The sequence below is a fragment of the Amycolatopsis sp. NPDC059235 genome, assembly GCF_042754125.1.
GTDB lineage: Bacteria > Actinomycetota > Actinomycetes > Mycobacteriales > Pseudonocardiaceae > Amycolatopsis > Amycolatopsis albidoflava.
In genome coordinates this window covers 1-49,511 of sequence record NZ_JBHZAG010000076.1, presented here as the reverse complement: position 1 = coordinate 49,511, position 49,511 = coordinate 1, and the positions used below count along the sequence as shown (strand labels likewise).

The 49,511-nt window shown below is 68.7% G+C and carries 48 protein-coding genes; 20 read left to right on the top strand and 28 right to left on the bottom strand.

Annotated elements, in window-relative coordinates:
* Positions 1 to 286: 286 nt before the first annotated feature.
* Positions 287 to 922, bottom strand: a complete 636-nt coding sequence (locus ACFXI3_RS35775) for an NAD(P)H-dependent oxidoreductase (protein ID WP_344269213.1) — start codon at positions 920 to 922, stop codon at positions 287 to 289.
* 84 nt (positions 923 to 1,006) lie between these two features.
* On the opposite strand from ACFXI3_RS35775, the gene ACFXI3_RS35770 reads away from it, so the two are divergent.
* Together ACFXI3_RS35770 and ACFXI3_RS35765 are read left to right on the top strand one after the other, a co-directional pair.
* Positions 1,007 to 1,483: a MarR family winged helix-turn-helix transcriptional regulator gene (locus ACFXI3_RS35770; RefSeq protein ID WP_344269210.1), complete on the top strand. Its 477-nt coding sequence runs from the start codon at positions 1,007 to 1,009 to the stop codon at positions 1,481 to 1,483.
* A 20-nt stretch (positions 1,484 to 1,503) separates the two neighbouring features.
* Entirely contained in the window at positions 1,504 to 3,093 is a 1,590-nt protein-coding gene (locus ACFXI3_RS35765) for a DNA polymerase ligase N-terminal domain-containing protein (RefSeq protein WP_344269207.1), read from the top strand.
* Here the strand turns inward: ACFXI3_RS35765 and ACFXI3_RS35760 are convergent.
* Together ACFXI3_RS35760 and ACFXI3_RS35755 are read right to left on the bottom strand one after the other, a co-directional pair.
* The gene (locus tag ACFXI3_RS35760) at positions 2,984 to 4,384 is read right to left on the bottom strand and encodes an MFS transporter (RefSeq protein ID WP_378405646.1); all 1,401 of its coding nucleotides are present in this window, start codon (positions 4,382 to 4,384) and stop codon (positions 2,984 to 2,986) included. The genes ACFXI3_RS35765 and ACFXI3_RS35760 overlap by 110 nt on opposite strands.
* Before the next feature lie 92 nt (positions 4,385 to 4,476).
* On the bottom strand, positions 4,477 to 5,037 hold the full coding sequence (locus tag ACFXI3_RS35755; RefSeq protein WP_378405644.1) for a helix-turn-helix domain-containing protein: 561 nt from the start codon (positions 5,035 to 5,037) through the stop codon (positions 4,477 to 4,479).
* A 42-nt stretch (positions 5,038 to 5,079) separates the two neighbouring features.
* Between ACFXI3_RS35755 and ACFXI3_RS35750 the strand changes: the two genes are divergently transcribed.
* Entirely contained in the window at positions 5,080 to 5,601 is a 522-nt protein-coding gene (locus tag ACFXI3_RS35750) for an N-acetyltransferase family protein (protein ID WP_344269198.1), read from the top strand.
* On the opposite strand, the gene ACFXI3_RS35745 is transcribed toward ACFXI3_RS35750, so the two are convergent.
* The 5 genes from ACFXI3_RS35745 to ACFXI3_RS35725 form a co-directional block, all read right to left on the bottom strand.
* Positions 5,598 to 6,587, bottom strand: coding sequence for a hypothetical protein (locus ACFXI3_RS35745; protein WP_378405642.1), 990 nt, complete (start codon positions 6,585 to 6,587; stop codon positions 5,598 to 5,600). The two genes, ACFXI3_RS35750 and ACFXI3_RS35745, sit on opposite strands and share 4 nt — an antisense overlap.
* Complete coding sequence (locus tag ACFXI3_RS35740; RefSeq protein ID WP_344269192.1) at positions 6,584 to 7,147, bottom strand: hypothetical protein; 564 nt, start codon at positions 7,145 to 7,147, stop codon at positions 6,584 to 6,586. The genes ACFXI3_RS35745 and ACFXI3_RS35740 overlap by 4 nt, the downstream gene beginning before the upstream one ends.
* Positions 7,148 to 7,214: 67 nt before the next feature.
* The gene (locus tag ACFXI3_RS35735; protein ID WP_378405640.1) at positions 7,215 to 8,054 is read right to left on the bottom strand and encodes an MBL fold metallo-hydrolase; all 840 of its coding nucleotides are present in this window, start codon (positions 8,052 to 8,054) and stop codon (positions 7,215 to 7,217) included.
* Between the two features lie 63 nt (positions 8,055 to 8,117).
* On the bottom strand, positions 8,118 to 8,414 hold the full coding sequence (locus tag ACFXI3_RS35730; RefSeq protein WP_378405638.1) for a DUF6204 family protein: 297 nt from the start codon (positions 8,412 to 8,414) through the stop codon (positions 8,118 to 8,120).
* Position 8,415: 1 nt separating this feature from the next.
* A complete protein-coding gene (locus ACFXI3_RS35725; protein WP_378405636.1) occupies positions 8,416 to 9,051 on the bottom strand; it encodes a TetR/AcrR family transcriptional regulator in 636 nt (211 codons plus the stop codon).
* Between the two features lie 118 nt (positions 9,052 to 9,169).
* Here ACFXI3_RS35725 and ACFXI3_RS35720 point away from each other — a divergent pair, with 118 nt between their 5' ends.
* Positions 9,170 to 12,232 carry a BTAD domain-containing putative transcriptional regulator gene (locus ACFXI3_RS35720; RefSeq protein WP_378405634.1) on the top strand — a complete coding sequence of 1,021 codons (3,063 nt, stop codon included), beginning with the start codon at positions 9,170 to 9,172 and terminating at the stop codon, positions 12,230 to 12,232.
* On the opposite strand, the gene ACFXI3_RS35715 is transcribed toward ACFXI3_RS35720, so the two are convergent.
* Positions 12,182 to 13,612 (bottom strand): MFS transporter, encoded by a 1,431-nt coding sequence (locus ACFXI3_RS35715; RefSeq protein WP_378405632.1) that lies wholly within the window; start codon positions 13,610 to 13,612, stop codon positions 12,182 to 12,184. The genes ACFXI3_RS35720 and ACFXI3_RS35715 overlap by 51 nt on opposite strands.
* Positions 13,613 to 13,715: 103 nt before the next feature.
* Between ACFXI3_RS35715 and ACFXI3_RS35710 the strand changes: the two genes are divergently transcribed.
* The 3 genes from ACFXI3_RS35710 (at position 13,716) to ACFXI3_RS35700 (ending at position 17,603) form a co-directional block, all read left to right on the top strand.
* Positions 13,716 to 14,561 (top strand): helix-turn-helix domain-containing protein, encoded by an 846-nt coding sequence (locus ACFXI3_RS35710; protein WP_378405630.1) that lies wholly within the window; start codon positions 13,716 to 13,718, stop codon positions 14,559 to 14,561.
* Between the two features lie 51 nt (positions 14,562 to 14,612).
* Positions 14,613 to 16,865: a hypothetical protein gene (locus tag ACFXI3_RS35705; RefSeq protein ID WP_378405628.1), complete on the top strand. Its 2,253-nt coding sequence runs from the start codon at positions 14,613 to 14,615 to the stop codon at positions 16,863 to 16,865.
* A 69-nt stretch (positions 16,866 to 16,934) separates the two neighbouring features.
* Positions 16,935 to 17,603, top strand: a complete 669-nt coding sequence (locus ACFXI3_RS35700) for an alpha/beta fold hydrolase (RefSeq protein ID WP_378405626.1) — start codon at positions 16,935 to 16,937, stop codon at positions 17,601 to 17,603.
* Between the two features lie 372 nt (positions 17,604 to 17,975).
* On the opposite strand, the gene ACFXI3_RS35695 is transcribed toward ACFXI3_RS35700, so the two are convergent.
* Entirely contained in the window at positions 17,976 to 18,965 is a 990-nt protein-coding gene (locus ACFXI3_RS35695) for a glutathione S-transferase family protein (RefSeq protein WP_378405625.1), read from the bottom strand.
* Positions 18,966 to 18,989: 24 nt separating this feature from the next.
* Positions 18,990 to 19,469 (bottom strand): MarR family winged helix-turn-helix transcriptional regulator, encoded by a 480-nt coding sequence (locus ACFXI3_RS35690; protein WP_378405623.1) that lies wholly within the window; start codon positions 19,467 to 19,469, stop codon positions 18,990 to 18,992.
* Between the two features lie 100 nt (positions 19,470 to 19,569).
* Here ACFXI3_RS35690 and ACFXI3_RS35685 point away from each other — a divergent pair, with 100 nt between their 5' ends.
* A complete protein-coding gene (locus ACFXI3_RS35685; RefSeq protein WP_378405621.1) occupies positions 19,570 to 20,127 on the top strand; it encodes a YceI family protein in 558 nt (185 codons plus the stop codon).
* Between the two features lie 78 nt (positions 20,128 to 20,205).
* Here ACFXI3_RS35685 and ACFXI3_RS35680 read toward each other — a convergent pair whose 3' ends face one another.
* The 5 genes from ACFXI3_RS35680 to ACFXI3_RS35660 all read right to left on the bottom strand — a co-directional run bounded on the left by ACFXI3_RS35680 (position 20,206) and on the right by ACFXI3_RS35660 (position 23,736).
* Positions 20,206 to 20,658 carry a TIGR03618 family F420-dependent PPOX class oxidoreductase gene (locus tag ACFXI3_RS35680; RefSeq protein ID WP_378405619.1) on the bottom strand — a complete coding sequence of 151 codons (453 nt, stop codon included), beginning with the start codon at positions 20,656 to 20,658 and terminating at the stop codon, positions 20,206 to 20,208.
* 47 nt (positions 20,659 to 20,705) lie between these two features.
* Positions 20,706 to 21,296 (bottom strand): TetR/AcrR family transcriptional regulator, encoded by a 591-nt coding sequence (locus ACFXI3_RS35675; protein WP_378405617.1) that lies wholly within the window; start codon positions 21,294 to 21,296, stop codon positions 20,706 to 20,708.
* 33 nt (positions 21,297 to 21,329) lie between these two features.
* Positions 21,330 to 21,875 (bottom strand): hypothetical protein, encoded by a 546-nt coding sequence (locus ACFXI3_RS35670; protein WP_378405615.1) that lies wholly within the window; start codon positions 21,873 to 21,875, stop codon positions 21,330 to 21,332.
* 71 nt (positions 21,876 to 21,946) lie between these two features.
* Positions 21,947 to 23,446 carry an alpha/beta hydrolase gene (locus ACFXI3_RS35665; RefSeq protein ID WP_378405613.1) on the bottom strand — a complete coding sequence of 500 codons (1,500 nt, stop codon included), beginning with the start codon at positions 23,444 to 23,446 and terminating at the stop codon, positions 21,947 to 21,949.
* A complete protein-coding gene (locus ACFXI3_RS35660) occupies positions 23,443 to 23,736 on the bottom strand; it encodes a hypothetical protein (RefSeq protein ID WP_344269145.1) in 294 nt (97 codons plus the stop codon). Before ACFXI3_RS35660 ends, ACFXI3_RS35665 begins: the two co-directional genes overlap by 4 nt.
* A 429-nt stretch (positions 23,737 to 24,165) precedes the next feature.
* On the opposite strand from ACFXI3_RS35660, the gene ACFXI3_RS35655 reads away from it, so the two are divergent.
* Positions 24,166 to 25,557, top strand: a complete 1,392-nt coding sequence (locus tag ACFXI3_RS35655; RefSeq protein ID WP_378405611.1) for a sugar porter family MFS transporter — start codon at positions 24,166 to 24,168, stop codon at positions 25,555 to 25,557.
* A gap of 57 nt (positions 25,558 to 25,614) precedes the next feature.
* Here ACFXI3_RS35655 and ACFXI3_RS35650 read toward each other — a convergent pair whose 3' ends face one another.
* On the bottom strand, positions 25,615 to 26,415 hold the full coding sequence (locus ACFXI3_RS35650) for an ABC transporter permease (protein WP_344269140.1): 801 nt from the start codon (positions 26,413 to 26,415) through the stop codon (positions 25,615 to 25,617).
* Positions 26,412 to 27,245 (bottom strand): ABC transporter ATP-binding protein, encoded by an 834-nt coding sequence (locus ACFXI3_RS35645; RefSeq protein ID WP_378405609.1) that lies wholly within the window; start codon positions 27,243 to 27,245, stop codon positions 26,412 to 26,414. The genes ACFXI3_RS35650 and ACFXI3_RS35645 overlap by 4 nt, the downstream gene beginning before the upstream one ends.
* Before the next feature lie 61 nt (positions 27,246 to 27,306).
* On the opposite strand from ACFXI3_RS35645, the gene ACFXI3_RS35640 reads away from it, so the two are divergent.
* The gene (locus ACFXI3_RS35640; RefSeq protein WP_344269133.1) at positions 27,307 to 28,077 is read left to right on the top strand and encodes a TetR/AcrR family transcriptional regulator; all 771 of its coding nucleotides are present in this window, start codon (positions 27,307 to 27,309) and stop codon (positions 28,075 to 28,077) included.
* On the opposite strand, the gene ACFXI3_RS35635 is transcribed toward ACFXI3_RS35640, so the two are convergent.
* A complete protein-coding gene (locus ACFXI3_RS35635) occupies positions 28,058 to 28,915 on the bottom strand; it encodes a DMT family transporter (RefSeq protein ID WP_378405607.1) in 858 nt (285 codons plus the stop codon). The genes ACFXI3_RS35640 and ACFXI3_RS35635 overlap by 20 nt on opposite strands.
* Positions 28,916 to 28,989: 74 nt before the next feature.
* Between ACFXI3_RS35635 and ACFXI3_RS35630 the strand changes: the two genes are divergently transcribed.
* Both ACFXI3_RS35630 and ACFXI3_RS35625 read left to right on the top strand, forming a co-directional pair.
* Positions 28,990 to 29,871: a LysR family transcriptional regulator gene (locus ACFXI3_RS35630; protein WP_378405605.1), complete on the top strand. Its 882-nt coding sequence runs from the start codon at positions 28,990 to 28,992 to the stop codon at positions 29,869 to 29,871.
* Between the two features lie 44 nt (positions 29,872 to 29,915).
* A complete protein-coding gene (locus ACFXI3_RS35625; protein ID WP_378405603.1) occupies positions 29,916 to 30,563 on the top strand; it encodes a hypothetical protein in 648 nt (215 codons plus the stop codon).
* A gap of 845 nt (positions 30,564 to 31,408) precedes the next feature.
* Here ACFXI3_RS35625 and dinB read toward each other — a convergent pair.
* Positions 31,409 to 32,626, bottom strand: coding sequence for a DNA polymerase IV (dinB, locus tag ACFXI3_RS35620; protein ID WP_378405601.1), 1,218 nt, complete (start codon positions 32,624 to 32,626; stop codon positions 31,409 to 31,411).
* Positions 32,627 to 32,713: 87 nt separating this feature from the next.
* Between dinB and ACFXI3_RS35615 the strand changes: the two genes are divergently transcribed.
* The gene (locus ACFXI3_RS35615; protein WP_378405599.1) at positions 32,714 to 33,304 is read left to right on the top strand and encodes an HAD family hydrolase; all 591 of its coding nucleotides are present in this window, start codon (positions 32,714 to 32,716) and stop codon (positions 33,302 to 33,304) included.
* Here ACFXI3_RS35615 and ACFXI3_RS35610 read toward each other — a convergent pair.
* Positions 33,301 to 34,797 carry a serine/threonine-protein kinase gene (locus tag ACFXI3_RS35610; RefSeq protein ID WP_378405597.1) on the bottom strand — a complete coding sequence of 499 codons (1,497 nt, stop codon included), beginning with the start codon at positions 34,795 to 34,797 and terminating at the stop codon, positions 33,301 to 33,303. The two genes, ACFXI3_RS35615 and ACFXI3_RS35610, sit on opposite strands and share 4 nt — an antisense overlap.
* Positions 34,798 to 34,933: 136 nt before the next feature.
* Between ACFXI3_RS35610 and ACFXI3_RS35605 the strand changes: the two genes are divergently transcribed.
* Positions 34,934 to 36,184, top strand: coding sequence for an MFS transporter (locus ACFXI3_RS35605; RefSeq protein ID WP_378405595.1), 1,251 nt, complete (start codon positions 34,934 to 34,936; stop codon positions 36,182 to 36,184).
* Positions 36,185 to 36,980: 796 nt separating this feature from the next.
* Here ACFXI3_RS35605 and ACFXI3_RS35600 read toward each other — a convergent pair.
* A complete protein-coding gene (locus ACFXI3_RS35600; RefSeq protein WP_378405593.1) occupies positions 36,981 to 37,124 on the bottom strand; it encodes a hypothetical protein in 144 nt (47 codons plus the stop codon).
* Positions 37,125 to 37,649: 525 nt separating this feature from the next.
* Here ACFXI3_RS35600 and ACFXI3_RS35595 point away from each other — a divergent pair.
* Both ACFXI3_RS35595 and ACFXI3_RS35590 read left to right on the top strand, forming a co-directional pair.
* Positions 37,650 to 38,936 carry a GGDEF domain-containing protein gene (locus ACFXI3_RS35595; RefSeq protein ID WP_344269108.1) on the top strand — a complete coding sequence of 429 codons (1,287 nt, stop codon included), beginning with the start codon at positions 37,650 to 37,652 and terminating at the stop codon, positions 38,934 to 38,936.
* Between the two features lie 33 nt (positions 38,937 to 38,969).
* A complete protein-coding gene (locus tag ACFXI3_RS35590; protein WP_378405591.1) occupies positions 38,970 to 39,386 on the top strand; it encodes a VOC family protein in 417 nt (138 codons plus the stop codon).
* On the opposite strand, the gene ACFXI3_RS35585 is transcribed toward ACFXI3_RS35590, so the two are convergent.
* The 6 genes from ACFXI3_RS35585 to ACFXI3_RS35560 form a co-directional block, all read right to left on the bottom strand.
* Positions 39,383 to 39,514 carry a hypothetical protein gene (locus ACFXI3_RS35585; protein WP_378405589.1) on the bottom strand — a complete coding sequence of 44 codons (132 nt, stop codon included), beginning with the start codon at positions 39,512 to 39,514 and terminating at the stop codon, positions 39,383 to 39,385. The two genes, ACFXI3_RS35590 and ACFXI3_RS35585, sit on opposite strands and share 4 nt — an antisense overlap.
* A gap of 179 nt (positions 39,515 to 39,693) precedes the next feature.
* A complete protein-coding gene (locus ACFXI3_RS35580; RefSeq protein ID WP_378405587.1) occupies positions 39,694 to 40,449 on the bottom strand; it encodes an SDR family NAD(P)-dependent oxidoreductase in 756 nt (251 codons plus the stop codon).
* Between the two features lie 69 nt (positions 40,450 to 40,518).
* Entirely contained in the window at positions 40,519 to 41,361 is an 843-nt protein-coding gene (locus ACFXI3_RS35575; protein WP_378405585.1) for a hypothetical protein, read from the bottom strand.
* A gap of 92 nt (positions 41,362 to 41,453) precedes the next feature.
* A complete protein-coding gene (locus ACFXI3_RS35570) occupies positions 41,454 to 42,470 on the bottom strand; it encodes a S1 family peptidase (RefSeq protein WP_344269093.1) in 1,017 nt (338 codons plus the stop codon).
* 175 nt (positions 42,471 to 42,645) lie between these two features.
* Positions 42,646 to 42,948 carry a GNAT family N-acetyltransferase gene (locus ACFXI3_RS35565; RefSeq protein ID WP_101435558.1) on the bottom strand — a complete coding sequence of 101 codons (303 nt, stop codon included), beginning with the start codon at positions 42,946 to 42,948 and terminating at the stop codon, positions 42,646 to 42,648.
* Positions 42,949 to 42,988: 40 nt separating this feature from the next.
* Positions 42,989 to 43,996, bottom strand: a complete 1,008-nt coding sequence (locus ACFXI3_RS35560; RefSeq protein ID WP_378405583.1) for a LacI family DNA-binding transcriptional regulator — start codon at positions 43,994 to 43,996, stop codon at positions 42,989 to 42,991.
* A gap of 136 nt (positions 43,997 to 44,132) precedes the next feature.
* Between ACFXI3_RS35560 and ACFXI3_RS35555 the strand changes: the two genes are divergently transcribed.
* The 4 genes from ACFXI3_RS35555 to ACFXI3_RS35540 are packed head-to-tail and all read left to right on the top strand — an operon-like array spanning position 44,133 to position 49,396.
* Entirely contained in the window at positions 44,133 to 45,518 is a 1,386-nt protein-coding gene (locus ACFXI3_RS35555) for an ABC transporter substrate-binding protein (protein WP_378405581.1), read from the top strand.
* Positions 45,515 to 46,465, top strand: coding sequence for a carbohydrate ABC transporter permease (locus ACFXI3_RS35550; RefSeq protein WP_378405579.1), 951 nt, complete (start codon positions 45,515 to 45,517; stop codon positions 46,463 to 46,465). The genes ACFXI3_RS35555 and ACFXI3_RS35550 overlap by 4 nt, the downstream gene beginning before the upstream one ends.
* 1 nt (position 46,466) lies before the next feature.
* Entirely contained in the window at positions 46,467 to 47,336 is an 870-nt protein-coding gene (locus ACFXI3_RS35545; RefSeq protein ID WP_378405577.1) for a carbohydrate ABC transporter permease, read from the top strand.
* Positions 47,337 to 47,341: 5 nt separating this feature from the next.
* Entirely contained in the window at positions 47,342 to 49,396 is a 2,055-nt protein-coding gene (locus tag ACFXI3_RS35540) for a glycoside hydrolase family 2 protein (RefSeq protein ID WP_378405575.1), read from the top strand.
* Positions 49,397 to 49,511 lie beyond the last annotated feature (115 nt).

Below are 49,511 nucleotides of genomic sequence, written 5' to 3'. Positions count from 1 at the left end.
TGATGACGGTCTGAGGGTGGTTGTCAAGGCTGGAAAGATGCCTTGACAACCACCCTCAGACCGCATTTTGGCTTCGTATCGGGGTGCGGGGGTGGGGTGGGTGCCTCGATCGTTGAGTGCACCGGCTGCGGTTTCGTGGTTGGTGAGCGAGCGGGTCGTGAGGGGAACCCTCAGGGAATCAGAGTCCCTCAGGGGCCCCCTCACGGACTTCGCCGTCCCTGAAGTCCGTGAAGGGCTCCTTGAGGGAATTACATTCCCTCAAGGAGCCCTTCACGGCATTCGGTAGTCAGCGGGTGGCGGTGGCGGGGGTCCAGAGGGCGTCGATTTCTCGTTCCGCCGCGGTCAGGCTTTCCGCGGCGTGCGAGCGGAATTCCGCCAGTGCGGGGTTGACGTCCGCCATGGTGAATTCTGCGGTAATAAAGCGCGGTTCGAGGCCTGTCAGGGAAAGGCCGTGCGGGAGCCAGCCTTCTGCGTGGTCCCAGCCGTGCCTTGGGGATCCTTCTCCGTAGCCGCCGCCTCGGCTGGCCAGCACCAGGAGTTCTCGGCCGGTTCCTAGCACTGACGGGTCGTCGCCCGCGGAGGCGATCAGGCGGTCTACCCAGGCTTTCACCGAGCTGGGGGCGCCGTAGTTGTAGAGCGGCAGGCCCAGCAGGACGGTGTCCGCGGCCAGTACCTCAGCCGCCAAGTCTTCGCCGATTCGGGCGGCTTCGCGGTGGGCCGCGGTGTGCTCGGACGACGGGGTGATGCGGGCTTCCCAGGCCAGTGGGTCCAGGTGCGGGATGGGGTTCGCCGCGAGATCTCGGTAGGTCACCGTCCCGTCCGGGTGGGCTGCGCGCCAGGCCTGAGCAGCACGGGCGCTGAGTTTGCGGCTTACCGAGCGGTCGCCGTTGATGCTGGAGTCGAGGTGCAGCAGGTGTGCCATGTCGATGACCGTCCGTAGATAGTTTGTGTTGGACAAACCATTTATAGCACGGCAGCTACCCGGGGTGTCTCGTAGAATGGACAGATGGCTCCGCTGCCGCTCGTCGCCCAGGCTCCGCGCAGGTCTGGTGCGTTGCTCGAGCACTTCGCGCGACGGATCCGGCTGCGCGCGGAAACCGTGCTGGCTCCGTTCGGGCTGCGGCCTCGGCACCTGATCGCGCTGACCGTCCTTCAGACCCGTGGTTCGAGCACTCAGCAGTCCCTCGCGCAGATCCTCGAGATGGACAGCACCAACGTCGTCGGCCTGCTCAACGACCTCGAAGCCGACCAGCTGATCGAGCGGCGGCGCTCGCCGGAGGACCGCAGGCGTCACGTTGTCGTGCTGACCGAGCGCGGGGCGAAGGAGCTGGCCCGGGCCGAGGCCGCGCTCGCGGCGGTCGAGGACGAGGTTTTCGCGGCGCTTGACCCTGACCAGCGCGAACAGCTCTACAACTTGCTGTTGCAGGCGGCTTCGGGAACGGTCGACAGCAGCTCTTGCACGGAGGAACCTCCGGCCTGCTGAAACGGGGAGGGGGCAGCGAAATGGACGGTGCCGCCGAGCGGCTGGCGAAGTACCGCGCGATGCGCAACTTCGCGAAGACCGACGAGCCGTCCGGTGCGAACGCCCCCAAGGAACCTGGCTACCGGTTCGTCGTGCAGCGGCATCGGGCGCGGCGGAAGCATTACGACTTCCGGCTCGAGCTGGGTGGCGTGCTGGTCAGCTGGGCGGTGCCGAAGGGGCCGACGCTCGACCCGAAGGCGCGGCGGATGGCGGTGCACGTGGAGGACCATCCGCTGGAGTACGCCGATTTCGAGGGCGTGATCCCACACGGTGAGTACGGCGGCGGCGACGTGATCGTGTGGGATCGCGGGCGCTGGGAGCCGGTCGACACCGATGATCCCGAGCAGGCGCTCGCGGACGGGAACCTGCACTTCGACCTGTTCGGCGAGAAGCTGGCCGGACGCTTCGTGTTGATCCACCCGAAGCGGGACGGCGACGGGAAGCAGTGGTTTCTGCTGCACAAGCAGGACGACCACGCGACGACGGGCTGGGACGCGGAGGATCATCCGAAGTCGGTGAAGAGCGGGCTCACCAACGACGAGATCGCCGCGGCGCCGCCTGCGTTGTGGCGGGGCGATTTGCCCGCGGCCGAGGCGGAAGTGCCGTTGCATCCGGTGTTCGAGCCAGCGTCGGAGGACGAACTCAAAGCGCTGAGCGAGCTCGGCAAACAGGGCACGTGGACGGTCGCCGGGCGGCAGTTGAAGGTCACCAACCTCGACAAGACGTTGATCCCCGGTCGCGAGGGCGAAGCGCCGATCACCAAACGCGAGCTGATCGAGTACTACACCCGGATCGCGCCGACGATGCTCCCCTACCTCGCCGGCCGCGCGCTCAACACCAACCGGTTCCCCGGCGGCGTCGGCAAACCCGGTTTCTGGCACAAGGAAGTGCCCGACCACGCGCCGGAGTGGCTGCACCGCTGGCATTACGAGGCAGCCGACCCCGGCGACGTGCAGCAGTACCTCGTGCCCTCCGGCGTCGCGGATCTGGCCTGGCTGGCCAATTTCGCCGCGCTGGAGCTGCACGCCTGGACGTCGCGCACGTCCGACGTCGAGCATCCGACCTGGCTGCTGTTCGACATCGACCCCGGTTCCGAAACGTCCTTCGACGACGTGCTCGCGCTCGCCCGGCTGCACCGCGCCGCGCTCGACCACTTCGGGCTCGTCGGGCGGCCGAAGACGACCGGGCAGCGCGGCATTCAGATCTGGGTGCCGGTCGAGCCGCGGTATACGTATGCCGAGACTCGGGCGTGGGCGGAAACCGTGTCGAAGTCGATCGGCAAGACCCTGCCGGACCTGGTGAGCTGGGCGTGGCACAAGGACCGCCGCGGCGGCCTGGCGCGGCTCGACTACACGCAGAACGTGCTGAACAAAACCCTCGTCGCGCCGTACAGCGTGCGGCCGAAGCCGGGGGCGCCGGTGTCCGTCCCGCTGGAGTGGGACGAACTCGACGACCCCGACCTCACTCCGGATCGGTGGACGATCCGGACGGTGCTCGATCGCGTGGCGAAGACGGGAGATCCGTTCGCGCAACTGCTGGACGTGCACCAACGCCTGCCGCGGCTGTCGTGAAGATCCCCGCCGCGGCAACGACAGCGAAGCCGATCAGCAGGTAGCGCGCGGACGTCACCATCGACGGTGCGCCCACATTCACCAGCAGACCGGCGATCGACGCGCCGAACGCGGTCGCCATCGTGAGCACGGTCGCGATCGCGGCCGCCGCTTGCTGACCGCTGGCCATCGCGGCGACCGACAGGTGCGGCATGGCGATGCCGATCCCGGTGCCACCAATCAGAAGCACGACCAGCCACGCCAAGACTGAAGCGTTTTCCCGCTGCAGCAAGGCAAGTACGACGAACGCGAGAGCCAGCAGCGTCGGTCCGGCCAGGCAGAGCAGACGGACTCGGCGTGCTGACGAACTGACTATCTGACTCGCCGACCAGCCGAACGACAGTGCGGCGGAGAAGAATCCCGCTGCGGCAGGCGGTAATCCGCCGAGATGCTGGCCGAACAGCGGCAGGAACGATTCCACCGAGACTCCGGCCGCGAGGCACATGATGGTCAGGTAGATCCACCTCAGCGACGAGGTGCGCTCGTAGGTCGCAGCGGGCAGCACGCGGATCGCGGCGCGCTTCTCGACGAGCAGAAATGCCAGCACGAAGCCAAATCCCAGCACGATGAACGCGGCCATCGCGACGATGTTCGTCAAGATTCCGGCGACACTCACCGCCCCAACCGCGCCCACGACGGCTACCAGCGCGAAGGCTGGCACGGGGGTCGTCTCGCCGCTTCGCTCATTGCGCGGAAGCGCCCGCGGCACCAACGCAGCGATCACGACCGCCGCGACCGCCAGCACGACGAACGCCGCCCGCCACGAGCCGAATTGGGCGAACAGCCCGCCGAGCGCAGGGCCGACGAGGTTGCCGACGCCGAACATCGCCGAGATCAACGCGCTCCCCCGCGCCCACAACTGCCGCGGCAGCGCCGAATGAATCACCGCGAACCCGAGCCCGGTCAGCAATCCCGCGCCCAATCCCTGCACTCCGCGCCCGGCCAGCAGCACCGGCATCGCCGGGCTCACCGCGCAAACCACCGAGCCCGCCGCGAAAACACCGAACCCGAGGTAGTACGCCGCCGCGTTGCCGAGCCGCGCGAGCGCCCGGCTGACGAACATCGTCGCGACGACCTGCGCGACCAGGAACGCCGTCATGTTCCAGGCGTAGAGCCGTTCCCCGCCGATGTCGGCGACCGCGGTCGGCAAAAGGCTTGCCGCCACATAGATGTTGACCGCGCCGACGAGCACACCGCCGGCCAGCACGACCGCGGTGCTGAAGTGCGCTCCCAATTCGCGCCACGAACCCACTCGCTTCTCCTCCCGGATGCTTCATGCGGTCGCATCATCTCCGGGCGGGAGACCCCGGTAATCAGACAAATCTGGCGTGACCTGCGTCACCTTCAGCGTTTGGTGAGCACCACCAGATAGCGACACGGCTGGGTTCCGGGGTTCTCGTACGCGCAGTCGACCGGGCGGCCGAGCTGGAGGCAGTCGCCTTCGCCGAGTTCGTGCACCACTTCGCCTTCGTGGAAGCGCAATTGGCCGGACAGCACCCAAATCTGATGGTCGGCGAAGACGTAGGACTCCGCAGGGAAACCCGCTTTCGCGCCGGGCGGCAGGTCGACCTCCACGAGCTCGGTCGCCCCGCGCCCGGGCGGCGAGACCGCGCGGCGCACGTAGCCGGTGACCGGGTCCTGCCAGGTCGCTTGGTCCTCGCGACGAGCGAGACGGCGGTCGTCGTCACCCTCCGCACGGGCCACCAGTTCGGACAACGAAAGCCCGAGCGCGGCAGCGAGCCTGCTGAGCAGTACCGCCGTCGGCTGCGCCTCGCCGCGTTCGATTTTCCCGATCATGGCGCGGGAAACCCCGGAGCGTTCAGCGAGCGTGCCCGCCGAAAGTTCGCGGTCCTGACGGGCTTCGCGCAGCGCCGCGGCGAGCGAAGCGGAGAGGGGATCGGTCACAGCTATCGACTATAGCAGCGGATCGTGTCTACTATCGTGAACATGTTGATCCGACCTGCCGAAGAACGGGACGCCGAGGCCTGCGCGGCGATCTACGCGCCGTACGTCCGGGAAACCGCGATCACCTTCGAGACCGAACCGCCGACGCCGACGGAAATGGCCGCGCGGATCGCGAAGGCGACGAAGTCGTATGCGTGGTTGGTGCTGGAAATCGACGGCGCGGTCGTCGGGTATGCGTATGGCAGCCCGTACAAGGAGCGCGCTGCTTACCGGTGGTCGTGCGAGGTGAGCGTCTACCTGGCCCAGGACCGCCGACGCGCGGGTGGCGGGAAAGCCTTGTACGAAGCCCTTTTCGCCCGCCTCGCCGAACGCGGCTTGCGCACCGCGGTGGCCGGGATGACCCAGCCGAACGAACCCAGCGTCGGACTCCACAAAGCGATGGGCTTCGAACTCATCGGAACCTGGCGCAAAATCGGCTGGAAACACGGCGCCTGGCGCGACGTCACCTGGATGCAACGCGAACTCGCCCCCACCACAGACGCCACCCCAGAGGAACCGCGCTAATCCACCCCGAGATCCAGTTCCTCGATGTCGTGTTCAAGCCGGGCCCGCCAGGACCACTTCGGTTCCGTCCAGTCGGTGTCCGACGGCGGCGGCTCCCCCAGCGGCAGCGCCGGGTCGACCACGCCGTGCGTCACCCGGTAGGCCAGCGCCGATGTCGCCGCGCGGATCCACTTGTCGCCTGCCGCTCCCGAAGGCGGCGCGACTCCGAACGCGTGCGTGAACCACACCGGCAGCAGCGCGCTCGACCCGATCGCCTCGGTGATCCGTTCGCGCAGCCGGGAATGCAGCTCTTCCCAATCACGCTCGCACTTCTCGATCTGCGGCAGCACCCGCGTCCGTGTCACCTCGTCCGCGGCCAGAAGCTGTTGCGCCGCTTCGGCATCCTGCCGCGCGGCGGGCAGCTGACGGTCCAGCACACCACGCCGTCGAGCGACCACTTCGGACAGTCGCGACTCCGCGTCGTCCCGTTCCGGCGTGCCGCGCTCGGCTGTCGCCAGCGCCTCCAGCACGCCGATCAACGCTACTTCGCACTCCGCCAACGCTTTCTGCGCCTGAGGAAGCCGAGCGAGGTCCTCTTCGTGCGGCCGGCGCTGGCTCGGCGTGAGCAGCTGCGCGGCGAGGCTGTGCCGCCGTTCCGCTTCGGCGGCGAGCTGTCGCAGCCGCGGGCCGACGTCGTCCAGGTCGACTACCGGGACCTTCTCCGACACCCGCACCGCGCGTTCGAGCACCAGCAAACGCTGCCGGAGCCGTTCTAGCTGCCGGGCGGTGTGGTCCAGGCGGGTTTCGTGCCGGGAATGCGTTTCGGTGAACGACTCGACGGTCTCGCGCAGTTCGGAAAGGTCGCGGACGGTCCGGCTTTCCAGATCGTCGACAGTCTCTTGCATACCGCCGACGGTGTCGGTGAGAGCAACCAGTTCCGGATCGGCCTCCGGGCCTTCCTCGGCCGGGTAGTACTCGGTGTCGCGGTAGTACTCGGAGTAGGTCACCGCGCCTCCTGCACCAGAAACGCCACGGTCGCGACAGTGGCGAGCGCCGCCAGAATGACCATGATCGGCTGGACGGCCGGCCCGGCCCCGATGAGCGCGACCGCGGTGAAGATCGCCGCCAAAGCACCGCTGTACGCGGCCCGCTGCCGCCGGTTGACCATCAGCGGCGTCGGCCCGAGCGGACCGAACGCGATCCGCAAGCCGGCACCCAGCAACGGCAACGCGAGCAGCAGCCAGACCACGTTGAGCGCGCCGAACAGCATCATCGCGCCGCTCACCATCCCGACCGCGACCGGTGCGACCGCCAGGTACAGCGTCGTCCGCTGCACCTTGCCGCGCTTGGCTTCCAGCCGGGCGAGCCGCACCTGCTCGACGGCGGCGTCGACTTCCTTCTCGGTGCTCAGCAGCGCCTCCGCCCGCTCGACCAAGGCGTCGAGCGTCTGCGTGCGTTCGTCGTCCGCCTGGTCCGGCAGCTGCGCCAGACCCGCGCGAATCTCACGGCGGAGCGCGGACGCGCGCGCCATCACGTGGTCGCGCTGGTCCTCTGCGGGCGTAGTCACCTCGCCACTGTAGGTACGAAACGCACCGAACCCGGGGAACGACGCGACTTCGAGCCAGCGCGTCCGGTCAAAGCCGCAGCAAGTCCCGGCCGACGACCACCTCGCCGCCGAACCCGGCCGCGGCGTGCTCGCGCCAGACCTCGTCGGGAATGTCCGCATCAGTCGGCACGAAATGCGACAGCACGAGAGTCGCGACGCCCGCTTCCTTAGCAAGCGCTCCGACCCGCTCGACGCTCGTGTGGCTCGCCAGCAGATGGTTCCGCAGCGTCGCGCCGTTGAACTGGCTCACCATCTCGTCGACCGCCGGCACGTGCATAACCTCGTGCACCAGGACATCCGCGCCCGCAGCGAGCCGCACCAGGTTCTCGCACGGCGCGGTGTCGCCGGAAATCACGATGGACCGGTCCTCGGTGTCCACGCGATAGGCGAAGGCGTCGACAATCGGCGGATGATCCACGCGAGCCGCGGTGATCCGCACGTTCTCGTCCTCGAAGACCACGCCGTCCGTCGTGATTTCGTGCGGATCGAGCAGCTCGTCCAGCGGACGCAAGCCCTCGTCGACGACCCGGGTGTCGATGTCGAAGCGGTTCATCGCGAGGAAATGCCGGGTCATCTCCGCGAGCGGCGGCGGGCCGAACGCGGGGACCTGATGGTCCAGGTTCGCCGCCCAGCCCAGCAGATAGAGGTTTCCGTAGTCGGCGTTGTGGTCGGAGTGGTGATGCGTGATGCCGACCGCGCGCAGCGAGTCCAGCTTGATTCCCGCGTGCACCAGCTGCCGGGCGACGCCGTTGCCGCAGTCGATCACATAGGTCGCGCCGTTGACGACGATCGCCTGCGCCGGAGCGCTCCGGGTGCGTTTCGGCGCGGGGCCGCCCGCCGTGCCGAGAAGGATCAGCTGCGTGGTCATGCCCGCTCGCTTTCGAGGTTGAAGGAATCTGTTCGCGGCTGGCGACCGCGCCGGCGGATGTCGTCAGCGCTTCTTGCGCCGGATCTTGATCGCCCGCAGGTCGGTGACCGCGTAGTTCAGGTCCCGATACGGCAGTCCGTGCTCGGCCAACGCGGCGGTCGCGCCGTCTTTGGCCGCGCGTTCGTCGTCGTCCGGACCGGCCGGGACCTGGCAGCGGAAGGTGAACGCCGTCGCGTTGACGTCGTAGCTGAACGTGCCTTCCTCGGTGAAGGCGACGTCGGTCTTGGCCTCCAGCACCGCACGGGCGCTCTCGTCGAGAGCGTCGAATTTGCCGCGGATGATCACGCGGAACGCGTCCATGTCAGGCGTCCTTCCGGGTCGCATAGGTCAGTACTTGGTCGCTGAGCAGGCCTTCTACCGCGTCGAGGAGCCTCGATGCCGCCTCCGCGATGTCGTCCGGCCGCTCTCCGGTGACGGTGCGTTTGCCGATCTCGCCGTACAGCAGGCTGTGCATCCAGCCGATCTGCGCGGCGATCAGCCCGGGTACCGGATCGTCCGGTGCCGCACCGGTTTCCGCGGTCAGCAGGTCGGCGAGTTCGGCGACCATCTGCTGACCGAGTTCCTGCAGCCGGGCGGCGAGCGTGGGCGCGGCCAGCATCATCGGCAGCACCCGGCCGAACCCCGGGCTGAGCCCGATCGTCCGCGAGCGCTGCCGGATCTCGTCGCGCAGACGGTCCAGCACCGCGCGTGCCGCGGACACTCCCGGCCCGCGCGCCTGCACGATCTCGGCCAGCCGTCCCGCGGACGCTTCCGACGGCGGCAGCACCAGGTCTTCCTTGACGCGGAAGTGGTTGTAGACCGTGTTGACCGCGACGTCGGCGGCCTCCGCCACCTCGGCGATCGTGACGGCGTCGAATCCGCGCTCGACGAACATGCGCAGCGCGGTTTCCGCGATCCGCCGCACCGTCTCCTGCTTCTTCCGCTCCCGAAGTCCCACGCCGAAGAGTGAAGCAGACTCCAAACTTGGTGTCGACTCCATTTACTCTCCGAGATCTCCTGGATATCGGGGAGATCCCGGAGGACGCGGCGGTGGCCGGCGCGGCATCATCGACGAGGTGCGGATCGGCTTGCTGGGCCCGCTGGAGGTCCGGAACGACGACGGTGCCGCAGTCGAGATCGCCGGTGCCCGATTGCGGACGCTGCTGAGCGCCCTCGCCCTGGAGCCCGGCCGGGTCGTCTCGGCCGGGCGGCTGGTCGACGCCGTCTGGGGGACGCGTCCGCCGGCCACGGCCAACGCGTTGCAAGCTCTCGTCTCGCGGCTCCGCCGGGCCGGGACACGGCTCGATTCCACGCCGTCGGGCTACCGGCTGCCCGAGGCGACCGTGGACGCGGCGCGGTTCGAGGAGCTGGTCACCGCGGCCAGGACGGCTCCGGACGAGAAGCGCGTCGTGCTGCTGCGCGAGGCGCTGAACCTGTGGCGCGGCCCGGCGCTCGGCGATGTCTCCGACGCGCAGTTCTTCCAGGGCCACATCGTGCGGCTCAATGAGCTGCGGCTTTCCGCCACCGAGGAGTTCGCCGAGGCCGTCCTCCGGCTGGGGCACGGCGCGGATCTCGTCGAAGAGCTGTCGAGACTGGTGGCCGAACATCCGCTGCGCGAACGGCTGACCGCGGCGTTGATGCTCTCGCTGCAAGCCGCCGGACGCCCGGCCGAAGCGTTGCAGGTGTTCGCGCGGATCCGGATGGCGCTGGCGGATGAGCTCGGCGCTGACCCGGCACCCGAATTGTCCGCCGCGCACACCAGAATCCTCCGCGAAACGGTGGCCGACGAGGACGAGGCGCGCACGAACCTGCGAGCCGGGCTGACCAGTTTCGTCGGCCGGACCACCGAGGTCACGCGCGTGGCGAAACTGGTCGGCGAGTACCGGCTGACCACGCTGACCGGGCCGGGTGGAGCCGGAAAAACCCGGCTGGCCACGGAAACCGGACGACATCTGCTGTCCGAACGCGGCGGCGTGTGGTTCGCCGAACTGGCCCCGCTCGCCGACGGCGCGGACGTCCCGCAGGCCGTACTAGACGCGCTGGGCCTGCGCGAACAGATGTACTCCGGAACGCTCGCCATCGGCACTCCGCGCGAGCGGGCGGCAAGGGCGCTGCGCGACCGGGACGCGGTGCTGGTGCTCGACAATTGCGAGCACGTCATCGAAGCCGCCGCGGAACTGGCCGAACACTTGCTCGGCGAATGCCCGCGGCTGCGCATTCTCGCGACCAGCCGGGAACCGCTGGCAGTCACTGGCGAAGCGCTCTGGCCGGTCGAACCGCTGACATTGCCTGCGGAAAACGCGACATCCGTCGAAGCGATGTCGTGCGCCTCGGTGCGGCTGCTGGCCGATCGCGCCGCCGCCGTGCGGCCGGGATTCACCGTCGATGAGTCCACTGTGGATGAAGTGGTGCGGATCTGCCGGGCACTCGACGGAATGCCCCTCGCGGTGGAACTCGCCGCGGCCCGGCTCCGGTCGCTGACCGTGTCGCAGCTGGCCGCCCGCCTTGATGACCGGTTCCGCCTGCTCACCGCGGGCAGCCGGACCGCGTTGCCGCGGCATCGCACGCTGCGCGCGGTGGTCGACTGGAGCTGGGACCTGCTGGAACCGGACGAACGACAGCTGCTGCGCCGGTTGTCGGTGTTCTCCGGCGGGGCGACCGCCGACGCCGCGGAAGCGGTCTGCGGCGGTACGTCCGAGCTGCTCAGCGCCTTAGTCGACAAATCGCTACTGACCGTTTCCGAGGACGCCGAGCCGCGCTACCGGATGCTCGAGACGATCAAAGCGTACGGCTTGGAGCAGCTCGATCTGGCCGACGAACGCTCGGAACTGCGGCAGGCGCATGCCGAGTGGTTCGCCCGCTTCGCCGAAACCGGCGACAAATACCTGCGCCGCGCCGAGCAGATCGAATGGCTGGCCCGCTTCGCCGCCGAGCACGGCAACCTGATCTCGGCGGCGCGCGGCGCCATCGCCGCTCGCGAAGCCTCGACGTCGTTGCGGCTGGCGACGTCGTGCGCGTGGTTCTGGATGCTGACCGGACACAAAACCGAGGCGCAGGAACTGATCGAAGCGGCGCTGGCGTTGCCCGGTGACGCGGATCGCGAACTGCGCGCGATGGGATACGCGATGGCCGCGTTGTTGCTGACCATCGGGATGAGCACCGAAACCTCCGCCGACGAGTTGGGCCGCAAAGCACTCGAACTCAGCCGCGACAGCAAGAATTCCTTGCTGCGGTCCATCATCCCGGTGTTCACGCGCACCGCGGACAGCGGCGCTGTCGAGTCCACATTGGACGAGCTGCTGGCCGACGACGACCCGTGGCTGCGCGCGCATGCCCGGCTGCATCGGGCGCGGTCGCAGCTGAACCTCCGGCACGATTCGGCCGCGCAAGAAGCCGACGTCCGCGAGGCCGTCCGGCTGTTCCGGCGGTGCGGGGAGCGCTGGGGAATGTCGCTGGCGCTGAACAGCCTGGCCGACGTCGTCGCCCGCCGCGGAGAGCTGGAGGAAGCCGTTGCGTGCTACGAGGAATCGATCCAAGTCGTGTCGGAAATCGGTTCGGCCGAGGACGTCCTGTTCGCCCGCGGACGGCAAGCACACCTGTTCTGGCAACTCGGCGACGAGGCAGCGGCGGCGGCCGCGGTAACCGCCGCCGAACGCGACGCGCGGAGTGTGCCGTTCCCAGATTCGCTCGCGTTCCTGGCGCAGACGAAAGCGGAGCTGGCCCGCTGGCGCGGTGATCCGGCGGAAGCGCGGTCGGAGTTGAACCGCGCCGAAGCCCTGTTGAGCGAATCCGAGCCGCATCCGTTGTTCCGCGCGATGATCCAGCATTCGCACGCCTACCTGGACGCCCAGACCGGCGACCTGCCCGCGGCCAGGGACCGCCGCCGCGAAGCCCTCGCCTTGGCCGCCGAAGCCGGCGAGGTGCTGTATCTGGCGATCGTCCTCCTGGGCGTCGCCGACCATGCCCTGCGCGTCAACCGCCCAGTCGCCGCCGCTGATCTCTTGGCCGCCGCACACGGCCTCCTCGGTGGTCCGCATCTGGCTCTTCCTGACGCGACCGCTCTCGAAGCCGCCGTTCAGGCCGAACCATCAGGCACAGTCGACGATCCGATCGCCCTCGCTTTCGACGTCCTCAGTTGATTCGGGAAGCCACCGCAGCGCAAGCACTCCCAGCCCCGCGCAAAGCACCGCCGCAACACCCATCGCGACATGCAATCCGCTCACCACAGCCTCCTTCTCAGCTGCGGCCCCCTCCGGTGCCAGCAACCGAAAAACGAACGCCGCCACCGAACCCAGCAACGCGATCCCCAGCGCATGACCGATCTCATTGGCCGTCTCGCTGATCGCTCCCGCCGAACCGGCCCGGTCAGCCGGGACCGCGCCGACCGCCGTGTCCGCGACGAGCGAGAACGAGATCCCGTAGCCGAAACCGGCGACCACCGTCGAGGCGACGAACCATCCGGCCCCGCCGGTGACGGTGGTCGCCAGCAGCAACCCCAGCCCCAGCGCGATCGCGAAATGACACGTCACCAACGCAGCCCGGCTCCCGATCCGCGCCGCGAGCGCCGGGGTGAGGACGCACGTCGCGGTCAGGGCGACCGCGCCCGGAAGCGCGAGCAGCGCCGCGTGGAGCACGGACAATCCCAGCACCGACTGGAGATACACCCCGGTCAGATACGCCGCCGCCGACCACGCGAACAGGGACAGCACCCCGGTGATCACGGCGACGGTGAACACCTTCTCGCGGAACAGGCTCACGTCGAGGAGCGGATACTCCAACGTCCGCTGCCGCAGCACGAACCACGTCAGCACCCCGGCTCCGGCGACGCCCGCGAACGCCACCGGCCAAGAAGGACCGTAGGCGGCGAATTCCTTGACCGCGTAGACCGCTAGCAGCAATCCGCCCGCGGACAAGGCGATGCTGAGCAGATCGACCTTGCCCGGCCGGGTCGTCCTGGCCTCCCGGAGCACCACCGGCGCGGCCGCGAGGAACACCGCGACGACCGGCAGATTGACCAGGAACACCGACCCCCAGCCGAATCGGCTCAGCAGCAGCCCGCCGAGAATCGGGCCGATCGCGAAGCCCGCGGCGAACGTCGCGGCGAAGATCCCGATCGCCCTGGCCCGGCGCCGCGGCTCGGGAAACAATTCGCTGAGCACCGCGAGCCCCGAGGGCAACAGCGTCGCGCCGCCAAGCCCCATCAGCACACGACAGCCGATGAGCCATTCCGGCGTCGGCGCGAACGCGGCACCGGCCGAACCCGCCCCGAAGACCGCGACGCCGATCATCAGCAGTTTGCGCCGCCCGTACCGGTCGCCGAGGCTGCCGAACGCGATGAGCAGCGAGCCGACCGCGAACCCGTAGCTGTCGAGGATCCACAGGGCCTGCTCGGCGGTCGGGGCGAGGGCGCGGGTGATGGTCGGCATGGTCAGGAACAGGATCGAGCCGTCCATCGAGACCAGCAGGACCGGTCCGAGCACCACGAGCAGTCCCAGCCAGGCACGGCGAGTTTCCGTCATGCCCCCGATCCTCGGAACCCGCGGCCGCTCTCGGCCAGCACCGGCGATGAGTACCCCTCGCAGGTGCAGGCACTGTTCTGCCGGGTTGCCTACGATCAAGACCATGCAGACCGAAACCCTCGGCGTGTTCCTCAAGACCCGCCGCGACCGCGTGACGCCGGACGCCGCCGGGATGCGGACGTACGGCACGCTCCGCCGGGTTCCCGGTCTGCGCCGGGAGGAACTCGCCCAGCTCGCGGGCGTCAGCGCCGGCTACTACACGCGGCTGGAGCAGGACCAGTCCGGCACCGCGTCGCCGCAGGTCCTCGACGCGCTCGCACGGGTGCTCAACCTCGACGAGACCGAGTCGAGCCACCTGCACAACCTCGCGCGGCGCTGCGGAGTCCCCCGGCTGGTGCGGCCCGCGCCGGAAACGCTGGACCCGCACGTCGCGACCCTGCTGCACGCGCTGAGCGACAGCGTCCCCGCGATCGTCCTCGGCCGCCGCGGCGACGTGCTCGGCTGGAACCGCACCGGCCACCTCCTGCACGCAGAACATCTCGACTACTCCGCACCGGACTCGCCCGAGACCCGCCCGTCGATCCCGCGGATGTTCTTCCTCGACCCGCTGCACCGCGACCGGTACTGCAACTGGGCGGAGATGGCCCGCACCCACGTCGGCTACCTGCGCCTGATGTCCGGCAAGCACCCGACCGACGCCCGGCTCGCGGAGCTGATCGGCGAACTCGCCATGGGCAGCCCGGAATTCGCCGCGCTGTGGGCGACCGGCGACGTGGTGGACTGCACGAGCGGCCCGATGGACCTGCGCCACCCGACGCTCGGCCACGTGAACATCGACTACCAGGTCTGGCTCCAGCCCGACAGCCCCGACCACCAACTGGAGGCTTACACCCCGCGCGACGCCGCTTCCCGGGACGCGCTGCGGCTGCTGGAGGTCGCTTCCCGCTAACAGTCAGCGGAACCACCCTGTCCGCGGCGTTCGATATGGCATCATCCGCCGGTGACCGGCGAGCGGAGCGACCCGCACTCCATCGGGGAGGAAGACCTCGCGGACTTCGATTCCTGGACCGCACAAGCCGCGCTCGCCTCCCTCATCGACGAAACGCTCGGCTCGCCCGCGGTCATCCAGCTCCTTGCCCGCGAATCGCTGCGGACCGAAATCGTGCGCGAAGAACTGTTCGCGAACGAGACTCTCCTCGCGAAGATCCGGACGCTGCAGGACCAGGTCATGGCCGAAGGCGACCGCGGTTTCCGTCCGCGAAACCGTGCGGCGTCGCCGCGCGAGGTGGTCTGGCTGATCGTCGCGGTGCTGCTCGGGCTCGCCTACCTCAGCCTGATGAGCGCGGCGTGGAGCCAGCTTCCCCTGTTCCTCCGGATCTTCGCCGGGCTGATGATGCCGTGCGTCCTGTTCGCCACCGGCGCGCTCGCGGTCCGCAAGGTCACCTCGTTGCGCGAGTGGATCAACCCGGAATCCATGCAGTTCCACGAGGAGCAATTCGGCCTCGGACCGCGTCGTTCGTTCGCCGCGCGCGAGATCGTGCTGCCCGAGGTCCGCGACGTCATTTCCGCGCATCGGCGGCTGCATTTCGGCACGACACTGGTTTTCGACCAGCAATACGACCTCGGCGAGGAGGACAGCAGCCGGATCGTGCCGACGGCGGCGGCGAAACGGCTCCGGCGCGTCCTCGAACGCGCGGGCTCCGGCGCGGTCGCGCTCGGCGGGCAACGCGGGTCCGGCAAGACCACCGCGATCCGTTCCATGCAACGAGGTCTGTTGCACGGCAGCGAAAACCCGGCGCCGCTGGTCGTGGTCGCCTCCGCGCCCGCCACCTACGACGCCCGCGATTTCGTGCTGCACTTGCACAAACTGCTGTGCCAAGCCGTCCTCGCCCGGATCCGGCAGGTGCTGGGACCGGGAACCGGCTGGCGATGGTGGGCCCGCCGGGTCCTGCGCGGGTCGGTCGACCTCGTCGGGTCGGCCGCGCTCGGCTGGGCGATTGGCAGCGTGCTGTGGAACGGCGACTTCCCCGCCGAACTGTGGAAAAACCTTACCCGGCTCCAGTTCCCGAATCTGCTTGGTCCGTTATGGACAGAGCAGCCGGTACCCAACCGGATCGCACTGGCCGCAGTCGCCGTCCTCACGCTCCGCTGGGTAGCGAAACTCCTCACGGCAACAGTCGGCGCACTGGTACTCCTCCTGCGACGGAAGTCGTCAGCCGGACCCCGCGCGCTGCAAGCCGAAGCGCGCCGCCAGCTGCTCCGGATCCAGTATCTGCTGACCTACACCACCGGCTGGTCGGGCAAACTCGCCGTGCCGGCGGGCGGCGAACTGGGCCGCACCCGGACCACGCAGCGGGCTGAACAGCAGCTGACCCATCCGGAAGTCGTGGATGAGTTCCGCGCGTTCGCCCAGCTGACCGCCGAGTCGTTGCGCGCGGAAGGGATCACCGACCGGGTCGTGGTCGCCATCGACGAGCTGGACAAGATCGGCGAGCAGGACAAGGCCCAGCAGCTGGTGAACGACATCAAGGGCATCTTCGGCGTGCCCGGCTGCCTGTATTTCGTGGCGGTGTCCGACGACGCGGTGCTCAGCTTCGAACAACGCGGCCTCGCCGTGCGCGACGCGTTCGACAGCGCGTTTTCCGAGGTGGTGCGCCTGGAATCGTTCACCCTCGACGAAAGCAGGCTGTGGATCGCGCAACGGCTGCCCGGCGTCCCGGAGCAGTTCTGCTACCTCGGCCACTGCCTCTCCGGCGGCCTGCCGCGCGACCTGCGCCGCACGACGATCGACATGGTGGACGTGACGACCGAACACTACGAGCCGTCGCTGTCGACCGTCACCGGCATCCTCGTCTGCACCGACCTGGCGGCCAAGTCGAGCGGCTTCACCGCGCAAGCTCGCGGGCTCCCGCAGACACCCGAACTGGCGGAGCTGTGGCCGAAACTGCTCCGCATCCCCGACACCCGCGAGGCAGTCGAACTCGCCGAACTAGCCGCCTCGTTATATGAAGGCGCAACGCCCGACTTGGCCGACGCGGTCAACCGGCTGCGTCTGCACAGCAGCGCGTTCGTCCTCTTCTGCGCCACCGTCCTGGACATGTTCACCGACGCCCTCACCAAGTCCCGCCTCACGCCGGCCCTGCACGAACTGGCCATCGCCCGGCGGCGGCTCGCGTTAGACCCGCACCTCGCGTGGGCCGTCCTGAACGACTTCCGCAAGGCACACGACCTCCCGCTGCCCGGCCGGGCATAACCAACCCTTCTGGATCACGGAACAACCAGCTCTTGGACTTCTCGCCGCGCCCCTTCTAGCGTTGCGTCCATGACCACCTACGTCCTCGTCCCCGGTGCCTGCCACGGCGGCTGGTGCTTCGACCGGCTCGCCGGCCAGCTGCGCGACCGCGGCCACCGCGTGCTCCCGCTGACGCTCACCGGCCTCAGCGAACGGCAGCACCTGCTGAACGGCGGGGTCAACCTCGACACCCACATCGAGGACGTCGTGCGCATGCTGCAGGCCGAACAGGTCGAACGCGCGGTGCTGGTCGGCCACAGCTACGGCGGGATGGTCATCACCGGCGCCGCCGACCGAGCGCCGGAACTGGTCGATTCACTGGTGTACCTCGACGCTTTCGTCCCGGAAAACGGCGGCTCCTGCTGGAGTTTGACCGATGACCGGCAGCGCGAGTGGTACCTGAGCGTCGGCGAGACCGGGTACGCCGTGCCGCCGCTGCCGTTCTTCGACCCGCGCGCTTCGGCGCATCCGCTGGCGTCGCTGCTCCAGTCGATCCGGCTGGACGCGGACCTGAGCCGATTCCGCCGCCGGGACTATGTGTACGCGCGGATTTGGGACGGCGGGTCGCCCTTCGAGCCGACTTACCGGCGGCTCGTCGACGATCCACAGTGGAATGTCCACGCGTTGGACAGCAAGCATGACGTGATGCGCGATGCGCCCGAAGAGCTGCTGCGGATTCTTCTCGACGCTGCGGTCTAGGGCGGTGCTCTGCGGGTTCGGGGTGTGCTCGGTCTTGCGCCCCAATGTGGCGTTGGGTGCGCTGAACGCACCGAACGCCACATTGGGTGCGTCGCATGCACCCAATGCCACATTGGGGTTTTCTCGGTAGTGGGCCTTGGGGAGCTCCGTGAAGGACGTGAGCGGGGAGCGGCGCGGCGTGGGTCGGCCGCATCGCCGCAACTGCCCGCGGCCCCGCGCCGCATGCCACCGCGCAACCCTGCGGGGAGACCCCGGTTTGCGCGGGGTTCTCGCGTCGCGCGGCCGCCACACACCCACCACTGAGAAACCTCATTGGGGCGCTCGCTACCGCAGGCAGCCAGCCCGGGTGTCCGCGCTAACCGGCATAAACACTCATGAGCCCAACGAAGGAACCCGCTCCCCCACCGGCGGCGGCCCAGGCGGCGTCCCGTCCCCGAACGGACGCCCGCCCAGTTCCTCCCGCCCATGCGGCGTAAGCCACCCCGCGAGCTCCGGCCCCAGCGGCACGACCCCGGTCGGGTTCACATTCCGGTGCACCACGTAGTAATGCTCCTTGATCTGCCCGAAATCGATCGTGTCCCCGAACCCGGGCGTCTGGAACAGATCCCGCGCGTACGCCCACAGCACCGGCATCTCCGTGAGTTTCTGCCGGTTGCACTTGAAATGCCCGTGGTACACCGCGTCGAATCGCACCAGCGTCGTGAACAGGCGCACGTCCGCCTCGGTGATCGTGTCTCCCACCAGGTACCGCTGGCCGGCCAGCCGCTCGGAAAGCCAATCCAGCCGGGAGAACAACGCGCGGTACGCCTCCTCGTAAGCCTCCTGCGAGGTCGCGAAACCCGCCTTGTACACCCCGTTGTTGACGTCCCGGAACACCTTCTCCGCGACGTCCTCGATCTCGTCGCGCAGCCGTTCCGGATACAGCTCCGGCGCGCCGTCCCGGTGGTAGGCGCCCCATTCCAGTGACAGGTCCACGGTCATCTGCTTGAAGTCGTTGGTCACGATCTGCCCACTCGGGACATCCACAATGGACGGCACGGTGATCCCGCGCGGATAGTCCGGGTACCGGGCGAAAAACGCCTCCTGCAGCCGTTCGATGCCGAGCACCGGGTCGCGGCCGCCGGGGTCGAGGTCGAAGGTCCAGCTGCGCTCGTCGTGCGTCGGACCGCACAGGCCCATCGACAGCACCCCTTCGAGACCCAGCAGCCTGCGCACGATCGACGCGCGGTTGGCCCACGGGCACGCTCGCGCGATCACCAGGCGGTAGCGGTCCGGCTCCACCGGCCAGCCGTCGCGGCCGTCGGCGGTGACGCGGTCGGAGATGTAGTTCGTGTCGCGCTTGAACTCACCCTGGTCGGGCATCGGAAGCCTTTCGTCGGGGGCGGGTCAGTCGTCCGGGCAGGCCGAACAGTCCGGCGGCTCCAGCGCGGCGGCCAGCCGGGCGAGGATCGGGCCCGCGGCGCGGACCTCCTCGGGCGAGAGGTGGTCGAACAGGAACGATCGCACGCGATCGAGGTGCCCGGGGTACGCGGCGGCGAGCTTCGCCCGTCCGAGTTCGGTGAGCGTCGCGTGCGCGGCCCGGCGGTCCTGCGGGCACTTCACCTTCCGGACCAGGCCCCGGCGCACCATCGCCTCCACGACCCGGCTGATCCGGCTCAGCGACAGCGCCGTGGACTCCGCCAGATCGGTGAGCCGCAGCCTGCCTTCGGCCGCTTCCGAGAGCGACACGAGCACGGTGTAATCGGTCAGCGAGACGCCGTTGTCGTGCGCGAACTGGTCGTCGAGCGCCCTCGGCAGGACTGTGACGACGCGCATCAGCGGACGCCACACTGCCTCCTCTTCACTGGTCAGGGGGGTTCTGTTCACCACAGAGGGGGAGTATATCCGACACTTGCTCGCGCAATCAGTTATTGTGGGCTACAGTGCTAGTTGAACACTCAACCAAGGACCCGAAGGAACGGAACACATGACCAGCGCGACCACCTACGCCCACCTGACCGGCACCTACACGATCGACGGCTCGCACAGCCGGATCGGCTTCGTCGCCCGCCACGCCATGGTCACCAAGGTCCGCGGCTCCTTCAACGAGTTCGAAGGCTCGTTCACCCTGGACGGCAAGAACCCGGCGAACTCCAGCGCCAGCATCACCATCCAGAGCAAGAGCGTCGACACCCGCAACGCGGACCGCGACGGCCACCTGCGCAACAACGACTTCCTGTCCTGCGACGAGTTCCCGACCATCTCCTTCACCTCCACCGGGATCACGCAGACCGGCGAGGACACCTTCGACGTGACCGGCGACCTGACCATCAAGGACGTCACCAAGTCGGTCACCGTCCCGTTCGAGTTCGGCGGCTCCGCGAAGGACCCGTTCGGCAACGACCGCGTCGGCTTCGAGGGCTCGACCTCGATCAACCGCAGCGACTACAACGTGAAGTTCAACGCCGCGCTCGAGACCGGCGGCGTGCTGGTCTCGGACAAGATCACCCTCGAGTTCGAGATCTCCGCGATCAAGAACGCCTGAACGAACAGCAGGTGAAGGGTTCCGGAACCGGAGCCCTTCACCGTGCCGCCCGGTCAGTCGCAGGTCAGTCGCGGGGCCTCAGACGTCGAGCGCGGTGCCGTAGAGCCGCTCGGTGGGGAGCCGGATCACGACTCGCCGCTCCTCCACCTGCTGTTTCAGGAGCGCCTCCGCGTCCTCGGGCCGCGCGGCCGCGGGAAGCATCGCGAGCAACTCCTGCCCGACCGCGTCGCCGGGAACCTCGGTGACCTCGGAAACCTCCGCCTGCCCCTCCGCGACCGCGAACGACCACACGTCGCCGCCCTGAACGTGCAGCGTCGCGCGCGGGTTGCGGCGCAGGTGGCCGACCTTGCTGCGGTCGGCAGTCTTCGAGAAACGCACCATCCGGGCGTCCGGATCCCAGCTGTACAGCATGGTCGTCAGATGCGGCTGACCACTGCGTTTGATCGTGGCGAGCGTGCCGAACCGCTGCTGGCCAAGCAAGGCCGAGAGGGCTTCGTCAGACAGCTGCCGGGGTGCGGGTCCTTGACTCATGCCAGGCCCAACTCGCCGCCGGCCTGGCGAATTTCCGCCCGGCACCCCTATTTTCCGGCGCGCAACCCGGCGATCCCCACCTCTAGCGCGGCTTCGAGATGCTCCGCCTCCCCGGTGGTCAGCAGCATCAACACCCCGCCCTGCACCCCCGCCAGCAGCGCCGACGCCGCCTGTTTCGGGTCCAACCCGGGCCGGATCTCCCCCGCCGCACGCAGGTTCTCGATCCCCGCGGTCAGTTCGCCAAGCCAGCGCTGCATCAGCTGCGTCACCACCGCCTGCGCGCCCGGCGTATTGCGGCCGATCTGCGACATCACCACATTCAACGGACAGTGCTTGCCCTGCTCGGTGTAGTGCCCGAGCACCACCTTCTGCCAGGTCCGGAAGTCGTCCCAGGTGCGCAGCGTGCCGAGCGACGGCTGCTGCACCTCCAGCACCCGGTCCGCTTCCCAGCGCGCGACGGCCAGCAGCAGTTCTTCCTTGCCGTCCGGGAAGTAGTGGAACAGCTGGCTTTTGCTGGTCGCGGTCTGCGCGCGGACGTCGTCCAGCGTCGTCGCGAGCACTCCCCGCTCGCGGATCACCTCGGCCGCGCCTTCCACGATCCGTTGCCGCGTGGCCTCGCCCTTGCGCGTGAGCGTCATCGCCTGCCTCCTGAATGGACCTGCTGGTCCACTCTAGAACGCGGCGCCTCCGTCGGACCAGGACGTCTGGCCGAAGTCCTCGTCGTCCACCGGCGCACGACGCGGCCGGGGCCGTTCAGGTTCCGAAGGTTCCGGAACCTCTACCACCTCAGGCTCCTCGGCGACGGCCGCAGCTTCCGGAGTCCCCTTGGGCCAAACGCAAGGCGACGTCGCACCCAAGTACAGCTTGCCAAGTTCGTTGGCCTGCAAAGACATGTCGAAGCCGTCCCGCTCATTGCGCGCGAAGACGTACTGGTCGGTGGGCCGCCGGTCGGTCAGCACGGTGAAGCCGTGTCCCTGCCACCACTTCACGACGGCCTCGAACTGAGCCTTGAAAGTGTCCGGTTCGAGGCCGGTCACCTCGTAGGTGGCGGAGATCTCGAAGCGCCCCGCCGGACCGTTGTCGGTCGGGTCAGTGCATTCGGAACGGTTGCGGGAGAACAGTTCCTTGGCGGCGGGCGCGGGCAGCGCGGAGAACGCGCCGCGCACGTAGTCCTCGACCCGGTCGCGGGCTTCGTTTTCGGTGATCGTGGGATTCATGGCTTCACCTCCTGGGGAGCAGGCTACGAGAGGAAGGGCGGCGAGGCAGGCCAGCGCGGTGCGGCGCGCCGTCACGCCGGCAACCCGGCGATGATCCGGCCGAAACTGCGCAGCGACGGGTTGTTGTCCTCCCAGTATTGGCTGTGCGCGGCCCCGGACAGCCCGCCCTCGTACCACGGGCCCTTGTCGCCCGGCGCCGATTCGAAGACCTGCCCGCCGAAGTCGCCGCCCGCCGGGCTCGGGCCGAGCGGGTCGTGGCCGGGAAGCCCGATGTTGGTGATCTTGATGAGGTCGTGTTTCGCGACCGTCGAGTGCACGTGCTGGGCGACCTGGTCCTGCGGCACGCCGTCGAGATGCAGCTGGTTCGCGTGCTCGACGCCGACGCCGGGGCTGCCGACGAAGATCAGATCGTCCGCGTTGAGCCCGCCGTCGCGAGCCGCGTGGCCGATCACCGTCGTGCCGTAGCTGTGGCCAAGCACGGTGTTGTGCGACGGTGCGCCCTCATGCGACGCGCGCAGGCCGTCCTCGAATTTCGACAGCTGGTCCTTGCCGCCGTCGGCGTATTTCTCGCTGGCGGCGTCCACCAGCTCATTCGGCGCGTCATAACCGACCCAGGTGATCACCGACGTCGACGGCGAGCCCGCCATCGTCGCGGACTGCCACATTTTGTCCGACCGGCCGAGGTCGCCGCCGATCTTGGCCAGTTCGCTGCCGGTTCCAGGAACATACGTCGCGACATTCGCCGCGGTGTCCGGATTTCCGGCCGCGACCACCGCGGTGCCGTCGCCGCTGACGTCAAGGGAGATCAGGAAAGCCGGAGGTTTGCCGTCACCGGTGGCCGCGAGCCGGTCGCGAATCGCGGTGAGGCCGCGCAGCTGGGCGTCGTCGCCCTTCCGCTTGTCGATTTCCTGTTGCAGCACAACGCGATTCGCCGCGTCGCGATCGACAACCGGAATGCCGTCGAGATTGCGGATCAGATCCGGGTTGTCCCGCAGGATCGAGGACTGCGCGGAGTCGGACAGGCTGTCCCACCACGCCTTGTTCTCCGCCGGAGTGCCGTTCGGTTTCGGCTGGCTGCTCGTCGCCATCGCCAGCGCGACGACCCCGGAGCCACCGCTTTCGCCGTTCGTCGCGCGGTCGAGCACGACGGTCAGATCCGCGTCGACCCCGGTGGCCTCACGGAGAATCTGGCCGACCCGGTCAGCGATCTCGGCCTGTCGCCCGGATTCACCGCTGACCCCGCCGCCGTCGTCGATCCGCATTCCGTTGCGCGAGGCGAAATCGTCGACCTCGCGCACCGCGGAACTGATCCGCTCGACCGCCAGCTGCGCGTCGTGCACCCCGCGCCGGACCGCCGACACATCAGTGGCCAGCTGCCGCAATTCCGTTGCCAGCGCGGTACCTTTGGTTTTGGCCGCATCCGCCGAGTCGCCTTGCCAGGAACCGAACTTCGTCATGGCGTCGGCGTCGTCGTTCGCCCCGGTGAGCCGGGCGGCCCGGGTGCCGAGCGCGTCGACCGCCGAAGCGAGGTCGGCGGGGTTCCAGCGCCGGACGTCTCCCCAAGTGATCATCGGCCCGCCGCCGCGATCTTGCCGGTCGCGTTCTGGTCGGTGTCGCGGTAGCCGGCCGCGGCCTGGTCGAGGTTCCCCGCATAGGCCTCGGTGTCGGCTGTCCACTTCGGAACGGCGCGCCCCCAGGTGTCGGACAGCCGATCCGCCGCGGCCACGCTCGTGCCGCCGGACAGCCCGACTCCGGCGAGCGCGCCCGCGAGGTCGACCGCCCGCACGGTCGCCGCCGCCTGATGCGCCCGCCCGGCCGCGGTCGCGACCTCCGCCGGAGCGACCTCGAAACCCGTTCCCATGCGCATCTCCCCCACCGCGGCGACCGGACGACCCGTACGACGGACGTCCGCGGCACCCGGTTCCGCACAGTTCGACCTTCGCGAAAACTCCTGCCATGATTCCCCCGCCACGGCTCTGACCTGCGCAAACCCTCGCCTAGCTTGTCCACATATGTGAACGCTAGTCACGTGACTGAATAGTTATCAGCCCGCGTCTTGCCCGCCGCTGACCAGCGTGTGACTGTGTACGGCGAAGTTCGTACCGGAGCGGGCCAAGCCGGCACGTGACGAGGAAAGGCGTTGCGCGGCGGCGGGTTCAGCCGTTCCGCAGTGCTGGACCAGTCCGGCAGTCCTTGTCCCTCGACCCCCACTCGTCCGGCCCGGACGGCGCTGGCCTCCCGGTCAGCGGACCAGGACCGGCCGGCCATCCCGGAAAGAGACGGCTCGGCAATGACACAGACAGCCGCGGCGCGGCGGCCCATCGGCAGAACGACGCTGTATTTCTTCGGTGCCCTCGGCGGCATCCTGTTCGGTTACGACCTCGGCGTGATTTCCGGGGTGTTGCCGTTCATCGGGAAACTCTGGGGCCTGTCCGGTTGGGACAAGGGCGTCATCACGGCGAGCATTTCGATCGGCGCGATCGTCGGCGCGAGTTTCTCCTCGCGGCTCAACGAAAGGCTCGGCCGCCGCCGGACGATCATGGTCGCGGCCGTCGTCGTCATCATCGGCACGATCGCGGCCACCTTCTCGCCGACGTTCGCGTTGCTGATCATTTCCCGGCTCGTGATCGGCGTCGGCATCGGCCTGTCGTCCTCGACCGTCCCGACCTATCTGTCGGAACTCGCCCCGGCGCGGCTGCGCGGGGCGATGGGCGCGCTGAACCAGATCTTCATCGTGCTCGGCATCCTGATCGCGTTCCTGGTCAGCTACGGGCTCGGCACGTCGGGCAACTGGCGGCTGATGTTCGCCGGCGCGATCGTGCCCGCGGTGATCCTGCTGGCGGGCCTGGTGTTCCTGCCCGAAACGCCGCGCTGGCTCGTCGCGAACGGCCAGGAGGAACAGGCCCGCGCGGTCCTGCTCAGCTCGCACGGCGGCGGCGTGAACGTCGACGAGGAGATCGGCACGATCCGCGAGGTCATCCGGCTCGACTCGGAATCGGCGAAGACCCGCTTCCGCGACCTGCTGACGCCGACCGTGCGGCCGATGCTCGTGGTGGCCCTGCTGCTCGCGATGGGCCAGCAGTTCAGCGGCGTGAACGCGGTGAACGCGTACTTCCCGACGATGCTGATCGGCCTCGGCTTCGCGACCCAGGCGGCGCTGCTGTCCGGCGTGCTGCTGGGCGTGACCAAGTTCCTGTTCACCGCGTGGGTCGTGTTCGTGGTCGACCGGTGGGGCCGCAAGCCGCTGCTGCTGATCGGCAACGTGCTGATGGTGCTGACCCTCGTCGCGGCCGGGTTCATCGTGCTGGAAGTCCACGACACGGCGACCAAGGGCATCCTGATGCTGGTCGCGATGGTGCTCTACCTGGTCGGCTACGAACTGGGCTGGGGCGCGGTCGTCTGGGTGATGATGGCCGAGGTGTTCCCGCTGAAGGTCCGCGCGGCGGGCATGGGCGTGAGCAGCGTCGTGCTGTGGGCCGCGACCGGCATCATCAGCGCCGTGTTCCCGATCATCTCTGACCCCGGCGCGCTCGGCCTCGGCGGTTCGATGTTCCTGTTCGCGGGCATCAACGTGATCCTGTTCTTCCTCACGAAGTGGCTCGTCCCGGAAACCAAGGGCCGCACGCTGGAGGAAATCGAACTCGACCTGCGCGGACGGACGCACGCGAAGGCGCGCGCCTGAATTTCCTCTCGGGGCACAGCCGGGCGGCAGGGGATTTCCCTTGCCGCCCGGCTGTTTTTATCGCCCGAGCAGGCGATACCGCCGGGTGGCGAGCGGCAGGAAGATCGCGGTCAGCAGCGCGGGCCACGCCATCGCGAGCAGCACGGAATGCTCCGCCGCCCAGCCATTCGCGGCCCACGCGGGATTGCCGGAGAGCTCGCGCACCGCGGAAGCCGTTGCGGTGAGCGGATTCCAGGTCGCGACCGCGCTGAGCCAGGCAGGCATGGTGTCCGGGGAAACGAAAACGCCGGACAGGAATCCGACCGGCCACACCAGCACCTGCACCGAAACCGCGGACTCCGGGGTCTTCAGCAGCAGCCCGAGGTAGATCCCGACCCAGACGAAGGCGAAGCGCAGCCACAACAGCAGCCCGACCGCGCCCAGCACGGACATCTGCTGCGGACGCCATCCCAGCGCGAGCCCGGCCCCCATCATCACGACGAGCCCGGCGACCGCGCTGATCAGGTCGGCGAGACAACGTCCGGTCAGCACGGCGAGCCCGCTGACCGGCATCGCCCGGATCCGTTCGGTGACGCCCTTCGAGGCGTCGGAGGTCACCGCGAGGACCGTGGATTCCAGCCCGAACAGCATGGTCATCGCGAGCATGCCGGGGATGAGGAAGTCGATGTACGCGCCGTCCCGGATGGCCATCGCACCACCGAAAAGCTGGCCGAACATCACCACGATCAGGACCGGGAACAGCAGCGTGACCGCGATCGAAACCGGGCGTTGCTTCCAGTGCACCAGAATGCGGCGGGTCAGGACGGCGGTGTGCGTCGGCCAGGACACGTGCGCGGGTGCTGCGGCGGGGATGGTCATCGAGCCTCCTCGGGGACGGCGGGCGAGGTTGTCCGGGAAGCCGCCTGCCGCCCCTCCTCGGGCGTGCGAGCGTGGCCGGTCAGGTGCAGGAAGACCTCGTCGAGCGTCGGCTTGCGGACGACCGTCTCGACCCGGTCCGGACCGACCTTCGCCTTCAGCTCGTCCGGCGTGCCCGCGGCGACGACCCGTCCCGCGTCGAGCACCGCGATCCGGTCGGCGAGCTGGTCGGCCTCCTCCAGATACTGCGTGGTCAGCAGCACCGTGGTGCCGGTGCCGGCCAGCGCCCGGACGTCCGCCCACACATCGATGCGAGCGGCCGGGTCGAGTCCGGTCGTGGGCTCGTCCAGGAAGAGCACCGCCGGGTTCAGCAGAAGCCCCGCGGCCAGGTCCAGCTTGCGCCGCATGCCGCCGGAGTAGCCGGAGACAGACCGGCCCGCCGCTTCGGCGAGACCGAACCGCTCCAGCAGCTCCGTCGCCCGCGCCCGAGCCGCCCGCGACGGCAACCCGCCGAGCCTTCCGAAGAGTTCGAGGTTCTGCCTGCCGGTCAGGATCTCGTCCACCGAGGCGTTCTGCCCGACCAGCCCGATCCGCCGCCGCACCTCGTCCGGATCGGCGACCGCGTCGAAACCGGCCACCCGCACCTCGCCGGCGTCCGGCCGCAGCAACGTCGTCAGGATCCGCACCGCCGTCGTCTTGCCCGCGCCGTTGGGACCGAGCAGGCCGCACACCGTCCCCGGCTCCACCCGCAGGTCAAACCCGTCCAACGCCGCCCGTTCGCCATACCTCTTCTGCACTCCACGCGCCAGCAGCCCGCTTTCTCCGTATGCCATACGAAGAAGGCTAGCACAACACTCCGTATGTCCTACGGAGTAAAGTTCCTATGCTGGTCACGTGACGACTGACGGCACCAACGGCGACCCCGCCGCGACGATCGCGCTGCTGTGGGGCACCCGCCAGCTGCCGAAGCGCGGCCCGAAGCACGGCCTGACCCCCGCGCGGATCGTCGACGCGGCGGTGGAGGTCGCCGACACCGAACAGGACCTCGCGACGCTGTCGATGCGCCGGGTGGCCGAATCGCTGGGCGTCGGGACGATGTCGCTGTACACCTATGTCGCGTCGCGCGCGGAACTGGTCGAAGCGATGGTCGACGCGGTCTACGGCGAAGCGGTAGCCGAACTGTCCGAAATAGACGCCGACGACTGGCGCGACGGCCTCCGCCGCGTCGCCGCCGTCAACTGGGCGATGTACCTGCGGCATCCGTGGCTGCTGCAGGTCTTCTCCGGCCGTCCGACGCTGGGCCCCAACGCGATCGCGAAGTACGACCTGGAGCTGGCCGTCGTCGACGGCATCGGCCTGGCGGACGTGGAAATGGACTCGACGATCACCCTGGTCACCACGCACGTGGAAGGCCTGGCGCGCCGCAAGGTCGAAGCCGCGCGCATCGTGCGGCAGACCGGAATGACCGACCAGCAATGGTGGGCCGCGACCGCCCCCGCACTGGCCGAGGTCTACGAGCCGAGGCGCTTCCCGGTCGCGGATCGGGTCGGCACCGCCGCCGGACAGACCCACCAGGCTCCGTACAGCGTCGACCACGAGTACGCGTTCGGCCTGGACCGCCTGATCGAAGGCATTTCCGCGCTGGTCAACCGATCCGCTGGGTAGCTTTTTCTGGCGCACCCTTCCGCCCGAGCACCGCCCCCGCGCTCGCGAGACCCACGCAGACCAGCGCCACCCATTGCACCGCGCGCAAGTGCTCCCCGAGCACCAGCACCCCAGCGAGCCCCGCACTCGCCGGCTCCAGACTGGCCAACACCCCGACCGTCCGGGCGGGCAGCCTGCGCAAAGCCGCCAACTCCAACGAATACGGCACCACCGCCGATAGCGCGGCCACCACCACACCGACCAGCAACACCCGAGGCGTCGCCAGCCGAACGCCTTGGTCGATTACCCCGAACGGCACCGAAAGGATGGCGGCCCAAGCCAACGCCAGAGCGAGCGGACCCCCTCCCGCACTCCTCGCCCCCGCGCGCTTACTGAGCAGGAAGTAAGCAGCCATGCACGCCCCAGACGCCAACGCGAGAGCCACGCCCGCGAGCGGAAAACTGACGCCATGCGGGGTGTAGAACAGCCACACGCCCCCTCCGGCCAAAAGCGCGCAGGCGACGTCGCTTAGACGCCTCGAAGCGAGCAAGGCCAGGGAAATCGGCCCCAACAACTGCAGCGCACTAGCCAACCCCAACGGCAGGAACGTCAACGCGGGATAGATCAAATTCATCCCCGCGATCGCCGTACCGAAGCCGAGGATCACCCCTCTTTCCGCCCAGCCGCGCGGCACCGAAGGCCGATACAGAACCAGCAAAACCACCGCGGCCAGCCCTAGCCTCAAAGCCACGACGCCAGATGCGCCAACCTCCTCGGACAGCTGCTTCCCTACTGCTTGTCCAAATTGGACACTCAGCACACTCCCCAGCATCAGCGCCGGAGCAGGCAAATCCCTCATGCCCTCCAGGCTTGTGCCCGGAAGCGTGCACGTCCAACGAATCTTTCCGCACGAAACCGTTTAGCCTGGACTACATGATCGATCACCGGTTGCATGTCCTGCGGACCCTCGCCGAGTACGGAACAGTGACCGCGACCGCTTCCACGTTGCATCTCACGCCGTCCGCAGTCTCCCAGCAATTGCGTTTGCTGGCCCGGGATCTGGACGTGGAACTCCTTGCGCCGCACGGCCGTCGAGTACAACTGACCCCAGCCGCACGCATCGTGCTTCGCCACGCCGACACCCTGCGACTCCAATGGGAAGCCGCCCGCGCAGAACTCGCCGCGGAGGACGCGGAACTCCGCGGCACACTGCGTCTGTGCGGCGTTTCCTCGGCACTGGCAACCCTCGCCGCTCCCGCCGTCGCCAGCCTGCGCAAGACGCATCCGCTGATAGAACCGCAAATCACCGAAGAGGAAAGCGTCGACTGCTACCGCCTGCTGCTAGCCGACGAGTCCGACATCGCCCTGGTCCTGCCCGGCCCGGAAGCACCGCCGGTCACCGACTCCCGCTTCGAACAGACATCGCTGACGACCGACCGCCAAGACCTGCTCGTCGCCGCGACCCACCCACTCGCCCGGCGCACCGGAATCGAACTCGCCGAGGCGGCCGATCAGCCGTGGATTGTCAAGAAGCACAACAACGACACTTATCCCTTGGTGACCGCCGCGTGCTTCACGCCTCGGATCGTCCATGAGGTGAAGGAATGGTACGCAGTCTCAGCCCTAGTCGCGGAAGGGCTCGGAGTGTGCCTGATGCCGCGGATCGTGCCGCTGCCTCCGCATGCGGTTAAGCGGATTCCGCTGCGGGGAACCTCCATTCCTACTCGCCGATTGCTGACCGCTGTTCGTCGTGGCAGCAGCAGTCATCCACTCGTCCGCGCGGGCCTTGACGCACTGCGCGCGGTCGCCGGTTGATCAGGTATAAGTTATGACATTCTCCGGAGCGCAAGGAAATCACCGTGACCGCAGGACCACCGCTTCCGCCACGCCCCAAACGGAAGAAGAGCCACCTCGCACTGTGGACGGGAATCACTGTCGCGACTGTGCTGACCGCACTCCTTGTCACGTGGGCAACAGTGGGCACCGGCGCACTCCTTTGGGGCGCGGCACACGATAAGGCTCCAGACCCGACACCAGACAAGTACCACGAGACCAACTTCGCCACCTGCTCCGGTTTCGCCGCCCGGGCACAGGAAATTCCGCAGGCCGCTTTCGAGGTAGTCCGCAGCTGGCAACCCGAAATCAGCAAAGACGGTTCTCTCCTCTGCAGCTTCACGCCCGCCGCCCAGCGACTGCCCGAACTGCGGCTCGCCGCGAACTGGTACGCGAAAACCGACCGGCAATCAGGCCGGGAAAGCGCACAGCTCAACTTCACCGGCAACTCCGCCTTGAGCAAGGACAACAGCCCCGTCGGCCTCCCCTTCGGAGAGAAGGCGCATTGGCTCCCGGGGATGAATCCGCGGGATTGCGAACTGATCGTCCTCGACCACAACGCCACCTTCCAGGTCGGCTACACGCCCGCCAGCCCGAACGGAGGTCCCGAGGCCTGCCGCGGCGAGCTACGCAAACTGGCCGAGGCGCTGTACACGACAGCCCAGCCGCGGTGACCACCTCGCCGAGCCCTCCGGCACCTGGCACCCGGCACCCGGCCGCACGCCGCGCCCCATGGCACCCGGTCGCACGCCGCGGCGTCTAGTACCCGCAGGCACCTTGCCGCACGACGCAGTCGGCCCCACCGGGCTCAGGCAGAACCGCCGGCCCCGCCCGGCCCCACCGGGCTCAGCCAGGACCTCGGGGCCTGGCCAGAACCGCCACGCTCAGCCAAACCCGCCGGACCCAGCCGGAACCGCCACGCCCAGCCCAAACCCACCCGGCTCGACCAGCCCCGCCAGACTCGGCCAGACCCAACCGGACCCACCAGACTCAGCCAGAACCGCCACGCCCAGCCGAACCCACCAGACTCGGCCAGCCCCGCCAGACTCGGCCAGCCCCGCCAGACTCGGCCGAACCCACCAGACTCGACCAGCTCCGCCAGATTCGCCGGATTCAGCTGGAACCCACCAGACTCAGCCAGAACCGCCGGACCCTCCACGCTCGGCCAGAACCTCGGAGCCTGGCCAGAACCACCGGACTCGGCCGGACTCAGCCGGATCCGCCGGACTCAGCCAGAACCGCCACGCTCAGCCAACCCCGCCGGCCCTAGCCAGAGCCGCCACGCTCAGCCGGACTCAGCCAGCCCCGCCGGCCCCAGCCAGAGCCGCCACGCTCAGCCGGACTCAGCCGGATCCGCCCGCTCCAGTCAGAACCGCCACGCTTAGCCAGAACCTCGGGCCCCAGCCAGGGCCGCCACGCCCCGCCATCCCCAGCCGGATTCGCCGGGCCCGGACGGGCCTTGCCAGGCTCAGCCGGGAAACAGCCCTCGCGGAAATCGCCGCGGGGCCACCGCTTTCGGTCAATCCGGCAGCATAGGCATCTCCACCCCAGCCTCATGGCTCAACAGCGCCGCCCGCGTCAGCGCCGCCGCGCCGAAGCGGTTCCGCAAGGCGTCCACGGCTGAGTCCAGTGCGGTGGCCTCCGCCGACATGGCTGGGCGGGACGGTTGGTCCAGCGGCAACGCCAACTGCACCGCGCCATGGCTGTCGAGGTTCGAGAACGACAGGCCCAGCAACGTCAAACCCCGGTCGTACACCAGCGGTTGCGCCGCGGACAGCAGACCGCGGGCGGCGCACAGCAGCGTCTCCGTGTGGTCGGTGCTGTCGGCGAGCGTGTGCGACCTCGTGGCACGGGTGAAGTCCGCGAAGCGCATTCGCAGCACCACCGTCCGGCATACCCTCGACGCGCCGCGCAGTCGTCGTGCCAATCGGTCCACAATGGATACCACGATCTCGTCTAGCTCGGCAGGTGAGCGGGAGCGGCGGCCGAGGGCGCGTTGCGAGCCGATCGAGCGGCGGCGTTTTCCTGGCTGGACCGCGCGCGGGTCGCGGCCGTGTGCCAGAGCGTGCAGGTGGCGTCCGGAGCCTGGGCCCAGCATCGAGATCAGCGCGGCTTCGGGCAGTTCGGCGACTTGGCGCACGGTGCGGACGCCTCGTTCCCGCAGCTTCGCCGACGTCACCTTTCCCACCCCCCACAATCGCTCCACCGGCAGCGGGTGCAGGAATTCCAGCTCTCCGTCAGGCGGCACCACCAGCAGGCCGTCCGGTTTCGCGACGCCGCTCGCCACCTTCGCGAGGAACTTCGTGCGCGCCACCCCCACCGTGATCGGCAGCCCGACTTGCGCCAGCACCTCCGCGCGCAAGCGCACCGCGATCTCCGACGGACGACCGGCGATCCGCCGCAGACCGCCGACGTCCAAGAAAGCTTCGTCGATCGACACTCCTTCCACCGCCGGCGTCGTCTGCCGGAACACCTCGAACACCGCCTTGCTCGCCGCGCTGTAGACCGACATCCGCGGCGGCACCACCACGGCATGCGGGCACAACCGCCTCGCCTGCGCGCCGCCCATCGCGGTGCGCACGCCCAACGCCTTCGCCTCGTAGCTCGCGGCCAGCACCACGCCACCGCCCACGATCACCGGCCTGCCGCGCAGCCGGGGATCGTCGCGCTGCTCGACCGAGGCGTAGAACGCGTCGAGGTCGGCGTGGAGGATCGGTCCTTCGCTCGTCACGAACATATGTTCGCATCGAACACCGACAAAAACCGCGATCCGTTCACTCGAACGGAGTAGAAAAATCTCCCGAAGCCCCGACGGAACGCGCTAATGTCTCTCCCCGTGCGGCTCGTCCTGTTCGACCTCGACACCACGCTCGTCGATCGCGCGGAGGGCTTCCGCCGCTGGGTGTGGGAGTTCTGCGCGGAACATCGGCTCGCCGAAGCGGACGCCGAATGGCTCGTCGCCGCCGACGACCGCGGGCGCGCCGACCGGGCGACGTTCTTCAAGAGCCTCCGCGAACGCTTCGACCTGCAAGAAGCCGACCTCGAAGACACCTACCGAGAACGCCATCCCGCGCTCGTCCCGGTCGCGCCCGGAGTGCTGACCGGATTGCCCCGGCTGCGCGCCGCGGGCTGGCGGATCGGCGTCCTCGGCGAGGGCGAAGCGCAGCTGTCCACCCTGCTGTGCACCGGAATCGCCGGGCTCGTGGACGGCTGGGCGCTCGCCGGGCCGGCCGGACTGTCCACATCGGACCCGAAGCTGTTCGCGCTCGCCGCCGAACGCTGCGAAACGACGCTGGACGACGCCTGGCTGGTCGGCGCGGACGTCGAAGCCGGGCGATCCGCGGGCCTGCGCACCGTGCGAGTCGGCCAAGGCCAGGACGCCGCGGCCGCGATCGCGCTGCTGCTCCGGAGCTAGCTCTCCACGTCGATCTGCCAGGTGCCGTTGCGCTGCGACATTGTGTAGTGGTGCGACTCGGTCGTCGTGCCGCCGCTGGTGCGGTGATAGGTGATCTTCGCGCTGAGCGTGTTGTCGCCGGTGACCTGGACGTCGTTCGCGGTCACCGAGCTGAACTGGCTCCACCACGACTTGTACCGGTCGAAGGTCTGATTCTTCCTGGCACGGAACCCGTCGCTGAGCATCGCCCAGCCGCTCTCCAGATTGCTCGGCAGGTACGAGAAGTAAGTACGCAGCGCGGAAGCCATCGCGTCCGGCGAGTTCGCGGCTGAACTGGACGACGGAGGAGCGCTCGACGAAGGCGGAGTTGACGGCTGAGTCGACGGCGAAGGCTGCGACACCGACGATGACGCCGGAGCGATGGAAGGCGCGGAAGTCCCAGAAGCAGGCGGCGGGTTCGCCGACGGATTCTCCTCCCCGTGGTTACGGGTGAGGACGACGGTGACGATCACGGCGATCACGACGAGCAGCGCGCCCGCCCCGGCGAAGATCATCCCGCGGCGTCTTCGGTCCGAACCTGCGGGCGGCGCGGCAGCAGCACCCGCGGCCGGCACCGCGACCGTGGTGGGCACGACCGGCGGTTTGGCTTCGGGCAGCGTCGGCGGTTCCGGAACCGTCGCGACCGGAGTGACGCCGCCGTCGAGCTTGCGCAGCTCCGCGACGACCTCGGTCATCGACGGCCGGTCCTCCGGCTTGAGCTCCAGCAGCTTCAGCAGCAGCGGCTCCAGCTTCCCGGCCTGTTTCGGCGGGTTGATCGAACCGCTGGAAACCCGGTACAGCAAGGCGATCGCGTTGTCCGCGGTGCCGAACGGCGGATCGCCCTCCACCGCCATGTACAGCGTCGCGCCGAGAGCGAACACGTCGGAGGCGAACGTCGCGTCCTCGCCGCGGGCGACCTCCGGCGCGAGGAACGCGGGCGTGCCGGAGATTTCGCCGGTCGCGGTGAGCGTGACGTCGCCGACCGCGCGGGAAATGCCGAAGTCGGTCACCTTGACCGTGCTGCCGTCGTCGCCGAGCAGGACGTTGCCCGGTTTGACGTCGCGGTGCACGATGCCCGCCCGGTGCGCGGCGGCGAGCACGCCCGCCAGCTGCACCGCGAACGGAATCGCCTCGTCGACGGTCAGCGGGCCGTCCTCGCGCAGTTTCACCGCGAGGCTGCGCGAGGGCAGGTACTCCATGATCAGCCACGGCCGGTCCTCGTGCTCGACCACGTTGAACACCGAGATGGCGTTCGGATGCTGCAGCCGGGCGGCGATGCGGGCCTCGCGCATGGCGCGGTTGCGGGCTTCCTCGACCTTGTCCTCGCCCTGGTTCACGGGCATGAGGAGTTCCTTGACGGCGACGACGCGGCCGAGGATCTTGTCCTCCCCGCGCCAGACCATCCCCATCGCGCCGCTGCCGATCAGTTCGACGAGCTCGTAGCGACCGGCGACCTGCCGGCTCTCCTCGGTCAACGGAAAACCCTTCGGTGCGACATCATCCACGGACGGCGATCACCCAGTTTTCCACGGACGGCCGGAGCCGGATCCGCGACCCACCCGCGCCCGGCCGGGGTTGCTCCGGGTGGCCGAGTCACGACAGGGTGAGCACATGACCACGACGGCGCCGTCTTTCCGGAGCGTGTTCCGGATGGGCGAATTCCGTGCGCTCTGGCTCGCGCACGTGCTGTCGGTGGCAGGTGACCAATTAGCACGAGTCGCGCTGACTGTGTTGGTATTCAACCGAACGGCGTCCGCGGGCTGGGCCGCCGGGACGTACGCGCTCACCTATTTGCCGGACCTCCTCGGCGGCGCGCTCGGCGGGCTCGCCGACCGGTTCCCGCGCCGGACCGTGCTCGTGGTCGCGGATGTCGTGCGCGCACTGCTGGTCGCGTTGATGGCGATTCCCGGCATGCCCTGGCCGATCGCCGCGGGACTGCTCGTGGTCGTGCAACTCGCGGCCGGGCCGTTTCAGGCCGCGCGGCAAGCTGTCCTGCCGGACATGCTGGGCGAGGAGAAACTGGCGACCGGACAAGCGATTCTCTCCTCGACGTACCAGGCCGCGCTGGTGATCGGCTTCGGCGCGGGCGCGGCGGTGGTCGCGTGGCTCGGGGTTTCGGGCGCGTTGTGGGCGGACGCGGTGACGTTCGCGGTGTCGGCGGCCGCGCTGCGCTGGGGTTTGCGGCTGTACCCGGTTTCGAAGGTGGCCGAGCACGTGCCGCAGTGGGCCTCGCTGAAGGCGGGCTGCCGGCTGGTCGCGCGGGACCGGAAACTGCGGTCGCTGCTGGCGATCGCGTGCTGCTGCGGGTTCTACGTGGTGCCGGAGGGGCTGGCGGTGCCGGTGGCCGCGCAACTCGGCGGCACCGGCGTGCTCGGCTGGCTGCTGGTGGCGAACCCGGTCGGGACGCTGCTCGGGGCGCTGCTGATCAGCCGGTTGCCGCGGGCGCGGCAGGTGCGGTGGCTGGGTCCGCTCGCGGTGGCGAGCAGTCTCGTGTTGCTGCCGACCGGCTGGACGCCCGCGTTGCCGGTGGTCGTGGTGGTCTGGACGGTGTCCGGGATGTTTTCCGCGCACGACTTGATCACCCAGGTGCAGTACAGCCTCGCCGCGCCGCCGGAACAGCGCGGCCAGGTGATCGGGGTCGCGATCGCCGCGTTGCGCGCGGCACAGGGCCTGACGATCGCGGCCGCGGGCGCGTTGGCGCTGGCCTTCGCGCCGACGACGGTGGTCGCGATCGCGGCTGTGGCCGGGGCGGGGTGCGCCGGCCTGGCCGGGATCGCGTGGGCGCGGGCGGTGCGAGCGGACCGCGCGGTGCGGCCCCGCCGAACTCCCCTCGACGGGGCCACCCCACCTCCCGCGCCGTAATCCGCGGGACGGGTGTGCCGCGGGACTGGTTCGGATCACGTCCAGTTGTTGTCACGCACGCCCTCTCACCTCCTCGTGGGGCGGGCTGGGGGCGGTTCAGCGGGTCCAGTTGTTGTCGCGCATGGCGGCGGTTCCTTTCGCTGGTCGGCGGGCAGTGATTGGCGGGGCTCAGCGAGTCCAGTTGTTGTCGCGCATCGCGGCAGCTCCCTTCGCGGCTCGACGGGCGGGCTGGGGGCGGTTCAGCGGGTCCAGTTGTTGTCGCGCATGGCGGCGGTTCCTTTCGCTGGTCGGCGGACGGTGATCGGCGAGGCTCAGCGAGCCCAGTTGTTGTCACGCATCGCGGCAGCTCCCTTCGCGGCTCGACGGGCGGTGGTGGCGGAGGTTCAGCGAGTCCAGTTGTTGTCACGCATGGCGGCAGTTCCCTTCGCTGGTCGGCGGACGGTGATCGGCGAGGCTCAGCGAGCCCAGTTGTTGTCACGCACGGCAGCGGCTCCTTTCGCAGTTCGGCGGTCGGTGGTCAACGAGGCTCAGCGGGACCAGTTGTTGTCGCGCACGGCGGCAAGTTCCTTTCGCGAGGTCGGCGGTCAGTAATCGGCGGGAATTCAGCGGGTCCAGTTGTTGTCGCGCATCGCGGCGGCTCCCTTCTCGAATCGACGGTCGGTAATCGAGCGGATTCAGCGAGTCCAGTTGTTGTCACGCACAGCGATCTCCTTCCTCGTCGTCAATCGGCGAACAGCGGGCTTCAGCGGTTCCAGTTGTTGTCGCGCATCGCGGCGGCTCCTTCCCGGATCAGCGGTCAGCGATCAAGCAGGTTCAGCGAGTCCAGTTGTTGTCGCGCATGGCAGTCGCTCACCTCCTTCTCCAGCACTTCGTCCAGCGGTTTCAGTCGTTTCACCGGTTCCAGTTGTTGTCGCGCACCGCACACCTCCTTTCCGATCACCCGTCGCGATCACCCGGCCGTCCTCAGCGGGTCCAGTTGTTGTCGCGCATCCCGCCGCCTCCTTTCCGGTTTCCTTCCGCGTCCCGGATTCCCGCGTTCCGTCCCGTTCACCAGTTGTTGTCCCGCACTGTGGGCACCTCCTCTCCTCCGCGAGGGCCGAAAGTCTCGACCTCGAGTCGAGACCACGAGGGCGACTTGCGTCACCGCGGTGTCGTCCAGTTGTTGTCGCGCACGGTCGTCACCTCCGTTTCAGAGTCGCGCCTTCGGCGGTTTTCGCACGTCATCGCCGGTAGGGCGGTCACCGAAAGTGGCCATGGGGGTCCAAACGGGACTCTCGTGGATCCCCTGGTCCGGCCCGGATTCGGAGCAGCTGGCCACTACCCACAGTGGCCACCTCCCCTCGCCGGCCGGCCAGCGCTGGGCTGTCCGGGCGAAATCGCCCCGGTGCTTCCCAGAGTCCGGACGACAGGCAGCACACAACGCGCCTCGTCGTTTACCGTAGAAGCCAATCGGGTGAGGTGAAGAGTGCGCGGACGAGTTGCCGGGTGGTTCACAGGCTGGCGCCTATGGCGGTTGCCCTCGCACGTCCGCATGTATGTGCTGCTGGTGAACGTCGTGGCAGTGGGCACCACCCTCGCCACCGCGTGGCTCGCCCCGGTGCACCAGATCGATCTAGTCCGCTTCGGCGTCCTCGCGGTGTGCGCGGCGCTGGCGATCGAGGCGACCCGGCACATCGAGCGACAGCGCGAGTACAGCCGTGCGCCCACAGTTGCGTACGTCGACACCAAGGCCGTCTGGAGCATCGCCGCTGTGGTGGCGCTGCCGGCGATCCTCGCGTCGGCGATGGTCGTGCTCACCTACGCCGTCGCCTGGTGGCGGGTCTGGCCGCACGAACGGCCGGTCCTGCCGCACCGCTGGATTTTCTCCTGCGCGACTGTCCTGTGCGGGACGCAGGCCGCGGTCGCCGTGCTCGCGCTCGGCATGCACGAATACCCGGGAGTGCTCGCGGGCGGCTTCGGTCCGGGCCTGCTCGACCTGGTCGTCTTCGTGCTGGCCGCCGGGCTGCGCTGGGCGATCAACACCGCGCTCGTCATGGTCGCGATCGCGCTGTCGAGCCCGCCGCGGTCTTTCGCGGACCTGTTCTCCGGCTTCGGCGACCAGCTGCTCGAAGCGGGCGCGATCGGGCTCGGCCTGGTCACCGCGGCGCTCCTGCTGCTGGCCAACCCGCTGCTCCTGGCGGGCGTCGTGATCGCGCTCGTGGCGCTGCACCGCGGGCTGCTGCTCACCCAGTTCCAGCGCGACGCGCGCACCGACGTCACCACCGGGCTTGCCACCAAACGCTGGTGGCGCACGGTCACCGAGCGCTATCTCGAACGCGCGCGGGCGAACCAGGACAGCGTCGGCGTGCTGCTGCTCGACCTCGACCACTTCAAGGCGATCAACGACACCTACGGCCACCCCACCGGCGACCTGGTGCTGCGCGAGATCGCGCTGTCGCTGCGCGACGAGGTCCGCGAGCAGGACGTGTGCGGCCGCTGGGGCGGCGAGGAGTTCGCGATCGCGCTGCCGGACATCCCGAGCGCCGAGCACCTCGGCCACATCGCCGACCGCATCCGGCGGCGGGTTCCGCAGGTGGTCGTCGCGCTGCCGGACCAGGATTCGGTGATCAGCGACCTGACCGTCTCGATCGGCTGCGCGCTGTACCCGGCCGAGCATCTAGCCAGCGTCGACGACGTGCTGGTGGCCGCCGACGCCGCGCTGTACCGGGCCAAGCAGGCGGGGCGGAACCGGGTGGAGCTGGCGAGCGCTTGACCGCCTGCTCAGGCCACCGCTAGAACTCGTCACATGGACTGGACTCTCGAGGTCGTCGTCGTTCCCGTCACCGATATCGACCGGGCGAAAGCGTTCTACGCCGACCGGGTCGGCTTCCGCCTCGACCACGACATCAGCCCCGCGCCGGGGCAGCGCCTGGTGCAGCTGACGCCGCCGGGCTCGGGCTGTTCGATCGTCCTGGGCAAGGGCATGGTGCCGGACATGCCGCCGGGGTCGATCAAGGGTCTGCAGCTGGTCGTCGCCGACGTCCGGAAAGCCCGCGAGGAACTGGTGGAACGCGGCGTCGAGGTCGGCGAACTCCAGGTCTACGGCCCAGACCCGGGCACCGGCGCGCTCGAAGACCTGGACAATATCGGGTTCGTCCACTTCGCCGACCCCGACGGCAACACCTGGTCCGTGCAGCAGATCTCCGCCCGCGCCAAGGGTTAACCCGCGACGGCCGCGGCCAGTTCGGTCTGCAGCGTCCGGGCCGCCGGGGTTACCGCCTGACCGCGTGGCAGCACGAAATCGACGCGGCGTTCGATCGTCGCGTCGGTCAGGGCCGCGAGCCCAGACACCGGACTCGCGGCCAGAACGCACGGCCCGCTACGAGGCCGAGGACGGTGGGTCGGGATGGTGTTCAAGACCGGTTTTTCGCACTCGGCCGAATCCGCGGTGCCTGCCTCCCGGGCCGGGGTACTTTCGGTGGTCTTGTCGTGGCCTGCCTCGGGATGGAGCCTTCGTCTGTCGAAACGGCCTAGTCCACCAACGCACCACAACTGACATTCACCGTGGCAGCGGTCATCGACCGAGCCCGATCGGACGCGACAAACGCCGCTACCGCACCAACATCGGCCAACGTCGCGGTGCGGCCGAGCATGGTCGGTTCGGCGAGCTCCGCGGTGAGTTCCTCGGCGCCGGGGAAATCCGCCGGGATCGTTTCAGGGATGCCACCGGTCCGGAGCGTCACCGTGCGCACGCCGTGTCGGCCCAGTTCAGCGGCGAGTTGTCGGCGCATCGCTTCCAGAGCGGCGAATCCGACCTGCAGGCCGCCGACCGCGTGGTTGCGGACCGGATCGCCGTCGCCGCCGAAGAGGAGGACTACGCCGCTGCCTTGACGTTTCATGTGACGGCCAGCCGCGCGCATGGTGAGAAAAGTGGTGCGGACGCCGTTGACTACCGGTTGTTCGTAGTCGGCCAGCGACATCTCGACCATGGGAGTCCCCTGGATGTCGCCGTGGCTGATCACGTTCACCGAGATGTCGAGGCTGCCCGCGGCTTCGACTACCGCGTCGGCGTGGGCGTCGACGGATTTCTCGTCGAGCGCGTCGACTACAGCGACGTCGGCAGTGCCGCCAGCAGTGCGGATGTCGTCGGCTACGAGGTCCAGCTTTTCGCGGGTGCGTCCGGCCAGGAAGACGCGCGCGCCTTCCTCGGCGAACGCCCGAGCGAACGCACCACCGATTCCACCGCCAGCGCCGTACACAACCGCGTTTTTGCCTTCCAGCAGCATCTTCAAGGCTCCCTTCTAGTGGCTGTCACTAGTGCGTCGGGCGGGGAGCCGAAGAATCGACATCGTTCTTCAAGGACGTTGTGCCCCCATCGGGTTGGGGATCGGGACGCCGCCGCGATCGATGATCCGTCGGCTCAGCGGGGTGGCCAGCTCGAGTACTCGGTCGACCCCTTCCGGGCCCAGCGCTTCGAGCGGGGCGGCGGCCAGGCGATCGGTGGTTTCTTCGATGGTGCGGCGGACTTCCACGCCCGCCGGGGTCAGGCCGTCCGCGTCAATCAAGCCGCGATCGACCAGGTTTTCTGTTGCGGCGGACCATTCTTCGTCGGTCCAGCCCCGGGCGCGTTGGACTTGCTCGCGGGTGGTGGCTCCGGTGGCGATGTGGGTGAGGGTCGTTTCCAGGCCGGTGAGGCCGGAGGCGACCGCGGCCAGGACGTGGCCGTCGCCTCGATGTTCACGCAGCACGGCGGTCGCCAGCCACAACCGGGCCAGCGGCCGATCCGGGCGCGGCACAGCAGACCAAGCCGCGGCGAGCGGCCGGGCATCGAATTGGCAAGCGGCGACTGCCTTTTCCAGCAACGTGACCAGCTCGTCCACCGCCTCCGACCCGAGCAATCGCGTCAACGCCGCTTCGACCGCTTCCACCCGCGTACGCACGACGTCTGAAGGAGAGGCGAACGTCCACGCGTCAGGAAGCGCTCGCGCGACCATCCCTGGTGCGAACCCGAAAAACATCGACGTGACCGGTTCCGGACCGATCGGGCCGAGTGGCGCCGCCCGGCCCGCGAAGTAGCCCATCCACCATCCGCGCAGGCCGACGTGCTTCGCCGCCGCGGCGGGTTCCGGGGCGAAGTAGACGACTGCGTGGAGGGGTTCTGTTGCGGTCCATAGGTTTCGGGCCGGGTTCGGCTTCATGCGGGCAACTCTAAGCCCCGGGTACGACACAAAAACGCGAAAAAAGCCCGCCGCCCCGAAAGAGGGACGGCGGGCCGAAAAACAGGTGAGCGTCAGGCGAGCTCGAGGCCGTAGGACTGCAGTTCCAGAGTCAGCGGGTAGAAGTAGCTGGTCTGGGTGTCGCCGCCGGAGAGGGTGCCGAGGCCCTTGTCCCCGTCGTACGCCGGGCCGCCCGAGTCGCCGTGGTCGGTGTGGGCGGTGGTGCCGAATTCGTGGTTCAGGACGCCGACGTCGAAGTTCACCGACTCGTCGACCGAGGTGACCTGGCCGCTGCCGCCGCCGGTGGTCTGGCCCATCTTCTCGATCTGCTCGCCGACGGTCGGGGTGCCGGCGCTGGAGATCTTCTGGCCGGTGTTGATCGCGCCGTCGCCGGTGCCGTTCGGGCGGGTCAGCAGGCCGGAGTCGGCTCCGGGGCAGTCGCTCTGGACGACCTGGGCGCCGGAGACGTCGCCGCCGGACCAGGTGCCGCCCTCGTTGGTGCAGTGGCCCGCGGTCAGCATGTACGGCTGGCCGCCCTTGGTCACGTTGAAGCCGAGCGAGCAGGTGAACTGCCCGTTGTTGATCGAGTCGCCGTCCGCGATGTAGGTGGACAGCTTGCCCGAGCGCTGCTCGACGCGCGCCGCGTCGCCCAGCTTCGCGGCAGCCGCGGCGACCTTGTCCTTCGTGGCCTGCGACGCCGAGTCGTAGATCTTCACCACGACCTGGTTGGTCTTGGTGTCGATGCCCCACGACGTCTGCGGCACGTTCTTCACGGTGTCCATCTGGTTCTTCGCGCCGGTGAGGGCGGTGAAGCTGTGCTTGACGAGCTTGGTCGCGAAGCCGGCTGCCTTCGCCTTCTCCTGCGTCGCGGCGTCGGTGACGTTCAGCACCGCTTTGCCGCGTTCGAGGTAGATGCCGCCGTTTCCGGCGCCGAGCGTGTCGGCGACCTGCGTCGCCTGGGTGATCGCCTGTGCCTGCATCTGGGCGAACGCCATCGGGCTTGCCGAGGCGGCGTTCACGCACATGCCCGCGGTCAGGGCCGCGGCCGACAGTGCGGTGAATCCCGCGACGAGTGTCTTCCGGGAAGTCATGGATCTTCCTCCAGGTGGGCTGAAACCGACCGGTGGGACGCCCCACACTTTTGTTGCCCGGCAACCAACGCGAAACCGACGAAGGTTGGTTAATAACCAAAAAATGCGGACTAATCGGGCGCTGCTGCGCCGTTCGGACCACCTGGAATACCCCGAACGGCGCCGCTGACCTGCGTCAGTGCTGTCCGGGCCACCGGACGTGCTCGGCGTAGCCCTCGTTCTTGCGCAGGTACCCGGCGATGAACGGGCACACCGGAACGATCACGCCGCCGCGCGCCACGACGTCGTCCAGCGCGGCCTTCGCCAGCACCTTGCCGAGACCGCGACCGCCGAACTCGTCGCCGATCTCGGTGTGGGTGAACACGGTTTCGGTGTCCTTCGGGGTGAATTCGGCGAAGCCGGCGAGCTTGCCGTCCGCATACACTTCGTAGCGGTTTTCGCTGTCGTTGCGGGATACCCGGGGTTCTTCTTCGCTCATTCCCGCATCCTCACACACCGCCGGAATCCTCGCGCCGCGCTCAGCCCGTGCTCTCCCGCGCGAGCAGTTTGTGCGGCGCGACGAATTCCTCGGCCGGAAGCCCCGGATTCTCGATGCGGGCGGCGAGACGCGACACCGCGGTCCGCGCGATGAACGGGGCGTCCAGCGAAACGGTGCTCAATGAGGGTCGCGAGTAGCGGCCTTCCTCGATGTCGTCGATGCCGATGATCGCCACGTCCTCCGGGACGCGCAGCCCGGCGTCGAACACCGCACGGATCGCGCCCATCGCGAGCAGGTCGGAGTAGCAGAAAATGGCGTCTGGACGCGGAGATTCGCGAAGCAGCGACGCGGTGGCCGCGTAGCCGTCCGCCCGGCCGTAATGGGCGGCCGTGGCCTGCAGCGCGTTCACCGGCTCCAGGCCGTGCTCGTCGAGCGCCTTGCGGAATCCCTCGGTGCGCTGCAACGGCGTCGCGTACATCTCCTTCGGCTGCGCGCCGATCGCCGCGACGCGAGTACGGCCGCGGTCGAGCAGGTGCGTTGTCGCGTCGTGGGCCGCGACGACGTTGTCGATCGCCACGTGGTCGAAACGATGGTCGAAGACGTGCTCGCCGAGCAGGATCAGCGGCGACGAGCGCGCCGGGTCCACGTCGCGCAGTTCGTCGCCGGTCGCGAGCGGCGCGAACAGCATGCCGTCGAACAGATTGCGCCTGCCCCCGCCGCGCAGCAGCTGGCGTTCCCGCTCGTGGTCGTGCCCGGTCTGGTCGATCATCACCTGGAAGCCGAGGCTCGCCGCGGCGTCGATGACCTCGCGGGCGAGCTGGCTGAAGTACGGCACGTCGATCTCCGGCACCACCAGCGAGAGCAGCCCGGTCTTGCCGGTGCGCAGCGTGCGGGCGACCGGGTTCGGGATATAGCCGAGTTCCTCGATGGCCCGCAGCACGCGCTGGCGCATCTTCTCGCTGACGTGCTCGTACCCGCTGACGACGTTCGACACCGTGCGCACCGAAACCTGCGCCCGATCCGCCACGTCCCGCAACGTCGCCGCCATGGAGCCCCCTTCGCCGGAAGTCATCCTACCTTTTGCAACGTGTGCAAGCATGTCGTACAGTTTGCCTACGTTGGCAAATCCACGGCGAGCCCTTCTCCGCACGCCGAGTTGCCGCCGTCCCGCACAAAGGAGTGCCATGAACCCCACTCTCCGACGGAGCGGACGGACAGCCCGCCTCCTCCCCCGCCGCGGCATCGCCGTCGCCGCCGCGGCGCTGCTCGTCACCGGGCTGAGCGCCTGCGGCCCGGACATCAGCTCCGACGCCCCGGCCACGGGCAACGCCGTGCTGCAGGCCTCGTCCGACGAGGTGCCCAAGGGCGAGATCACCGTCTGGGACCGCTCCGGCGACCTGTACAAGGTCTTCGACTCGGCGATCAAGAAGTTCACCGCGAAGTACCCCGGCGTCACGGTCAAGCACGAGGCCGTCGACATCGACTCGAAGCTGCAGAACACACTGATCACCGGCACCGACGTGCCCGACGGCGTCTTCCTCGACGACGCCAAGGTCGGCGGCTACGTCAGCCACCTGTGGAATCTCAAGGACGTGCTCGCGCCCTACACCAAGGACATCGCCAAGCAGAAGGTCGACGTCAACACCGTCGGCGGCGGTATTTACGGGGTGCCCTTCGACCTCGACCCCGGGCTGCTGTTCTACAACGCGAAGGCGCTGAGCGCGGCCGGGATCGACCCGAACGGCATCAAGACCTACGACGATTTGCTCGCCGCGGCGAAGAAGTACCAGCAGTTCAAGCCCGGCGCGAAGCCGATCCACCTGGAGCAGAACGCCTTCAACAGCCAGCTCCAGCTCGAGATGTTCGCCAGCCAGCTGGGCACCGGCCTCGCCGGTCCGGACGGCAAGCTGCGGCTGAATTCCCCGCAGTACCACCAGATCCTGACCTGGCTGGACACCGTGCGCAAAGAAGGGCTCGGCACCCGCGCCGAGTACCTCAAGCCCAGCGACGTCAGCGCGCTGGACTCGGCCGACGAGGTCTTCTACCCGTGGGCGATCTGGTTCGACTTCGCCCCGCAGCAGCAGCTGACCGCGACCAAGGGCGACTGGCGGGCGATGCCGTTGCCGGCGTGGACCGCGGGCGGCGCGCGCAGCGGCGCGATGGGCGGCTCGTCGTTCGTCATCCCGAAGGACGCCAAGAATCCCAAGCTGTCCTGGCTGTTCTACCGCTTCCTGATGTTCGACCAGGCGGGCTACACCGCCGTGTACGGTCCCAACGCGGTCTATCCGGGTGGTCTGAACACCTCGGTCCCGGCTTACCAGCCCGCCGCCGATCCGGCGAAACCGCTGTTCCGGCCGATCGACGCGATGGGCGGCCAGGACGTCTGGAAGACCGCCGTCGAAGCGGGCCGGGAAATCCCCGGCGGGGCCCCGATCCCGGCCTGGTGGTCCGGCGCGGTCGACTACCTCGGCACCGACCTGCAGAAGATGCTGGACGGCGCGCTCACCCCGCAGCAGGTGATCGACAAGGCGGGCAAGGACATCCAGACCAACCTGATCGACCGCAAATGACCACTCGTTCCGTCTCCCTCGCGACGAAGGTGTACCGGGAGCCGGCCGTCGAGCCGCGCACCCGGGCACCGCGTCGGCGGCGGCGCACTCTTCCGTTGCGCCGCCTGCTCGCGCCGTACGTGTTCGTGCTGCCGTTTGTGTTGTTGTTCTTGGCTTTCAGCGTCTACCCGTTGTTCTTCACGCTGCGCCTGAGTTTCACCGACTGGCACGGATCCGGTGCCGCGCACTGGATCGGCATCGACAACTACCGTTATCTGCTGACCAGCAGCGGATTCTGGTCGTCGCTCGGCAACTCTGGCGTGCTGTGGCTGCTGATCGTCCCGGCACAGCTGGTGCTGGCGGTGCTCGTGGCCGTGCTGCTCAACGCGATCAAGCGGCTGCGCGGGTTCTACCGGGTGGCGTTCGTCGTGCCGTTCGTGACGCCGCTGGTCGCGGTCGCGCAGATCTGGATCGTGCTGTTCGACCAGGACAACGGCGCGGTGAACGCGATGCTCGGCGCGGTCGGCCTTCCCCCGGTCGGCTGGCTCGTCACCAGCGGATGGGCCAAACCGACACTCGCGTTGCTGTTTCTCTGGAAGACCACCGGATTCGTGGTGCTGATCGTCCTTTCCGGACTCCAGCAGATCGACCGCGGCCTGTACGAGGCGGCTTCGCTCGACGGGGCGGGCCGGATCCGGCAGCTGTGGACGATCACCGTTCCGCTGCTGCGCCGTTCGCTGATGTTCAGCCTCGTTCTGCAGACGCTGGCGGTGTTCCAGATGTTCGCCGAGCCGTACGTGGTGACGAAAGGCGGGCCGTACACCTCGACCACGACGGCCGGGCTCTACCTCTACAACCACATCACGCGCGCGGATCTCGGCACCGGGGCGGCGAACTCGTTCCTGCTGGTGATCGTCGTGATGGCGGTGTCGCTGCTTTTCGTCCGGCTGCTCCGAGCGGAGGACTGACATGACCACTCTCGGCGTCCGCCAGCGAAAGCCCCGGCCGCTGCTCGGCTCGCACGCGTTCCTGCTCGTGCTGACCGTCGCCCTGCTCGCACCGGTGGTGTGGGCGATCCTGTCGTCGTTCAAACCGGCGGGCGAGATCATCCGGAACCCGCTCGGGTTCGACCCGGCGACCTTCACCCTCGCCAATTTCCGCGGGATGTTCCAGGACGTCCCGATCGGCAGCGGGTTCCTCAACACCGGGATCGTGCTCGTGGCGAAGGGCGCGATCACGATGTTCTGCGCGCCGCTGGCGGCCTACGCGTTCGCGAAATACCGGTTCGCCGGCCGCAACCTGATCTTCGGCGCCGTGCTGCTCACCCTGATGCTGCCGACGATCGTGCTCGTCATCCCGCTGCTGCTGGAGATGAAGGAACTCGGCTGGGTCAACACCTACCAGGCGCTGATCCTGCCCGGTTCGGTCGACGCGTTCGCGATCTTCTGGATGCGCCAGGTGATCGCGGCGGTGCCGGACGAGCTGCTCGACGCCGCCCGCGTCGACGGCTGCGGCGAGTTCGGCATCTTCTGGCGCGTGGTGGTCCCGGCGATCCGGCCCGGCCTCGCCGGGCTCGGCGTGCTGACGATCATGAACATCTACAACGATTTCGTCTGGCCGGTCGTCGCGGCCAGCTCCAGCCGGATGGCCACCCTCCAGGTGGTCCTCTCGACGCTGGCCCAGAACATCTCGGGCAACCGGGTGGGCGCCGATTACGCGACCATCACCGGCGAACTGCTCGCCGCCGCGTCGATCGCGCTCGTCCCGCTGCTGATCCTGTTCATCGTGCTGCAGAAGCACTTCATCAACGGCATCCTCGCCGGAAGCGTAAAGGGCTGACACACATGACGATTGCCGAGAACGCCGCCGACCCGACCGCCGCGGAGGCGGTCCCGCGGCCGGGGTACCCGCGTCCCGACCGGGACCGGTCCGCGAGATGGATGAGCCTCAACGGCCGCTGGCGATTCGCCGCGGCCGACGGTGCGCCCGAGTCGATCACCGTCCCGTTCGCTTGGGAGACTATGGCTTCCGGCGTACATCGCACCTGGCTGGAACGTGCGGTTTACACACGGACGATCACGATTCCGCCGGAGTGGACCGGACGCCGGGTGGCGCTGTGCTTCGGCGCGGTGCATCACCGGGCGGTCGTCTCGATCGACGGGAAGCCCATCGGTTCGCACGTCGGCGGGCACAGTTCGTTCGAGTTCGACGTCACCGACGTGCTGGAGCTCGGCCGATCCGCCGAACTGACCGTCGAGGTCGAGGCACCTGCGGACAAACGCGAAATCCCACACGGCAAACAGCGTTCGATCCCGCGAGACGACTACGACGGCGTCTCGTTCACGCCGACGTCCGGAATCTGGCAAAGTGTCTGGCTTGAGGCACGCGGACGCACCTACGCCGCCGAGGTTTCCGTACGCGGAGATTCGTTGACCGGCTTCGACATCGCGGGCGAACTCGCCGGGGACGCTCCGGACAGCGCCGCCGTGGTCGCGCTCCTGGAAGGCCGCGAGACCGTCCTTCCGGTGCGGGACGGGCAGTTCTCCGGTCGGCTGGAAATTCCGTCGCCGCAGTTGTGGAGCCCGGAATCGCCGCATCTGTACACCATCTCGCTGACCGTGGGAGAAGGCGACTACGCCGACCAGTTGACCGTGACCGGCGGGCTTCGCCGGATTGAAACACGCAGCGAAGCGTTGTATCTCAACGGGGAACGGCTGTACGTGCGCGGCGTGCTCGACCAGGGCTACTGGCCCGTGTCCGGGTTCACCGCACCGGACGACGAAGCATTGGTCCGCGACCTCGAATTGGCGCGAGAACTTGGTTTTTCGCTGGTACGCAAGCACTTGAAGTTCGAGGAGCCACGGTGGCTCGACCATGCCGACCGGACCGGGATGCTGATCTGGACTGAACCCCCTGCGCCGAGCCGGTTCAGCCCGGCCGCCGCCGCGGCGTTCGAGGCGCAACTGCCGGACCTGGTCCGGCGCGACGGAAACCATCCGTCGATCGTGATCTGGGGACTGTACAACGAAGAATGGGGCCTGGACTGGGACATCCCCGGCAGCCCGGAGCGCGCTGCCGCGGCCGTACGCGCCTACGACCTCATGCGCTCGCTCGACGACACCCGGCCGATCGTGGAGAACTCCGGCTGGGCGCACGTGAAGACCGATCTGATCGACTGGCATTACTACGACGAGAATCCGCGCAACTGGGCGGAAAACCTCGCCGCGCTCGCGTCCGGGGAGCGGGAATCGTTCGAGGTCAAGCTCCGGCCGGATTTCCTGGTTGACAAATCGTTCTACGGTTCCGCTGACTTCCCGCGCTCGGGTGTGCCGGTGCTGAACAGCGAGTACGGCGCCGGGTTCACCAGCCTGGAGCGGGCGTGGCACGTACGCTGGCAGACCCAGGAAATCCGCAGGCACGACCGGTTTTCCGGCTATATCTACACCGAACTGACCGACGTGGAACACGAAATGGCGGGCCTGCTGGACGCGCACCGCCGGCCGAAGGACTGGGGCGGGCTCAACCCGGCCGACGCCTTCGCGGCGACCACCCTGGTCGTTGACCTCGTGCCCGCGCACGCGGGTGCCGACCTGCCGGTCCCGACGGAATCGTTGACCCTCGATGTGCACATCTCGCACACCGGCCGGGAGCCGATCGCGGGAACTCTGCACGCTGGTTGGGGCGCTTCAGGTTCGCGCAATCTGCCTCTCGCGGTGACTTCCCTTGCCGCGCAGGCGAAACCTTTCCGGATCAGCGACGCGTTCCCGCTGACCGTCCCGGCACCGGATGGTCCGGCGCGACTGCACCTGTGGCTGGAAACGGACGGCAAGGTGACCGCGCGGACCTTTGTGGACGCAGCGGTGGTGGAGGAATTGAACCGGCGCGGCGCGCGTAGCTGACAACGGGGACGGGGGGGGCGCGGGGGGGGCGGGCCGCGGGCGGGCGGGGCGTGTTGGGGGTTTGGGGGGGGGCCCGGCCGAACCCCGCCCCCCCCGGGGGGGGGCGGGGCCGGAA

What these genes read in the sequence shown, in the direction of transcription:
- ACFXI3_RS35775 (WP_344269213.1), bottom strand. Translation starts at nt 922, where the DNA reads ATGGCACACCTGCTGCACCTCGACTCCAGCATCAACGGCGACCGCTCG.
- ACFXI3_RS35770 (WP_344269210.1), top strand. Translation starts at nt 1,007, where the DNA reads ATGGCTCCGCTGCCGCTCGTCGCCCAGGCTCCGCGCAGGTCTGGTGCG.
- ACFXI3_RS35765 (WP_344269207.1), top strand. Translation starts at nt 1,504, where the DNA reads ATGGACGGTGCCGCCGAGCGGCTGGCGAAGTACCGCGCGATGCGCAAC.
- ACFXI3_RS35750 (WP_344269198.1), top strand. Translation starts at nt 5,080, where the DNA reads ATGTTGATCCGACCTGCCGAAGAACGGGACGCCGAGGCCTGCGCGGCG.
- ACFXI3_RS35735 (WP_378405640.1), bottom strand. Translation starts at nt 8,054, where the DNA reads ATGACCACGCAGCTGATCCTTCTCGGCACGGCGGGCGGCCCCGCGCCG.
- ACFXI3_RS35730 (WP_378405638.1), bottom strand. Translation starts at nt 8,414, where the DNA reads ATGGACGCGTTCCGCGTGATCATCCGCGGCAAATTCGACGCTCTCGAC.
- ACFXI3_RS35715 (WP_378405632.1), bottom strand. Translation starts at nt 13,612, where the DNA reads ATGACGGAAACTCGCCGTGCCTGGCTGGGACTGCTCGTGGTGCTCGGA.
- ACFXI3_RS35710 (WP_378405630.1), top strand. Translation starts at nt 13,716, where the DNA reads ATGCAGACCGAAACCCTCGGCGTGTTCCTCAAGACCCGCCGCGACCGC.
- ACFXI3_RS35700 (WP_378405626.1), top strand. Translation starts at nt 16,935, where the DNA reads ATGACCACCTACGTCCTCGTCCCCGGTGCCTGCCACGGCGGCTGGTGC.
- ACFXI3_RS35695 (WP_378405625.1), bottom strand. Translation starts at nt 18,965, where the DNA reads ATGCCCGACCAGGGTGAGTTCAAGCGCGACACGAACTACATCTCCGAC.
- ACFXI3_RS35685 (WP_378405621.1), top strand. Translation starts at nt 19,570, where the DNA reads ATGACCAGCGCGACCACCTACGCCCACCTGACCGGCACCTACACGATC.
- ACFXI3_RS35680 (WP_378405619.1), bottom strand. Translation starts at nt 20,658, where the DNA reads ATGAGTCAAGGACCCGCACCCCGGCAGCTGTCTGACGAAGCCCTCTCG.
- ACFXI3_RS35675 (WP_378405617.1), bottom strand. Translation starts at nt 21,296, where the DNA reads ATGACGCTCACGCGCAAGGGCGAGGCCACGCGGCAACGGATCGTGGAA.
- ACFXI3_RS35670 (WP_378405615.1), bottom strand. Translation starts at nt 21,875, where the DNA reads ATGAATCCCACGATCACCGAAAACGAAGCCCGCGACCGGGTCGAGGAC.
- ACFXI3_RS35665 (WP_378405613.1), bottom strand. Translation starts at nt 23,446, where the DNA reads ATGATCACTTGGGGAGACGTCCGGCGCTGGAACCCCGCCGACCTCGCT.
- ACFXI3_RS35660 (WP_344269145.1), bottom strand. Translation starts at nt 23,736, where the DNA reads ATGGGAACGGGTTTCGAGGTCGCTCCGGCGGAGGTCGCGACCGCGGCC.
- ACFXI3_RS35655 (WP_378405611.1), top strand. Translation starts at nt 24,166, where the DNA reads ATGACACAGACAGCCGCGGCGCGGCGGCCCATCGGCAGAACGACGCTG.
- ACFXI3_RS35650 (WP_344269140.1), bottom strand. Translation starts at nt 26,415, where the DNA reads ATGACCATCCCCGCCGCAGCACCCGCGCACGTGTCCTGGCCGACGCAC.
- ACFXI3_RS35645 (WP_378405609.1), bottom strand. Translation starts at nt 27,245, where the DNA reads ATGGCATACGGAGAAAGCGGGCTGCTGGCGCGTGGAGTGCAGAAGAGG.
- ACFXI3_RS35635 (WP_378405607.1), bottom strand. Translation starts at nt 28,915, where the DNA reads ATGAGGGATTTGCCTGCTCCGGCGCTGATGCTGGGGAGTGTGCTGAGT.
- ACFXI3_RS35630 (WP_378405605.1), top strand. Translation starts at nt 28,990, where the DNA reads ATGATCGATCACCGGTTGCATGTCCTGCGGACCCTCGCCGAGTACGGA.
- dinB (WP_378405601.1), bottom strand. Translation starts at nt 32,626, where the DNA reads ATGTTCGTGACGAGCGAAGGACCGATCCTCCACGCCGACCTCGACGCG.
- ACFXI3_RS35615 (WP_378405599.1), top strand. Translation starts at nt 32,714, where the DNA reads ATGTCTCTCCCCGTGCGGCTCGTCCTGTTCGACCTCGACACCACGCTC.
- ACFXI3_RS35605 (WP_378405595.1), top strand. Translation starts at nt 34,934, where the DNA reads ATGACCACGACGGCGCCGTCTTTCCGGAGCGTGTTCCGGATGGGCGAA.
- ACFXI3_RS35590 (WP_378405591.1), top strand. Translation starts at nt 38,970, where the DNA reads ATGGACTGGACTCTCGAGGTCGTCGTCGTTCCCGTCACCGATATCGAC.
- ACFXI3_RS35580 (WP_378405587.1), bottom strand. Translation starts at nt 40,449, where the DNA reads ATGCTGCTGGAAGGCAAAAACGCGGTTGTGTACGGCGCTGGCGGTGGA.
- ACFXI3_RS35575 (WP_378405585.1), bottom strand. Translation starts at nt 41,361, where the DNA reads ATGAAGCCGAACCCGGCCCGAAACCTATGGACCGCAACAGAACCCCTC.
- ACFXI3_RS35570 (WP_344269093.1), bottom strand. Translation starts at nt 42,470, where the DNA reads ATGACTTCCCGGAAGACACTCGTCGCGGGATTCACCGCACTGTCGGCC.
- ACFXI3_RS35565 (WP_101435558.1), bottom strand. Translation starts at nt 42,948, where the DNA reads ATGAGCGAAGAAGAACCCCGGGTATCCCGCAACGACAGCGAAAACCGC.
- ACFXI3_RS35560 (WP_378405583.1), bottom strand. Translation starts at nt 43,996, where the DNA reads ATGGCGGCGACGTTGCGGGACGTGGCGGATCGGGCGCAGGTTTCGGTG.
- ACFXI3_RS35555 (WP_378405581.1), top strand. Translation starts at nt 44,133, where the DNA reads ATGAACCCCACTCTCCGACGGAGCGGACGGACAGCCCGCCTCCTCCCC.
- ACFXI3_RS35550 (WP_378405579.1), top strand. Translation starts at nt 45,515, where the DNA reads ATGACCACTCGTTCCGTCTCCCTCGCGACGAAGGTGTACCGGGAGCCG.
- ACFXI3_RS35545 (WP_378405577.1), top strand. Translation starts at nt 46,467, where the DNA reads ATGACCACTCTCGGCGTCCGCCAGCGAAAGCCCCGGCCGCTGCTCGGC.
- ACFXI3_RS35540 (WP_378405575.1), top strand. Translation starts at nt 47,342, where the DNA reads ATGACGATTGCCGAGAACGCCGCCGACCCGACCGCCGCGGAGGCGGTC.